The following is a 54987-nucleotide window of genomic DNA, read 5'->3' as shown; positions in this document are numbered from 1 at the left end:
CGCCGCGCGCTGCGCCTGCTGGAGCCCTACGACTTCGACCGCGTCTACGGCGCCTGGTGGAAGAAGATCGTCTACACCGGCGGCAAGGACGCGGTGCGCCGCTCCGCCGACCGCTACCTCAGCTACGCCCTGGACGACGAGTAGCCCCCGCCCTCCCGTGGGGCCGGCGGGGTTCGGGTGTTGTGGTGGCGGGGGGTGTTCGAACACGTGTACGGTCGGGTGTGCCGTCCGGACCGGTGGGGACGGGCGGGTAGCTTCATGAAATGCGGCGGCGGGCGCCGTCGTTGAAGAGTCGGGGGATTCTGTCCTACCCCGTGGCTAGCCTTGAGACGGCCCGTCTCTCTCCAGATCGCCGCGCCCCAGAAGAGGAACCGGATTCACACCGTGCATGACCGACTCATCGTGCGTGGAGCACGCGAGCACAACCTGAAGGACGTCTCGCTCGACCTCCCGCGGGACTCCATGATCGTGTTCACCGGTCTGTCGGGGTCCGGGAAGTCCAGCCTGGCGTTCGACACCATCTTCGCCGAGGGGCAGCGCCGGTACGTGGAGTCGCTGTCGGCGTACGCCCGGCAGTTCCTCGGCCAGATGGACAAGCCCGACGTCGACTTCATCGAGGGGCTGTCCCCGGCGGTGTCGATCGACCAGAAGTCGACCAGCAAGAACCCGCGGTCGACGGTCGGGACGATCACCGAGGTGTACGACTACCTGCGGCTGCTCTACGCGCGGATCGGGCACCCGCACTGCCCCGAGTGCGGCCGGCCGATCAGCCGGCAGGCGCCGCAGCAGATCGTCGACCGGGTACTGGAGCTGGAGCCCGGCACGCGCTTCCAGGTGCTGGCGCCGGTGATCCGCGGGCGCAAGGGCGAGTACCTGGAGCTGTTCCGCGAGTTGCAGTCCAAGGGCTACTCGCGGGCGCTCGTGGACGGGCAGATGATCCGCCTCGACGAGCCCCCCAAGCTCAAGAAGCAGGAGAAGCACGACATCTCCGTCGTGGTCGACCGGCTCTCGGTGAAGGACTCCGCGCGCCAGCGGCTCGCCGACTCGGTGGAGACCGCGCTCGGGCTCGCGGGCGGCACGATCGTCCTCGACTTCGTCGACCTCCCCGAGGACGACGAGCAGCGCACGCGGATGTACTCCGAGCACCTCTACTGCCCCTACGACGACCTGTCGTTCGAGGAGCTGGAGCCCCGCTCGTTCTCGTTCAACTCGCCCTACGGCGCCTGCCCCGACTGCACCGGCCTCGGGACGCGCATGGAGGTCGACCCCGAGCTGGTCGTGCCGGACGAGGAGCTGACCCTCGGCGAGGGCGCCATCCAGCCCTGGTCGAACGGGCACGTGAGCGACTACTTCCTGCGCCTGCTGTCGGCCCTGGGCGACGCCATGGGGTTCGACCTGAACACCCCGTGGCACAAGCTCCCCGCCAAGGCGCGCAAGGCCGTCCTGAACGGGCACGAGACCCAGGTCCACGTGCGGTACAAGAACCGCTACGGCCGGACGAGGTCGTACTACACCGCCTACGAGGGCGTGATCCCCTACATCCAGCGGCGGCACGCCGAGTCCGAGAGCGACTCCAGCCGGGAGCGGTTCGAGGGCTACATGCGCGAGATCCCGTGCCCGACGTGCGAGGGCGCCCGGCTCAAGCCGGTCGTGCTGGCCGTCACCATGGGCGGGATGTCGATCGCCGAGGTCGCCGCGCTGCCGATCGGCGAGGCCGCCAAGTTCCTGCTGGCGATGGAGCTGAACGAGCGCGAGAAGAAGATCGCCGAGCGGGTGCTCAAGGAGATCAACGCCCGGCTCGGGTTCCTGCTGGACGTCGGCCTCGACTACCTCACCCTCGACCGGGCGTCGGCGACGCTCGCCGGCGGGGAGGCGCAGCGCATCCGGCTCGCGACGCAGATCGGGTCCGGGCTGGTCGGCGTCCTCTACGTCCTGGACGAGCCGTCCATCGGCCTGCACCAGCGCGACAACCACCGGCTGCTGGAGACGCTGATCCGGCTCCGCGACATGGGCAACACGCTGATCGTCGTGGAGCACGACGAGGACACCATCGCCGCCGCCGACTGGATCGTCGACATCGGCCCCCGCGCGGGCGAGCACGGCGGCGAGATCGTCGTGTCCGGCACCGTCGAGGACCTGAAGAAGTCCGACCGCTCGCTGACCGGCGCCTACCTCGACGGGCGGCGCGAGATCGCCGTCCCGCAGATCCGCCGGCCGCGCACGAAGGGCCGCGAGGTCACCGTCAAGGGCGCGCAGCAGAACAACCTGCGCGACGTGGACGTGGCGTTCCCGCTCGGCGTCCTCACCGCCGTGACCGGCGTGTCGGGGTCGGGCAAGTCGACGCTGGTCAACGACATCCTCTACAACTCCCTCGCCAAGAAGCTGAACGGGGCCAAGACCGTCCCCGGCAAGCACCAGCGGGTCAACGGCGTCGACCAGCTCGACAAGGTCGTGCACGTCGACCAGTCGCCGATCGGGCGCACGCCGCGCTCCAACCCGGCGACCTACACCGGCGTGTTCGACCACATCCGCAAGCTGTTCGCGCAGACCACCGAGGCGAAGGTGCGCGGCTACCAGCCGGGCCGGTTCTCCTTCAACGTCAAGGGCGGCCGCTGCGAGAACTGCTCCGGCGACGGCACCATCAAGATCGAGATGAACTTCCTGCCGGACGTCTACGTCCCGTGCGAGGTCTGCCACGGCGCCCGCTACAACCGGGAGACCCTGGAGGTCCACTACAAGGGCAAGACGATCTCCGAGGTGCTCGACATGCCGATCGAGCAGGCCACCGAGTTCTTCGAGCCGATCAAGGCGATCCACCGGCACCTGAAGACGCTCAACGACGTCGGCCTCGGCTACGTCCGGCTGGGCCAGCCCGCGCCGACCCTGTCGGGCGGCGAGGCGCAGCGCGTCAAGCTGGCGTCCGAGCTGCAGAAGCGCTCCACGGGCCGCACGATCTACGTGCTGGACGAGCCGACCACCGGCCTGCACTTCGAGGACATCCGCAAGCTTCTCGGCGTGCTGAACGGCCTGGTCGACAAGGGCAACACGGTGATCGTGATCGAGCACAACCTGGACGTCATCAAGACCGCCGACTGGATCGTCGACATGGGCCCCGAGGGCGGCTCCCGGGGCGGCACGGTCGTCGCCGCGGGCACCCCCGAGGACATCGCCGCGGTCGAGGCCAGCCACACCGGGCAGTTCCTCAAGAAGATCCTCGGCTAGGCCGGGGCCGGTTCGAGGTCCCCGGGCCCGTCCACCAAGATGGGACCCATGGGAGAGAACGCGACGCCCCGGGCTGCCGGGGACGGGGACATCGGGCGGCGTACGGTGCTGTGCGGCGCCGGGGTGATCGGCGCGGCCGCGCTCGCCGGGTGCGCTTCGGGCGGCGAGGAGAAGTCCGCGCAGGAGCTCAAGGGCAAGGAGATTGCGAAGGCCGCGGACGTCCCGGTCGGCGGCGGGAAGATCTACGGGGACGAGAAGATCGTCGTGACGCAGCCCGCGCAGGGCACCTTCAAGGCGTTCACGGCGGTCTGCACCCACCAGGGCTGCACGGTGGGCAGCGTGAAGCAGGGGCTGATCAACTGCCCGTGCCACGGCAGCGAGTTCAAGATCACCGACGGCTCGGTGGCGAAGGGGCCGGCGGACGAGCCGCTGCGGGAGTACCCCGTCCAGGTGAAGAACGGCGGCATCGTCGTCACCTGATTTTCGTTCTGGTTTGAACCATCCGGCGCGCCCGTCCGTGCTTCCGGTGATGGACCGATCGAGAGAACCCACCGGAGGGTCGAGCATGGCAGAGGCGTCCGAGACGCAGGCGGACGGGACGGAGCGGGCGCCGGGGGAACCGCGCAGCCGCAGGACGCTGCTCATCGGCGCGGGGCTCGCGGGCGTGGCCGGGCTGGCCGCCGCGTGCGGCGGGTCCGGTGACGACGGCGGGTCCGGCGGCGCGGACACCGGAGCGGAGCCGGGGGCGAGCGGCGGCGCGGGCGGGGCGGGCGGTACGGCGCTCGCGTCCGCCGGCGAGATCCCGGTCGGCGGCGGCAAGGTGTTCGAGGACGCCAAGGTCGTCGTCTGCCAGCCGCAGCAGGGTCAGTTCACGGCGTTCTCCGCCGCCTGCACCCATCGCGGGTGCAGCGTCGGGTCGGTGTCCGGCGGGACGATCAACTGCCCCTGCCACGGCAGCAAGTTCAAGATCAGCGACGGCTCGGTGGTGAACCCGCCCGCCGACGAGCCGCTGGAGGCCCGGAAGGTCACCGTGCAGGGCGACAAGATCATGCTCGCCTGAGCCGCTTCGGCGGCGGGCCGTCCCCGGGCGGGCCGTCCCCGGGCGTGTCGGCCCGCCCGCCGTCGGGGTCCTCGGGCGCGTTCACCCCGGCCGAGGCGCCGCCCTCGGTCCGCGGGGCGGCGTCCGGGGCGGCCCCGTCGGCGGACGGCGCGGCCCCGTCGGCGACGGGGACGGACCCGACCCGGAACCGGGGGACCGCCTCGGGGTGGTGGTCGCGGATGTAGGCGATGAGATGCTCGCGGATGTCGCAGCGCAGGTCCCAGGTGCTCGCCGAGTCGGCGGCGCTCATCAGCGCGCGCAGCGTGATCAGCCCGTTCGGCTGGGTCTCCACGACCTGCAGCACCCACTCGCGCCTGTCCCACAGCGGGTTGTCCCGGAGCGCCGAGTACAGTTCGGCCCGCAGCTCCTCGACCGGCACCGTCCAGTCCACGTGCAGCTCGACCGAGCCGAGCAGGCGGCTGGAGTGCCGGGTCCAGTTCTCGAACGGCTGCTCGGTGAAGTGCGACACCGGGAAGATCATCCGCCGGTCGTCCCAGAGCCGGAGCACCACGTACGACAGGGTCAGCTCCTCGACCCGCCCCCAGGTGCCCTGGGTGACGACGATGTCGTCCAGTCGCAGCGCGTCGCTGAACGCCAGCTGCAGCCCGGCGAGCAGGTTGCCGAGGGTGGGCCGCGCCGCGATGCCGACCACCAGCCCGGCGACGCCCGCCGAGGCGAGCACCCCGGCGCCGACCGCGCGCACGCCCGGGAAGGTGAACAGCGCCGCGCCCACCGCGAGGATCACGATCAGCACGGCCGCGATCCGGCGCAGCAGCAGCATCTGGGTGCGGGCGCGGCGGGCCCGCCGGTTGCGCTCGCCCTCGATCCGCATCAGCCGCTCCAGCGGCGGGTCGCTCAGCGCGTACCCGATCCGCAGGACCAGCCAGGTGGTGGCGCCGATGGCCGCGATCCGCAGCGCGTGCCGGACGGCGCCGTCGGGCTGCCCGTGCAGCAGGTGGTAGGGCATCGCGGCGTTGGCGCTGACGACCGCCGCGAACGCGAACGCGGGCGCCGCGACGCGGCGGGCGACCCGGCCCGCGCCCGGCCAGCGGTGCGACAGCCGCCCGGCGAGCAGCCGGCGCCCGGCCTCCACGACGATCACGGACGTGGCGACGACGCCCGCCAGGACGGCCCACGCCCAGAGTGCGGACATGTGCGGGGCGACCTCCTCCGGCTGATCGGCGACCTCCGTTCGACCTTCTCTTTCCACTGGCTTTGCGGTCATCCGACCCGGAAGGGAGATCTATGTCACCCCCGCGCCGTCCCCGATCGGACCGGACGCGCACGGGAGCACGGCGTGTCGGTGCCGCCCACTAGGCTTCTGAGCGTGGCAGATCCGGCGACCTACCGACCCGCACCCGGCTCCATCCCGGAGTCCCCGGGGGTGTACCGATTCCGCGACGAGCACGGCCGGGTCATCTACGTGGGCAAGGCGAAGAGCCTGCGCTCGCGGCTGAACTCCTACTTCGCCGACTTCTCGGCGCTGCACCCGCGCACGCAGACGATGGTGCGCACGGCCGCCTGGGTCGACTGGACGGTCGTCGGTACCGAGGTCGAGGCCCTCCAACTGGAGTACTCCTGGATCAAGGAGTTCGACCCCCGGTTCAACGTCCGCTACCGGGACGACAAGTCCTATCCGTATCTCGCCGTCACCCTGAACGAGGAGTTCCCGAGGGTGATGGTGATGCGCGGCGCGAAACGCAAGGGCGTGCGCTACTTCGGGCCGTACTCGCACGCGTGGGCGATCCGGGAGACGGTCGACCAGCTGCTGCGCGTGTTCCCCGTCCGGACGTGCAGCGCCGGCGTGTTCAAGCGGCAGCACCAGCTCGACCGGCCCTGCCTGCTCGGCTACATCGGCAAGTGCTCCGCGCCGTGCGTCGGCCGCGTCTCGCCGGACGAGCACCGCCTCCTCGCCGAGGACTTCTGCGACTTCATGGCGGGCAACACCTCCCGGTTCATCCGGCGCCTCGAACGCGACATGCGCGAGGCCGCCGCGTCCCAGGAGTACGAGCGCGCCGCCCGGCTCCGCGACGACATCCGCGCGCTGGAGCGGGCGCTGGAGAAGCAGGCCGTCGTGCTGCCCGACAGCACCGACTGCGACATGATCGCATTCGCCGAGGACGAGCTGGAGGCGGCCGTCCAGGTGTTCTACGTGCGCGGCGGCCGCATCCGGGGGCAGCGCGGCTGGGTGGTCGACAAGGTCGAGGAGGTCACCACCGCCGACCTGGTCGAGAACTTCCTCATCCAGATCTACGGCGAGAGCGAGTCGGTGCCCCGGGAGGTGCTCGTCCCGGCGCTGCCGCCCGACGCGGACGCCATGGCCGAGCTGCTGTCGGAGGAGCGCGACGGGCCGGTGCGGCTGCGCGTCCCGCAGCGCGGCGACAAGAAGGCCCTGCTGGAGACGGTCGCCCGCAATGCCCACGAGGCGCTGAAGCAGCACAAGACGCGCCGCGCGTCCGACCTCACCACCCGCAGCCGCGCCCTCCAGGAGATCCAGGAGGCGCTGGAGCTGGACGAGGCGCCGCTGCGCATCGAGTGCTACGACGTGTCGAACCTGCAGGGCACGAACGTGGTCGCCTCCATGGTCGTGTTCGAGGACGGCCTGGCCCGCAAGGGCGAGTACCGCCGGTTCACGATCAAGGCCGTCGAGGGGCAGGACGACGTCCGCTCCATCCACGAGGTGATTACCCGCCGGTTCCGCCGCTACCTCGCCGAGAGCGAGAAGATGGGCGAGCTCGACCACCTCGGTGATCCGGAGGAGGAGGGCGCGCACCAGCCGATCGACCCCGAGACCGGTCGGCCGCGCAAGTTCGCCTACCCGCCCAACCTGGTGATCGTCGACGGCGGCCCGCCGCAGGTCGCCGCCGCGCAGCGCGCCCTCGACGAGCTGGGCGTGGACGACATCGCCGTGTGCGGCATCGCCAAGCGCCTGGAGGAGCTGTGGCTGCCCGGCGAGGCCGATCCGGTGATCCTGCCGCGCAACAGCGAGGGCATGTTCCTGGTCCAGCGGGTACGCGACGAGGCGCACCGTTTCGCCATCACCTTCCACCGGCAGCGGCGGTCCAAGTCCATGACGGTCAGCGAACTCGATAACGTTCCGGGTCTGGGCCCGGCGCGGCGCGCGGCGCTGCTGAAGCACTTCGGCTCGGTGAAGCGGCTGAAGGACGCGACGCCCGAGCAGGTCGCCGAGGTCCCGGGGATCGGCATGCGCAGCGCCGAGGGCATCGTCGCGGCGCTGCACGGCGGTACCGTCCCGGCGCGCGAGGCGGCGGGCGGCACGGGCGACGGGGAGCACAGGGGGAGACGGGGATGACCAGCGAGACGAAGATCCCGGACATCGTGATCGTGACCGGCATGTCGGGGGCGGGCCGCAGCACCGCGGCCAAGTCCCTGGAGGACCTCGACTGGTACGTGGTCGACAACCTGCCGCCGGGGCTGCTCGCCACGATGGCCGACCTCGGCGGCCGGGTGAAGGACGCGGTGCCCCGCATCGCCGTCGTGGTGGACGTGCGCAGCCGCGCCTTCACCGCCGACCTGCACTCCTCGATCGCGGAGCTGGAGGCGCGGGGCGTCCACCCGCGGGTGGTGTTCCTGGAGGCGAGCGACGCCGACCTGGTGCGCCGGTTCGAGAGCGTCCGCCGCCCGCACCCGCTGCAGGGCGACGGCCGGCTGGTCGACGGCATCGCCCGCGAGCGGGAACTGGTCCGCGAGGTGCGCGCCGAGGCCGACCTGGTGATCGACACCAGCGGGCTCAACGTGCACGAGCTGCGCAACAAGATCATCGGGTTCTTCGGCAACGACACCGGCGAGTCCAGCCTGCGCGCCACCGTGGTGTCGTTCGGCTACAAGTACGGCCTGCCGGTCGACGCCGACCTCGTCGTCGACTGCCGGTTCCTGCCGAACCCGCACTGGGTGCCGGAGCTGCGCCCGAAGACCGGCCGCGACACCGCCGTCCGCGACTACGTGCTCGGGCAGCGCGGCGCCAAGGAGTTCCTGGACGCCTACTCCGAGGTCCTGCGGCTGCTCGCCGACGGCTACGAGCGCGAGGGCAAGCACTACGTGACGCTCGCCGTGGGATGCACCGGTGGAAAACACCGTAGTGTGGCCATGGCGGAACAGATCGCCGCCCGGCTGCGGGACGAGGGCATCGAGGTGCAGGTCGCCCACCGTGACCTCGGCCGCGAATGAGCAGCCGCGGGTCCCGGACGAGGAGAGAAACGGCACGGTGAAGCCTTCTGGCTCGACGGAGGGCCCGAAGGTCGTCGCGCTCGGCGGCGGCCATGGCCTGTACGCCTCCCTGTCGGCGCTGCGCCGCGTCACCGACCGGCTGACCGCCGTCGTCACCGTCGCCGACGACGGCGGCTCCAGCGGCCGGCTCCGCCGCGAACTGGGCGTGCTGCCGCCCGGCGACCTGCGGATGGCGCTCGCCGCCCTCTGCGGCGACGACGAATGGGGCCAGACCTGGCGGGACGTCGTCCAGCACCGGTTCGGCAGCGAGGGCGACCTGAAGGACCACGCCGTCGGCAACCTGCTGATCGTCGCGCTGTGGGAGCTGCTCGGCGGCGCCGGGACCGCGGGCTCCACCGTCGCCGGCCTCGACTGGGTCGGCCGGCTGCTCGGCGCGCACGGCCGCGTGCTGCCGATGGCGGCCGTCCCGATGGACATCGTCGCCGAGGTCCGCGGCGCCGACCCGGCCCGCCCCGGCGAGGTCACCCGGGTCAAAGGGCAGGTGGCGTGCGCGAAGACGCCCGGCAGCGTGCTCGGGATCTCGCTCGTGCCCGCCGACCCGCCCGCCTGCCCCGAGGCGCTCGCCGCCGTCGAGGACGCCGACTGGATCGTGTTCGGCCCCGGCTCCTGGTTCACCAGCGTCCTGCCGCACCTCAAGGTGCCCGCGCTGGCCCGCGCGCTCACCACCGCCCGCGCCCGCCGCGTCGTCGCGCTGAACCTCGCGCCGCAGCCCGGCGAGACCGACGACTTCTCGCCGCAGACCCACCTGGAGGTCCTGCAGGCGCACGCCCCGGACCTGCGGGTCGACGTCGTCCTCGCCGACCGGGGCGTGGTGGACGACCCGGCCGCGCTCGACAAGGCCGTCCAGGCGCTCGGGGGGCGGCTGGTCCTCGCCGACGTCGCCGCCGACGACGGCTCGCCGCGTCATGAACCCGCCCGGCTGGCCCAAGCCTTGGTACAGATTTTCAGCGAGTGACATCCCGCGTGGTCGGCATCGGCCACACTGCTGGGAGTCCGATAGGGGGAGGGTTCATCAGATGGCGATGACCGGTGTGGTCAAGGACGAGCTGAGCAGGCTCACGGTCATGAAGCCGTGCTGCCGCAAGGCCGAGGTCTCGACGCTGCTGCGGTTCGCGGGCGGCCTGCACCTGGTCAGCGGGCGGATCGTGATCGAGGCCGAGATCGACACCGGCGTCGCGGCACGGCGCCTGATCAAGGACATCGCGGAGGTGTTCGGGCACACCTCCGAGGTCGTCGTGCTCGCGCCGAGCGGGCTGCGCAAGGGCAACCGCTACGTCGTCCGCGTGTTCCGCGACGGCGAGTCGCTCGCCCGGCAGACCGGGCTCATCGACAACAACGGCCGGCCCGTCCGCGGGCTGCCCCGGCACGTGGTCGCGGGGGCGGCCTGCGACGCCGAGTCGGCCTGGCGCGGCGCGTTCCTCGCCCACGGCTCCCTCACCGAGCCCGGCCGCTCCATGTCGCTGGAGGTGACCTGCCCCGGCCCCGAGGCCGCGCTCGCCCTCGTCGGCGCCGCCCGCCGGCTCAAGATCCACGCCAAGGCCCGCGAGGTCCGCGGCGTCGACCGCGTCGTCGTCCGCGACGGCGACGCCATCAGCGCCCTGCTCACCCGGCTCGGCGCGCACGACAGCGTCCTCGCCTGGGAGGAGCGCCGCATGCGCCGCGAGGTCCGCGCCACCGCCAACCGGCTCGCCAACTTCGACGACGCGAACCTGCGCCGCTCCGCCCGCGCCGCCGTCGCCGCCGGCGCCCGCGTCGCCCGCGCCCTGGAGATCCTCGGCGACGACGCCCCCGACCACCTCGTCAAGGCCGGCCGCCTCCGCCTGGAGCACAAGCAGGCGTCCCTGGAGGAACTCGGCCAGCTCGCCGACCCGCCCCTCACCAAGGACGCCATCGCCGGCCGCATCCGCCGCCTCCTCGCCATGGCCGACAAACGCGCCACCGACCAGGGCATCCCCGGCACGGAGGCGAACCTCACCGCGGACATGCTCGGCTAGCCCAGGGGGGCTGTGTTTATCCAGGGGGGCGACCCCCTGGAACCCCCGTCAGCGGCCGAGAGGCCGTTTCCCGAGCCGCTGGCGCGTCTCGTGAAACGGCCTCTCGGCCGGCGGGTCGGGCGGCCTCCGGGCGTTGGGCGCCCTCCGGCCGCACGACCCGTGGGCCGGCGCTGAGCTTCGGGCCCTGGGGGCTGGGGTTCGGGCCCCGGGGGTGCTGGTCAGGTCTGGGTGTGGTCGCCTCTGAGGATTCGGGGGACCAGGTCCTCTCTTAGGTGGCCGTAGCCGGTTTCGGCCCAGACGCTCTTGGTGGGGTCGGCTTCGAAGTAGGGGACTTCGCGGCCGTCGCGGCGGTCCATGAGGATGTCGGGGGTCTGCTTCGCGCGGGCGGCGCGGGCGCAGTCGCGGCAGGCGTGGACGCGGAGGCGGCGGCGGGAGCCGATGGGGCGCCAGTCGATGCGGGGGCCCGCGTCGCCGTGCAGCGGGTTGAAGAAGCAGAGCGGGCTCGGCGGGATCTCCGGCTTCCCGGCGGCGACGGCGCGGGCGGACGCGAGCGCGTCGCGGCCCTGGTCGACCAGGACGAGCACGCCGGCCAGGTCGGGGACGCCGCGCGAGCGGTCCAGGACCTTGCCGGCCGCCTGGTAGGCGTCCAGGGCCCGGGTCATCAGCTCGCCGGTCCGCTCCCCGGACACCGGCACGTCGGTGGTGTCCAGGAGCTCGCCGAACGCGATGACCTCATGGGACGCCTGCTCGCGGAGCTGGTCCTCGCTGGCGCGCTTCGCCGTGGAGAACACCGTGCGGGGCAGCAGCAGCGCGCTGCCGTCGCGGCGGACGGACGCCATGCGGCGGCGGCGCCACAGCAGCAGGCCCGCCGCCCCGGCCGCCGCGATGCCCGCGGCGCCGAGGGCGAAGGGGAGCGCGGAGGAGTCCTCGCCATCGCCGGTGGGGAGGCCCTGCTCGGAGCGGCGCTGCTTGGCGCGCTTCTCGATCGCCGCCGACTGGCGGTCGTACTCCTTCTTCGCGTTGCCCGACAGCATGAGGTCGGCGATCCGGTCGAGGCGGGTCGCGACGGACGCGTCGTCGTAGGCGCGGTCGAACGACACCGCCCACGCGGCGTAGCGGGCCTGGTGGTCGCCGCCGAACTCCTTGGCGCGCAGGTCGTCGCCGCTGTCGCTGAAGGTGATGTAGACGCCGTCCCGGCCGAGTTTCGCGTGCACGACCGTCGCGAGCTGGTCGTCGTCGCTCCACGTGCCGCCCTTGATCAGCGGGACGAGGACGACGAACACCGGCACGGGCAGCTTGCGGAACTTGGCGATGAGCCGGTCGCGGTCGGCCTTCGGCAGCGCGGACGCGAGCGACGGGTCGACGTAGACGGGGGAGCGCCGCAGCGCCGCGGCGAGCCGCTCGCCCGGGGACGGTTCACTCGACACCGAGATACTCCTGGATGCGGGGGATCATGTTGCCGTCCGCCCCGAAGCCGGTGTCCTTCCAGACCCCGGGGACGGCGTAGTGCGGGCGCCGGCCGTGGGGGCCGGGGACCCTCAGCCTCCGTTCGGCCAGGGCCGACGAGCTTCTGGCGGCGCACGCCGAGCAGACGGGGCGCCGCCTGGTGCGGCCGTCGCCCGCGTGCACCTTGCGGCGCTGGGCGGACGGGCCGTGCAGCGGGTTGATGAAGCACGGCGGCGGTGGCGCCGCGGTCTTGTCCGCCAGTGCCGCCCGGCCCTGGCGGGCCAGCACGATCACTCCGGCGAGGTCCAGGACGCGTTCGGGGTCCTCGCCGGCGTCGTCGTAGAGGATCTGCGCGACGTCGTAGGCGGACGCCGCGTACTCGCGGCCGGGGTTGTCCTCCGCGGCGTCCGGGAGCAGGCCCCGCAGGCGGTCCAGCTCCTTGGCGCCTGTCCGGCGCAGCCATTTCACGGACGGCTCGGCGGGGGCGTTGGCATGGGTCTCGACGCCCGCGGGGGCACGGGGTGTGCGGTGGCGGCGGTGGCGGCGGTAGGCGGCGGCGCCCGCGCCGGCGCCGTAGAGCACGAGCGCGCTGAGCGGGCCGACGAGCAGCAGGCCGGCGAGGAAGGGGGGCCCGGTCTCGGGCTCGACCGTCCGCAGCGTGTGCTCCTGCCCGAACGGGTCGGGCGTGGTGTAGAGGCGGGGGGTCTGCGGGGTCCGGGACGGGGCGTCCTGGATGATCCGCAGCCGGAGGGCGAGGCGGTCGGCCAGGTCGGCGAAGCGGCGCTCGGAGTCGGCGGGGCGCTGCGCGCGGTCGTCGTCGATGGCGTACATCCGGCGCGGCACGCCGAACGCCTCCTCCTCGAACCAGGCGGACGAGTTGACCAGGACGTAGAGGCCGTCGCGGCGGAGCCGGTCGTGGATCCCGTGCAGGAAGACGTCGTCCCTGCCCTGGCTCTCCGAGTCGGACTTGTTCGGGATCACCACCACGTAGACGGGCGCGCCGAGCGTGCCCGCCGCCGACTTCATGGCCGCGCGGACGCGGGCGCGCCCGGTCTCGTCGAGCGCCGAGGCCATGTCGGGGTCGATGAAGAGGGGGTCCTTGCCGAGGGCCGCGGCCACCCGGTCCAGCCGGTGCCGCGCGTACGCGGGGACGGGCTCGCTCGCGGCGGCGGGCGCGGTGACAAGCGGGGAGGCGGCCAGCAGTACGGCCGTGAGGGCCAGGATCCGGATGATGGGGTTCACCGGCGCTTCCCCTGCCTTCCGCCCTTGCTCTTCTGTTTGCGCGCCGTCGTTCGGGGCTGCGCCGTCTTTGCCGCCTCGGCGGGCCGCCGTCGGTGTCGCCACCAGCGCACCCACAGCAGCAGCAGGAGGAGAGGGACGGCGCTGAGGACCGCGCCGGTGGCGAAGGCGACCTGCTCCGCGCGGGCCGCCTCGCGCTCGGACCGGTCGCGGGCGTCGAGGGCGATGCGGACCTTGGACTTCGGGCGCGGGCCCGCGTTGTCGCTCCGCTCCTTGGCGCGGCCGGACAGGGCGACCTCCACGAACCGCTCGATCACCGCCACCGCGCCCGCGTCGCCGGCCAGCTCGGACGTCGCGGCCCGCATCGCGTCCCTCACCGGGAGCGTCGCTCCGCCGTACTGGACGGCGGAGAGGGACGTGTGCGCCGGGTCGGCCACGATGTAGACGCCCGGCTTGCCGAGGCTGTCGTGCAGGAGCGGGACCAGGTCGTCGGTGGAGTAGCGGTCGACGAGGTAGGTCGGGGTCACGGCGACGAAGACGGGCACGCCGAGGCGGGCGACCGCCTTCCTGATCCGCTGGGCGGCGTCCGGCGGCAGCGCCCGCGGGGCGTGGTCGGTGACGTACACCGGGTCGCGGCGCAGCTCGGCCGCGAGGTGGTCGACGCGGCTCACCGGCTTGGCACGCTCCAGCGCCGCCGCGGCCGCGGGCGCCGGCAGGCACGCGAGCAGGACGCCTATCACCAGAGCAGAGCACGCGCGCCACATGGTGGGCGAGTGTAGTGATGATCGATGAATCACGTGAGCTGGGGTGGAAGCGGGAGGATCCCCCGGCCGGGGGACGGCGGTCTCACCCGTGAAAACCCACACCACCGGTGTCGGGCTACTCATGAGTCATTGGATAGGGTCGAGGCAGGGGAGAACCCCGGAATCACCGTAGTTGACAGTCCGGGTTCGTGCCGGGCGATACGACGTGAGGGAGAGCCGTTCCGTGACCATCCGAGTAGGCATCAACGGGTTCGGCCGGATCGGCCGCAACTTCTACCGCGCTGTCAAGGCGAGCGGGGCCGACATCGAGATCGTGGCGGTCAACGACCTGACCGACAACGCCACGCTCGCCCAGTTGCTCAAGTACGACAGCATTCTCGGCCGTTTCCCCGAGGACGTGCGCGCCACCGCCGACGAGATCGTCGTGGGCGGCAAGGCGATCAAGGCGTTCGCCGAGCGCGACCCCGCCAACCTGAAGTGGAGCGATGTCGGCGCCGACGTCGTCGTGGAGTCGACCGGTTTCTTCACCGACGCCACCAAGGCCAGGGTGCACGCCGACAACGGCGCGAAGAAGGTGATCATCTCCGCGCCGGCCAAGAACGAGGACGTCACGGTCGTGCTGGGCGTGAACGACGGCGAGTACGACCCGGCGCGGCACACCGTGATCTCCAACGCGTCCTGCACCACCAACTGCCTGGCCCCGCTGGCGAAGGTGCTGCACGACAACTTCGTCATCGAGAAGGGCCTGATGACGACGGTGCACGCCTACACGCAGGACCAGAACCTGCAGGACGCGCCGCACAAGGACCTGCGCCGCGCCCGCGCCGCCGCGCTGAACGTCGTGCCGACCTCCACCGGCGCCGCCAAGGCGATCGGCCTCGTGCTGCCCGAGCTGAAGGGCAAGCTGGACGGCTACGCCCTGCGCGTCCCGGTGCCGACCGGCTCCGCCACCGACCTCACCGTCACCGTGTCCCGCGACGTCACGGTCGAGGAGGTCAACGAGGCGTTCCGGAAGGCCGCCACCGAGGGCCCGCTGAAGGGCTACCTCGTCTACACCGAGGACCCGATCGTCTCCAGCGACATCGTCACCGACCCGGCGTCCTGCATCTTCGACTCCGGGCTGACCAAGGTCATCGGCGACCAGGTCAAGGTCGTCGGCTGGTACGACAACGAGTGGGGCTACTCCAACCGCCTCGTCGACCTCGTCAAGCTCGTCGGCTCGCAGCTGTAACCGAAGCCGTCGCCGCCGTGGCCGCGGCGCGCCCGGAAGGGGGCGCGCGGCCACGGCGCGGCCGTGTACGGAAGGACATCGCATCCCGATGCGCACCATTGACGATCTCGACGTCGCCGGGAGGAGGGTGCTCGTCCGCGCGGACCTCAACGTCCCGCTGGAGGACGGCGCCATCACCGATGACGGGCGGATCCGGGCCAGCCTGCCGACGATCGAGGAGCTGGCGGCCCGGGGCGCCAAGGTCATCGTCTGCGCCCACCTCGGCCGCCCCAAGGGCGAGGTCAAGCCCGAGTTCTCGCTCGCCCCCGTCGCGACGCGGCTGGGCGAGCTGCTCGGCGCGGACGTGGCGTTCGCGTCCGACGTCGTCGGCGACTCCGCCCGCGCCGCCGCCGAGGGCCTCGCGGACGGCGGCGTCGCGCTGCTGGAGAACCTGCGCTTCGAGCCGGGGGAGACCAGCAAGGACGACGCCGAGCGCGGCGCCTTCGCCGACCGGCTGGCGGCCCTCGCCGAGATCTACGTCGGCGACGGGTTCGGCGCCGTGCACCGCAAGCACGCGTCCGTGTACGACGTGCCGAAGCGGCTCCCGCACGCCGCGGGCGGGCTGATCGCCGCCGAGGTCGAGGTGCTCCGCAAGCTCACCGAGGACTTCGCCCGCCCCTACGCGGTCGCGCTCGGCGGCTCCAAGGTGTCCGACAAGCTCGGCGTGATCGACAACCTGCTCGGCAAGGCCGACCGCATCCTGATCGGCGGCGGCATGGTGTTCACCTTCCTCAAGGCCCAGGGCCACGAGGTCGGTAAGAGCCTCCTGGAAGCCGACCAGCTCGACACCGTCCGCGCGTACCTGCGGCGGGCCGAGGAGGCGGGCGTCGAGTTCGTGCTGCCCGTCGACATCGTCGCGGCCACCGCGTTCGCGGCCGACGCCGACCACGCCGTGGTCGCCGCCGACGCGATCCCCGCTGACCGGCTCGGCCTGGACATCGGCCCCGAGTCCGGCAAGCTGTTCGCCGCGCGCCTCGCCGACGCCCGGACGGTGTTCTGGAACGGCCCCATGGGCGTGTTCGAGATGGAGCCGTACTCGCACGGCACCCGCGCCGTCGCGCAGGGCCTCATCGACTCCGGCGCGTTCACCGTGGTCGGCGGCGGCGACTCCGCCGCGGCCGTCCGGCGGCTCGGCTTCGACGAGGCCGCCTTCTCCCACATCTCGACCGGCGGCGGCGCCAGCCTCGAATACCTCGAAGGCAAGACGCTGCCCGGCCTGCAGGCCCTGGAGGACTGACCGATGGCCCCCGCGACCCCTTCTTCCGGCAAGCAGAGCGGCCGCAAGCCGCTCATGGCGGGCAACTGGAAGATGAACAACAACCACCTCGAGGCGATCGCGCTCGTCCAGAAGATGGCGTTCGCGCTCAAGGACGCCGACTACGACGCCGTCGACATCGCCGTGATCCCGCCGTTCACGGCGATCCGGTCGGTGCAGACGCTCGTCGACGCCGACCGGCTCGCCATCCAGTACGGCGCGCAGGACGTCTCCCAGCACGCCTCCGGCGCCTACACCGGCGAGATCGCCGCGTCGATGCTCGCCAAGCTCGGCTGCGACTACGCCGTCGTGGGGCACTCCGAGCGCCGCCAGTTCCACGCCGAGGACGACGCGGTCGTCAACGCCAAGGCCAAGGCGGCGCTCGCCGCCGACATCACCCCGATCCTGTGCATCGGGGAGGGCCTGGAGGTCCGCAAGGCCGGCGGGCACGTCCACCACTGCCTCACCCAGCTGGTCGGCGGGCTGGAGAAGATCCCCGCCGAGCATGTGCGGCGCACCGTGATCGCCTACGAGCCGGTCTGGGCGATCGGCACCGGCGAGGTCGCCACCCCGCAGGACGCGCAGGAGGTCTGCGCCGCGATCAGGACGCGGCTCGCCGAGCTGTACGACGGCGGACTGGCCGACGAGGTGCGTATCCTGTACGGCGGTTCGGTCAAGAGCGGCAACGTCGCCAAGCTCATGGCGCAGGAGGACGTGGACGGCGCCCTGGTCGGTGGTGCCAGCCTGGACCCGGGAGAATTCGTCAAGATCTGCCGGTACCGGGATCTCCCCGTCTGATCAAAACTGATCAATTCTGCGTGAACTGGGGGTTCTTGCCGAACCAGCGGGTAGTTCGTCGTACCCTTCGTAGCTGACGGGTAAACCGCCCGGCCGACCCTCCGTCCCCGACCTACAGACAAAGGCGCTGAAGAATCGTGATCATCGCAACGTCCATCGTGCTCATCGTCACGAGCCTGCTGATGGTGGTCCTCGTCCTGATGCACAAGGGCAAGGGCGGCGGGCTGTCGGACATGTTCGGCGGCGGAGTCTCGTCGTCCCTGGGCGGGTCGTCCGTGGTCGAGCGCAACCTCGACCGGCTGACGGTCGGCGTCGGGGTGCTGTGGTTCGCCTCGATCGTCGTGCTGGGGCTGCTGTTCAAGCACAAGGGCGTCGGCTGAGCCACCCGTCTGACATTTGCGATCGCCGCCGCCGTCCCAGGAGGTCACGGACGGCGGCGGAACACCGAGCGAGGAGTATTCCGTGGGTAGTGGCAACGCGATTCGGGGCAGCCGCGTCGGGGCCGGTCCGATGGGAGAGGCGGAGCGCGGCGACGCCGCCCCCCGTGTCTGGGTGACCTTCTACTGCGCCAACCGGCACGAGACCCGGCCCAGCTTCGCGACGGACGTCGCGGTCCCCGAGACGTGGGACTGCCCGCGCTGCGGGTTCCCCGCCGGCCAGGACGCGGACAACCCCCCGGCGCCGCCGAAGACCGAGCCCTACAAGACGCACCTGGCGTACGTGAAGGAGCGCCGGAGCGACGAGGACGGCGAGGCCATCCTGGAGGAGGCGCTCGCCAAGCTCCGCGAGAAGCGCGCCGCCGTGAAGCAGGCCATGGAGGCCGCGGCCCGCTAGCCGCACGCGCACCGGCGCATCCCGGCCCGGCCCCGCGAGGGAGCCGGGCCGTTCGCGTCCCCGCGCCGCCCTACGACGTCCACAGGGCGCGCGGCGCCGCGTTCACCGCGTCCGGCCGCTCCACGTGCGGGCATGCCGGACGGTCTCGAAGCACGGCTCGCGGTCGAATAATCTTCGGATGGCGGGGCATCCGGGCGTGGTTCGCGCGCGGGCGTTCGGCATCGGCGGAGATCTCGGGGAGGGGCACCGGTGGACGCGGTCGATCAGGCGATCCTGCGGCGGTTGCAGCGGGACGGGCGGCAGACCAACCGGGAGCTGGCCGAGGCGGTGGGCATCGCGCCGTCCACGGCGCTGGAGCGCACGCGGGCGCTGCGGGCGCGGGGCGTCCTCACCGGGTTCCACGCCGCCGTGGACTTCGAGCGCCTCGGCCGCGGGGTGCAGGCGCTGATCTCGATCCGGATCCGGCCGCAGTCGCGGGAGGCCATCGAGTCGGCGCGCGACGGCATGGCCGCGATGCCCGAGGCGGTCGGGGTCTTCGTCGTGACCGGCAACGAGGACCTGCTGGTCCACGTGGCGGTGCCGAGCACCGCCTACCTGCGCGACTTCGTGCTGGACCGGCTGGCGCGCCGCAAGGAGTTCGTGGACGTCCGCACCACGGTCGTCTACGACTACGTCCAGCCGGTGGAGCAGTCCGAACTTCCGGCGGCGGGCTCACGCGAGGGCCGAACGTCCTACAGCTGAGCGGCGCCCATCTCGCATCGGAGCGAAGCATCAACGGTCGAGGGCGGCCAGCCCGAACAAGTGACCGACGAACAGCCGTCACCCCCGCATGTCCTTCTAGGTTCGCTCTCATGGACCGACGAAACGATGCATCGGGGGCTCTGCTGGTGCTGGCCGCCGGGGTGCTCTGGGGGACGGTCGGGCCCGCGCAGGTGCTGGCCGCACCGGACGCGGGGCCGGTCGCGGTCGGCGGGGCGCGGATCATGTCCGGCGGGCTGGTCCTGGCGCTGCTGGTGCTCGCGCTGGACCGGCGCGCGTTCCGGGGGCTGACCCGGCGCACGTGGGCGCCGCTCGCGGCGGCCTCCGCCGCCACCGGAACCTTCCAGGCGGCGTTCTTCAGCGCGGTCGACCGCACCGGCGCCGCCGTCGCGACCGCCGTGGTCTTCGGGCTGGCCCCGGTCTCCACCGGGCTCTGCGAGCGGTTCGTCCTGCGCACCCGGCTGAGCCGCCGCTGGTGGGCGGGGACGGGGTGCGCGGTCGGCGGCGTCGCGCTGCTGATGGTCCCCGGTTCGTCCGTCCCCGTCGATCCGGCCGGGGTGCTGCTCAGCCTCGCCGCCGGGGCGTGCTTCGGCGTCTACACGGTGGCGGCCAAGGTCCTCACCGGGCGGGACGCGGGGATGGCCGCCGCCGTGTCGGTGACGCTGCTCGCGGGGGGAGCGGTGCTGCTGCCCTGGACGCTGGCGGAGCTGCCGGCCCTCGCCGCGCCCCGGTCGGCGGTGCTGGTCGGCTGGCTCGGGATCGCCGCGACGGCGGCCGCGTACATGTTCTTCGTCACCGGCCTCGGCCGGGTGGCCGCCGCGACCGCCGGGACGCTGAGCCTGGCGGAGCCGCTGGTGGCCGCCGTCCTCGCCGTCGCCGTGCTGGGGGAGCGGCTGTCGGCGCCGGTCGCCGCCGGGTCGCTGCTCCTGCTCGGCGGGCTGCTCGTCGTCTCCGTCCCGGTCAGGCCGCGGCGGGCCCGTTATGATGGCGGGCACGTGACTGGCGCAGTGAAGGTGGAGACGACCACCGGGGAGCGAAACTAGTCCGCACACCGCGCGCCTGGGTGTACGGGTCCCGTCCGCCGGGCACCCGAGGTCCCGGCGCGAGCAGCGCGGAGGCTCACGATGCACGTACCGTCCGTATCCCACCTGTCGGCCGAGGACCCGGAGATCGCCGGGCTGGTGGAGGCCGAGGCCCGCCGCCAGTACGAGAAGCTCCGGCTGATCGCGTCCGAGAACTACGTGTCGCCGGCGGTGCTGGAGGCCACCGGGTCGGTCCTGACGAACAAGTACTCCGAGGGCTACGCCGGCAAGCGGTACTACGAGGGCCAGCAGAACGTCGACCCGGTCGAGCTGCTGGCGATCCGGCGGGCGAAGGAGGTGTTCGGCGCCGAGCACGCCAACGTCCAGCCGTACTCGGGGTCGCCCGCGAACCTCGCCGTCTACCTGGCGTTCCTGGAGCCCGGCGACCCGGTGATGGGGCTGTCGCTGCCGATGGGCGGGCACCTCACGCACGGCTGGTCGGTGTCGGCCACCGGCAAGTGGTTCCGCCCCGTCCGCTACGACGTGCGCGCCGACACCGGGCGGGTCGACATGGACCAGGTCCGCGACCTCGCGCGCCGGGAGCGGCCGAAGCTGATCTGGTGCGGCGGCACCGCGATCCCGCGGACGATCGACTTCCCGGCGTTCGCGGAGATCGCCCGCGAGACCGGCGCGGTGCTCGCCGCCGACGTCGCGCACATCGCCGGGCTGATCGCGGGCGGCGCCCACCCGTCCCCGATCGGGCACGCGGACGTCGTCACCACGACCACGCACAAGACGCTGCGCGGCCCGCGCGGCGCCATGATCCTGTCGACCGCCGAGCACGCCAAGGCGGTCGACAAGGCGGTGTTCCCGGGGCTGCAGGGCGGCCCCCACGACCACACGACCGCGGCGATCGCCGTCGCGCTGAAGGAGGCGGCGCAGCCCGAGTTCCCCCGGTACGCGCGGCAGATCGTCGCGAACGCGCAGGTCCTGGCCGCGGCGCTGACCGACCGGGGCTACGACCTGATCTCCGGCGGCACCGACAACCACCTGATCCTCATCGACCTGACGAACAAGGGCGTCGCGGGCAAGCCCGCCGCGCAGGCCCTCGACCGCGCCGGGATCGAGCTGAACTACAACGCCGTGCCGTTCGACCCGCGCAAGCCGTTCGACCCGTCCGGGCTGCGGATCGGCACGGCCGCGATCACCACGCGCGGGCTCGGCGCGGAGCAGATGCCGCAGGTCGCGGCGTGGATCGACGAGGTCGTGCAGGGCGTCGCCAAGCAGGACGGGAGCGCCGCCGAGCGGGTCGCCGGGCAGGTCCGCGAGCTGCTCGCGTCCTACCCGATGCCCGGCTGGGCCCCCGCGCCCCGCGCGTAGGCCCTAGGCGCCGGGCGTGCGGCGCAGGATCGTGATCATGCGCCACGCCTCGGGGTCGGTGAGGGCCACCGCGTCCTCGCCGGCCCCGAAGTCGCCGTACCGCGCGACGGTGTCGAGCCCGCCGGCGAGGCGGATCGCGGCGTCCAGCTCGGTCGCCGTCCAGAACCGGTACGGGACGACGTCGCGGATCACCCGCGTGCCGGCCCCGTCGGTGATCGTCATCGTGACGTGGTCGTCGGCGATCTGGGTGACCGGGTCGAGCCGGTCACCGGGCTCGCCCCAGCGGACGCTCGCGCGGACGGCGCCGCGCTCGACCGTCCAGCCGGTGCTGACGCTCGGCTCGTCGCCCAGCCGGTCGCGGGGGTGCGACATCTCCACGACGTACAGGCCGCCGGGGGACAGGTGCGCGGCGGCGCGGCGCAGGTGCGCGACGAACGCCTCCAGCGTCATCAGGTGGGACGTCGAGTCCAGCATGGTGACCACGAGGTCGAAGGCGCGGCCCAGGTCGAAGCGGGTCATGTCGTCCCGGACGACCTCCAGTTCCACCCCGGCCCGCTCGGCCTCGCGGGCGGCGTAGGCGCACATCGCCGGGTTCAGGTCGAGCGCCGTCGCGGCGAGGCCGCGGCGCGCGAACTCGCGGGCGTGCTCGGCGGGCCCGGCGGCCAGCTCCAGCACGGTCGCGGGCCGCGCGCCGAGCCCGGCGCACCAGCGGAGCAGGACGTCCGCCTCGGCGGCCACGTCGCGGAACGAGCACGCCAGCTCGTAGGCCCAGGGGTCGTCGTAGATGCCGCTCACCCCGCCATCCTGCCAGCGTCCGGCGGCTCGCCGGCGCGTGTCACGCGACCGCCACGTCACCGTGTGCCCGGGGTTTCACATTGCGGACCAGGGGTTGAGCCGCCCGCGCCGACCGCCTAGCGTGCGGTAAGTGATCGACCCCGTGAGCGGTGAGGACGTCAACGATCGACCGCGGCGCGGCCCGTCCGCGACCAGGCTGCCGCTGCTGCTCCCCGGTTCCCTCAGCGACGAGCAGCGGGCCGTGTACGAGGCGGTGACGGGCGGCCCCCGCGCCGCCGGCCGCACCCCGCCGTTCGGCCTGGCCGACGACATCGGGCGGCTGCACGGCCCCTTCAACGCGATGCTCTACAGCCCGTCCGTGGGGCTGCCCCTTCAGGACCTCGGGGCCGCGCTGCGCTTCCGGACGGCGTTCACCGAGCGCGAGCGGGAGATCGCCACGCTGGTCGTCGCCGCGCACGTCCGGTCCGACTACGAGTGGTACGCGCACGAGCGGATCGGGCGCCGGCACGGGCTCACCGGCGCGGAGCTGGACGCGCTGCGCGAGGGCCGCGCGCCGATGCTCGGCGACGTCCGCGAGCGCGTCGTGCACGAGGCGGCCCGGCAGCTCGCCGCCGAGGGCGACCTCGCCGACGCCGTCTACACCGAGGCGGTCGCGACGCTCGGCCGCGGCGCCGTCGTCGAGCTGGTCGCGCTCGTCGGCTACTACAAGGCGCTCGCCCTGCAGCTGCGGGTGTTCCGGGTGGGCGTCCCGGACGGCGAGGACGCGCCCGCGTGGCCGGCCGGCGACCCGGCGGAGCAGGGCCCGGGCGGTGCGGGCGCATGAGCGACGTGCTGCGCACGGTGCGGCTGGCGCTGCATCCGGTGTCGATGCGCGACCACCGCGCGCTGCTGACGCACTGGACGGGGCCGCGGGTGCGGCGCCACCTGTTCGACGACCGGACGGTCACCCCCGTCCAGGTCAGCGAGATCATCGAGACGAGTGAGCGGGACTTCGCGACCGAGGGGTACGGGCTCTGGGCGCTGCGCCCGGCCGCCGCCTCCGGGCCCGACGCCCTGCCCGAGGCGCTGCCCGCCGCCGCTCCCGGCGACCCGCTGATCGGCGTGGCCGGGCTCAGCCACCACGAGGGCCCGCTCGGCCACGGCGTGGACGTCGAGATCCTCTACAGCCTGGAGCCGGACCACTGGGGCCGGGGCCTGGCGGCCGAGGCGTCCCGCGCGGTGCTCGACTACGCGTTCGGGGTGGTCGGGGTGCACCGGGTCACCGCCGAGATCGACCTGGCCAACCCGGCGTCCGCGGAGATCGCGTTCCAGCTCGGGATGCGGCGGTGGCGGGACGGCCCGGCCGGCCCCGACGGCGCCGCCTACTATGCCGCGGACCGCACCCGGTGGATCGGATCCCGTCGAATCATGGACGCCATCACATAGATTCCGTTGCGCGCTCTTGATTTTGCTGCGGAATTCAGCACTATGAGCGCATGAGTTCCACCTCGGGCCGGGCACCGCTCGCCCCCGGCTTCGCCAACGGCGGCGTCTCCTTCTGGTACCGGGCCGCCGGCCGGCCCGCCCCCGGCCCCCGCCTCCCCGGCCCGCGCACCGCGGACGTGTGCGTCGTCGGCGCCGGCTACACCGGCCTCTGGACCGCCTACTACCTCAAGCGCGCCCGCCCCGGGCTGCGGATCGTCGTGCTGGAGCGCGAGTTCGCCGGGTTCGGCGCGTCCGGCCGCAACGGCGGCTGGGTGCTGGGGGAGATCGCCGGCTCCCGGGAGCGCTACGCCGCCCGGCACGGCCGCCCCGCCGCGGTCGCGCTCCAGCGCGCCATGTTCGAGGCGGTGGACGAGGTCGTCCGGGCCGCCGCCGAGGAGGGCGTCGACGCCGGTCTGGTGAAGGGCGGCGTGCTGCACGTCGCCCGCGGCGCCGCCCAGCGCGCCCGCCTCGCCGCCATGGTCGACGAGGCCCGCGCCTGGGGCTGGACGGACGGCGACCTCGTCCCGCTGCCCGCCGCCGAGCGCGACGGCCGGCTCCGCGTCGCGGGCGCGACCGGGGCGGCGTGGAGCCCGCACGGCGCCCGCGTCCAGCCCGCCGCCCTCGCGCGCGGCCTCGCGGCGGCGGTCCGCCGCCTCGGCGTGGAGGTCTACGAGAGGACGCCGGTCGTCCGGATCGCCCCGCGGCGCGGCGGCGCCGCCGCGGCCGTCACCCCGTACGGCACGGTCGCCGCCGAGTACGTGCTGCGCGCCACCGAGGGCTTCACCGCCGGGCTGCCCGGCCACCGCCGCGACTGGCTCCCGATGAACAGCTCCATGATCGTCACCACGCCGCTGCCGGCCGCGGTGTGGGAGGCGATCGGCTGGGAGCGCCGGGAACTGCTCGGCGACATGGCGCACTCCTACATGTACGCCCAGCGCACCGCCGACGACCGGATCGCCTTCGGCGGCCGGGGCCGCCCCTACCGCTACGGCTCCCGCGTCGACGACGGCGGGCGCACCGCGCCCGCCACGGTCGACGCGCTCTGGCGGATGCTCGCCGCGATGTTCCCCGCCGCCGCCCGCGAGGCGCGGGTCGACCACGCGTGGTCGGGCGTCCTCGGCGTCCCCCGCGACTGGTGCGCGACGGCCGTCCTCGACCACGCGACGGGCCTCGGCCACGCGGGCGGCTACACCGGGCACGGCGTCGCCACCGCCAACCTCGCCGGCCGCACCCTCCGCGACCTGCTGCTGCGCGAGGACACCGCGCTGACCGCGCTGCCGTGGGTGGACCGGCGCGTCCGCCGCTGGGAGCCCGAACCCCTCCGCTGGCTGGGCGTCCACGCGATGTACGCCCTCTACCGGGCGGCGGACGCCCGCGAATCGGCCTCGGGCGCGGCGGGGACGTCGGCGCTCGCGCGCCTCGCCGACCGGATCACCGGCCACTGACTCCGCTCATCCGCTGACCCTGCTCACCGCCCGCTGACGAGGCGCTGCACGTCCCCGTACGACGGCGGGTGGCCGTCCCCGCCGGCGCCGGTGACGCCGAGGGCCGCGGTCACGGCGGCGTGGAGCGCCTTCCGGAACAGCAGCGACCCGGTGCTGACCCGGTGCACGCCCAGCCGCGCGAGTCGCTCGTACTCGGTCTTGCCCGGCAGGTACAGGACGTTGAGCGGCAGCTCCGCCGTCTCCAGCACGGCGGTGATGTCGGCGTCGTCCACGATCCCGGGGACGAAGATCCCGTCCGCGCCCGCCGCCGCGTACGCGCCCGCCCGCCGCAGGGTCTCGTCGCGGTCGGGGTCGCCGAGCCAGAACGTGTCGGTGCGGGCGTTGAGGAACACCTGCGGCGCGGCCCGCTTCACGGCGGCGATCACCGTCGTCTGGTGGTCGAGAGGCGCGAGCGTCCCGTCGGGGCGCCCGTCCTCCAGGTTGATCCCGGCGATCCCGAACGAGGCCAGCTCGGTGACCAGCTCGGCCACGTCGGCGACCCGGCCGGAGAACCCGCCCTCGATGTCGACGGTCACCGGCACGGGCAGCCGCGACAGGGCGCGGGCGAGGGCCAGCGTCTCGGCGCGGGTGTCCCCGGCGGCGTCGGGCTTCCCGGCGGCCGCCGCGACGCCGAGGCTCGTCGTCCCGACCGCCGGGAAGCCCGCCTCGACCAGCGCGGCGCCGCTCGCGAAGTCCCACGCGTTCGGCAGCACCAGCGGACGGTCGCCGTGGTGCATCTTCCTGAAGTCCATCTGGCCCCCTTTTCCGCACCCACCCTAGGTCTGCCCCGTTTCAGCCTCCGTCGAAGCCTCCGCCGCGCCAGGTGGGCAGGGGGCGGCGGCCGACCGCCGTCTCGAAGGCGGCGCGGGCCAGCAGGCGGGTGGAGTCGAGCGTGGGCAGCGGCGAGACGTCCGGGGTGACCAGCAGCGGGATCTCGGTGCACACGAGCGCGACCGCGTCGCAGCCGCGCTCGGCCAGCCGGCCGATGATCCGCGCGTACTCGCGCCGCGACTCCTCGGTGATCACCCCGTTGACCAGCTCGTCGAAGATGATCCGGTGGACGGTCTCCCGGTCGGCCGGTTCCGGGACCTCGGCGGCGATGCCGCGCGCGGCCAGCTCGCGCGGGTAGACGGGGCCGTCCATCGTGTAGCGGGTGCCGAGCACGCCGACGCGGGCGCGGCCGTCGGCGGCGGCCCGGTCCGCGACGACCCGCGCGATGTGCAGGCCGGGCAGGGCCAGGTCGCCGCCGGGGAGCTCCAGCGCCATGTGGGCGGTGTTGTCGGGGCAGACGAAGAAGTCGGCGCCCGCCGCCGCGAGGCGGCGGGCGCTCTCGGCCAGCACCTCCCTGACCGCGCCGTGGTCGCCGGCGTCCCAGGCGGGCATGCTGCGGGCCAGCGCGATCAGGTCGAGCGTCACGTCGGGGTGGTCGTCGGGGCCGAGCTCGCGGAACCCTTCGTGGCAGAAGGTCCGGAAGCACAGCGCGGCGCCCTCCGCGCTGTGGGCCAGGATGCCGAGATGCCTCATGGCCCCGACCCTACGGCGCGGCTACTCCAGCAGTGACGTGAGGTCGCGCAGGTCCTCGATCCCGGCCAGGCCGTAGGTGAGGGAGGTGATCTGCTCGGCCTGCGCGCCGGTGACGCGGCGGGAGGCGTTCAGCCGGAACTTCGTCGCCAGCTCCTCCGCCGACAGCGGGTTGCCGGGCCCGCCCCGGTTGACGTCCACCCGCTCCTCCAGCAGGTCCCCGGCGCGGGTGCGGACCCGCAGGACGGCCGGGAACTGGTGCGGGAAGATCTCGTCGCAGCGGGCGTCGGGGACGCAGCGGACCTTCGCGGCCAGCGCGAGCCGGTCCGGGTCGGCGGCGGCCTCGTCGGTGAAGTCCTCGTGGAAGACGCCGAGCCCGCCGCCGCCGAGCAGCGCCGCCGCGACGGTGTAGGGGCCGGAGAAGGCCGCGTGGTACCCCGACTTCGGGCGGATCTTGTCCTCGTGCGGCTCGCCGATCGTGCGCAGCACCGGCGTCGGCGCGCCCAGTTCGATCGACTCGACCGCCGCCGGGTCCAGGCCCCGCTCGCGCAGCCGCAGCGCGGCGTCGATGCCCGCGTGGGTGAAGTGGTTGCACGGGTAGGGCTTGAAGAAGATCCCGGGGAGCTCCCAGTGCTCGCCCAGGCCGGAGGTGAGGGCGTCCAGGTCGACCTGGTCGCCGCAGAACGCCTGGAGGAACCCGAACCGCCCTTCGAGGACGGTCGGCGGGCCGGTGATGCCCGTGCGGGCCAGGCCGGCGGCGGTGACGGCGGCGTGCGCGGCCCAGCCGCAGTGGATCCGCTTGACGGTGCCGCCGGTGCGGTTGGCCTCCAGGATCCCCGAGCCCATGCTCGCGGCGATGCCCATCGCGTGCGCGATGCCGGCGGCGTCCAGCCCGGACAGCATCGCCGCGGACGCGGCGGCGCCGACCGCCCCGCAGATCGCGGTGGCGTGCTGCCCGCGTTCGAAGAACACCGAGTTGCCGAGGTCGCGGTCGTACCCGGCCATGCCGAGCCGCACGGTGATCTCGACGCCGACGCCGACCGCGTCCAGCAGCGCGGCGCCGGACGCGCCCCGGGCCTCGGCCACGGCGAGCGCGGTGGGCACCACCGACGCCGACGGGTGCAGGACGGACGGCAGGTGCGTGTCGTCGAAGTCCAGGGAGTGGGCGAGCGTGCCGTTCAGCAGCGCGGCGCTCGGCTCGGGCAGCCGCGTCCCGGTGCCGATCGCGGTGGCGCGGCCCGCGCCGCCCCATTCGCCGACGAGTTCCCCGACGGCCCGCGCGGGCGGTTCCGCGGTGGCGGCGAGGCTGTTGCCGAGGACGTCCAGGACGCGGCGGGCGGCGTCGTCGCGCAGTTCCGGCGGCAGCCCGCCGGCGGCGGTGGCGGCGGCGAGCCCGGCGAGCCGCTGGACGGGGGTCCCGGCGGTCATGCCGACACCGCCGCGAGCGGGCGGACGGGGGAGCCGGTGCCGCCCCTGATCCGCAGCGGGGCGAGCACGAACACGAACTCGTGCAGCCCGGCCTCGGCGAGCGCCTCCAGGTTCAGGTGCTCCAGGATGAAGATCCCCGACTCGACCAGCAGGATCCGGTGGACCGGCAGGACCGCGTGCCCGGCGCCCTCGGGAATCTGCTCGTAGGCGGTCGTGTCGGCGCCGGTCGCGGCGATCCGCCGCTCCGCCAGCCACCGCGCGGCGGCCGGGGTCGCGCCGGGGACGCCGGTCTCCTTGCCGAGGTAGGCGGTGGTGTCGCCGAAGTTGCGGGCCCAGCCGGTGCGGATCAGCGCCACGTCGCCCTCGCCGGGCTCGGCGCCGGCGCGCTCGGCGGCCAGCTCCAGGTCCTCGACGGTGACGCCGTAGCCGGGCGGCAGCGTCGGGACGCCGTGGACGGCGGCGACGTCGAGCAGGACGCCGCGGCGCAGCAGGCCGGGCAGGTTCTCCGCCCCGTGGCTGGTGAAGGCGCCGCCGCGCTGGGCGTCGGCGGCCGAGATCCCGCCGTGCAGCTCGCCGTTGTGGCTGACATGGGAGAGCGCGTCGATGTGCGTGCCGACGTGGCCGCCGGTCACGATGATCTCGTTGGCGGCGGAGCCGCCGTCCGGGCGCTCCATGTCGCCGTGCCGCCGGATCAGCGTCATCCGGAACCCGGGGTGGTTGGGGGAGCAGGGCATGCCGGTGAAGAACGGCTGGCCAAGCTCGATCAGCCGGACGCCCCCGGCGACGGCCGCGAGCAGCGGGTCCTGCGTGGTCATTTCTGGCCTTCCTTGACGGGCCGGGCGGCGGACTCGGCGGACGCGGCGGCGTCGAGCAGCCAGGCGGCGCGCTCGACGACGGCCTTGTCCACGAACCGGCCGGCGGAGTCGATCCATGCGGCGCCGCCGCCTGCCGCGGCGCGTTCGGTGAGCTGGCTCATGAGGTCGCGGGCCCACGCGACGTCGTCGGGGTCGGGGACGCACGCCTCGTGGACGACGGGGAGCTGCGCGGGGTGGATCACCGACCGGCCGAAGAACCCGGCCCGGCGGCCCGCGAGCGTGTCGGCGCGCAGGCCGTCCAGGTCGCGGACGGCGGTCCACACGCTCTGCGCCGGGGACGGCAGTCCGGCCGCGCGGGCGGCGACCACGACCCGCGAGCGCGGCCAGGCGAGGGCTTCGCCGCCCGCGCGCAGGTCGGCGGCGAGATCGGCCTCGCCGAGCGAGATCCCGGCGACCAGCGGGTGCGCGGTCGCGAGCAGCAGGGCGTTCTCCACGCCGAGCGCCGACTCCAGGATCGGGAACACCGGCACGCCGAGCGCGTCGGCGACGCGGCGCAGCTCGCCCGGGTCCTCGCACTTGGGCACGCGGACCCCGGCGAGCGCGGCGGGCGCGGTCGCCAGCAGGGCGATGTCGTCGGCGCCGTCGGGGGTGCCGGGCGCGTTGATCCGCACGTAGGCGGTGTTCCCGGCGTCGAGGGCGTCGAGCACGTTGCGGCGCGCGTCCCGCTTGGCGGCCGGCGCGACGGCGTCCTCCAGGTCGAGGATCACCGCGTCGGCGCCGGACGCGAGCGCCTTGCCGATCCGGTCCGGCCGGTCGCCCGGCACGTACAGCCAGGACCGCGGCGTCACTTGACCACGCCCTTGCCGCGCAGTTCGGCCAGCGCGGCCTCGTCCACCCCGTAGCGGGCGAGGATCTCGGCGGTGTGCGCGCCGAGCGGCGGCCCGGCCGACTCGATCCGGCCCGGCGTCTGCGACAGCCGGAACAGGACGTTCTGCATCTTCACCGGGCCGAGCTCGTCGTCGGGGACGGTCGCGATGGTGCCGAGCGCCTGGAACTGCGGGTCGGCCATGACGTCGGCGGCGTTGTAGATGGGGGCGACGGCGGCCTGGGCGTCCTCGAACGCCTTGACGACCTCGTCGCGGTCGCGCTCGGCGATCCACGACCCGACGGCCTCGTCCAGCACGTCGGCGTGCTTGGCGCGCTCGGCGCCGGTCGCGAACCACGGCTCGTCGATCAGCTCGGGCCGGCCGACCAGCCGCATCACGCGCTCGGCGATCGACTGGGCGCTGGTGGAGATCGCGACCCAGCTGCCGTCGCGGGTCCGGTAGGTGTTGCGCGGCGCGTTGTTGTGCGACCGGTTGCCGGTGCGGGCCTGCAGCTCGCCGAGCTGGTCGTAGGTGATGATCTGCGGGCCGAGCAGGGTCAGGATCGGCTCGATGATGGCGAGGTCGACGACCTGGCCCTCGCCGGTCGCCTCCCGCGCCCGCAGCGCCGTCATGACCGCGAACGCGGTGGTGAGGGCGGCGATCCCGTCGGCGAGGCCGAACGGCGGCAGGGTCGGCGGGCCGTCCGGCTCGCCGGTGATCGCGGCGAACCCGCTCATCGCCTCGGCGAGCGTGCCGAACCCGGGGCGCCTGGAGTACGGGCCGGTCTGCCCGAACCCGGTGACCCGGGCGAGCACCAGACCTGGATTGACCTGCTTCAACTCGTCGTACCCTAGGCCCCAGCGCTCCAGCGTCCCGGGACGGAAGTTCTCGATCACGACGTCGGCGTCGGCGACCATCCGGCGGAACAGCTCCTGGCCCTCGGGTGAGCCGAGGTAGAGCGTCATCGCCTTCTTGTTGCGGCCGAGCATCTTCCACCAGAGCCCGACGCCGTCGCGCTGGGCGCCGTGGCTGCGCACCGGGTCGCCCTTCGGGTGCTCGATCTTGATGACCTCGGCCCCGAAGTCGCCGAGCAGTGTCGCGGCGAGCGGGCCGGCGAACAGCGTGGCCGTGTCGAGGACCCGGACTCCGGACAGCGCGTCGGTCATGGACGGTACCGCCTTCACGGACGATCGTTCCGCTTAGAGAAACGAATATGGATGGCTCGGCCGGTTCGCGCGGGCGCCCCGGACTTCACAAGTTGGCACTGCACGGCGAGTTACGTCAAGTTTCACCCAGATATTGACCGGATGCCGTGACGGGTGCCACGATGACGCATCAGCGACCTGGTGTTCCTCCTAGCGGAACGATCACCGGCAGAGAGGGCGGGAGAGGTGAATGTGGGCTCGTAAGCTCGCCGCCGGGCTCGGCGCCTGCGCGGTCCTGGCCGCCGCGGCCGGCTGCGGTGGCTCGGCGCCGTCCGGCGCGGCCGGAGTGGCCGCCGGGCGCGACCGGGGCCCGGTCAAGATCGGCGCGCTGCATCCGGTCAGCGGCGCCAACGCCGTCGACGGCCAGCAGATGCGCCGCGGCGCGCAGCTCGCCGTCGAGGCGATCAACGCCGCCGGCGGCATCAAGTCCCTCGGCGGCCGCAAGGTCGAGCTCGCCACCGGCGACACCCAGGGCAAGGCGGAGGTCGGGCAGAGCGAGGCCCAGCGGCTGATCTCCGAGGGCGCGGTCGGCTTCGTCGGCACCTACCAGAGCGCCGTCAGCACGAACGCGGCCGTCGTCGCCGAGCGCAACCGGGTGCCGTTCGTGATGGACGTCACCGCCTCCGACGCGATCTTCGCCAACGGCTACAAATACTCCTTCCGGGTGCAGCCCGGCAGCGCCGCCATCGCCGGCGCCGCCGCCCGCTATCTCAAGGAGGTCTCCGAGCAGGCGGGCAAGCCGGTCCGGAAGGTCGCCTTCCTGCACGAGCAGACCGACTTCGGCAGCGGCGCCGCCGAGGCGTTCACCGCCGCGGCGAAGAAGCTCGGCATCGAGGTCGGCCCGAACATCAGCTACGACGCGCTCACGGTGTCCGACCTCACCGCGCAGGTCACGCAGGTCAAGGCGTCCGGCGCGGACGTCCTCGCCGTCGCCGGCTACTACCGCGACAGCCTGCTCGCCGCCAAGGCCATCGCCGCGGTGAAACCGGACCTGAACGCGGTCTGGGGCGTGTCCAACGGCGCCTACGACCAGCCGAAGTTCGTCTCCGACGCCGGAGCCGTCGCCGAGCGGATCTTCAGCACCAACTACCACTTCGACGCCAAGAACCCGCAGACCGCGAAGCTGCGGCAGGAGTACCAGCGCCGCTACGGCGCCCCCATGCGCACCGGCGCCGTCCTCGCCTACGACGCGGTCCAGGTGATCGCGCAGGCGGTGGAGCGCGCCGGCTCCACCGACGCCGAGAAGGTCCGCGACGCGATCGCCTCCTCCAGCGTCGAGCCCCTCACGGTCGGCACCGGCCCGATCTCCTTCGCCCCCAACGGCGACAACAAGACCGCGCTGCCCGTCCTCATGCAGGTGCAGGGCGGCCAGGTCAAGCAGGTCTATCCCGCGGAGAAGGCCGAATCCCAGCCCAACTACTCGGTGACGTGGCGGTCATGAGCAACATCGGAACCAAGGCGCAGTCCCCACCCGCCCCCGCCGCCCGGCGGCGCCCGCTGCTGGGCGGCGACGGGACGGGCGCCGTCCTCAAGCGCGCCGCCGTCACCGGCGGCCTGGTGGCGGTCGCGATCGCGGTCGCCCTGATCAAGTCCGGCAGCGGCCTGGTCGTCTGGCAGTCGGTGGTGACCGGCCTGCTGATGGGCGGGCTCTACGGGCTCATCGCGATGGGCCTCACGCTGATCTTCGGCGTGCTGGACATCGTCAACTTCGCGCACGGCGCGCTGCTGGCCATCGCGATGTTCATCGCGTTCGGCGTCGTGCAGGGCACCGGCGTCCACCCGTACCTGACGCTCCTCGTCGCGGTGCCCGCGCTGTTCCTGCTCGGCGCCGCCGTGCACCGCGGCCTGCTCAGCGGGACGGGCGGCGCGTCGCTGGAGAACCAGCTCCTCATCACGCTCGGCCTGTCGCTGCTGCTGGAGAACGGCCTGCTGATGTTCTTCGGCGCCGAGCCGAAGACCGTGGCGCTGCCCGGCGACTTCCAGTTCTCGCTGTTCGGCGCGGTCGTGTCGGGCGCCCGGCTGTACGCCTTCCTCGGCGCGATCCTGATCGGCGCGGTGCTGTTCTGGCTGCTGCGCCGCACCCGGTTCGGCACGGCGATCCGCGCGGTCGCCGCCAACGGGCAGGGCGCCGAGCTGGTCGGCGTGAACGTCCGGCGCGTCCACACCCTGACGTTCGCGATCGGCACGGCCTGCGCCGGTGCCGCGGCGGTGCTCGCCGCGCCGCTGGTCACGGTCACGCCGACGCTCGGCGAGCAGTTCAACATCACCGCGTTCGTCGTCGTGGTGCTCGGCGGCATGGGCAACGTCGCCGGCGCGCTCGTCGGCGGGCTGCTGATCGGGCTGGTCGAGCAGCTCACCACGATCTACATGGACGGGCAGAGCTCGCTGCTCGGCGTGTTCGCCGTCTTCGTGATCGTGCTGTTCCTCCGCCCGCAGGGGCTCTTCGGGAGGCGGTCATGACGGACACGGGCATGACGGACACGGGCATCACCCTCACCCGCCGCCCGGACGGGGACGCCGCCCGGCCGGCGAAGGCGCCGCCGCTGCGCCCGCACCACCGGCAGCTCGCCGTGCTCGGGGTGCTGCTGCTCGTCGCGATCCCGCTGCCGCTGGTGCTGCCGCCTGCGCAGGGCGCCGTCGCCGTCCGCATCCTGATCTTCGCGCTGATGGCCGTCGGCTGGAACGTGATGAGCGGGTTCGGCGGGATGTTCAGCTTCGGGCACGCCGCGTTCTTCGGCCTCGGCGCCTACACCAGCGCCTACCTGCTCGTCGAGCACGGCGTGTCGCCGTGGATCGGGATGCTCGCCGGGATGGCGGTCGCCGCCGCGGTCGCCGTCGTCATCGGCTACTTCGCGTTCCGCTACAAGCTGCAGGGCGCCTACTTCGCGCTGGCGACGTTCGCGTTCGCCGAGATGCTGCGGCTGATCGTCACGACCAGCGACTTCACCAACAAGGCGGTCGGGTTCACCGTCCCGCTGATCCAGGGCTCCTCGTTCTGGAAGATCCAGTTCGCCGCGGACTCGCCCGCCTACTTCTGGATCGCGCTCGGCCTCGCCGGGATCGCCGCCGCGGTCAGCATCGTGTTCCTGCACTCGCGGACCGGCCGCTACGTCACCGCGATCCGCGACGACGAGCTGGCGGCGGCGTCCCTCGGCACGCCCGTGCTGCGCTACAAGCTGGTCACGGTCGCGCTGTCGGCCGCGATCACCTCGGTGGCCGGCGCCTTCTACACGCAGTACTACCTGTTCGTGAACCCCGACCTGGCGTTCGGGTCGTCGGTGTCGATCCAGGCGATCGCGACCGTGGTCATCGGCGGCATCGGCACCATCTGGGGCCCGATCGTCGGCGCGGTCATCCTCGGGGCGCTGTCGGACGTCACCGCGACGCTGCTGCGCACCCCGCCCGACTTCCTGAACTTCCTGCAGGGCCGCAGCGGCCTGGACGTCGCGGTCTACGCGGTCCTGCTGATCCTCATCGTCCGGCTGCTGCCCAAGGGCATCGTCGGCACGATCGCCGCGAGGTGGCGCCGATGAGCATCCTGAACGTGACCGGAGTGGGCAAGGACTTCCGCGGCCTGCGCGCCCTGTCGGACGTGGAGTTCCAGGTCGAGCAGGGGGAGATCCTCGGCATCATCGGCCCGAACGGCGCCGGGAAGACGACGCTGTTCAACGTCATCTGCGGCGCCCTGGCCCCCGACACCGGGCAGGTCGTGTTCGGCGACCGGGACGTCACCGGCTCCTCCCCGGACCGCATCGCCCGCGCCGGCATGGTCCGCACCTTCCAGCTCATGCGCCCGTTCGGGAGCATGACCGTGCTGGAGAACGTGAGCCTGGCCGCCCAGCACCGGCGGGCGTCGCCGCACCGGCTGCGCAAGCGGTCGCTGGACGTCGTGGAGCGCGTCGGCCTCGGCCAGTGGGCGCACCGCAACGCCACCGAGCTGCCGACGGCCGGGCTGAAGCGGCTGGAACTCGCCCGCGCGCTCGCGATGCGGCCGAAGGTCCTGCTGCTGGACGAGGTCCTCGCCGGGCTTGTCCCGTCGGAGCGCGAGCCGGTGCTGGACCTGCTGTCCGCGCTGCGCGCCGAGGACGGCACGACGCTGCTGTTCATCGAGCACATCATGGCGGCCGTGATGCGCCTGTCGGACCGGGTCCTCGTCCTGGACCAGGGCCGGGTGCTGGCGGCCGGCTCGGCCGAGGAGGTCACCTCCGACCCCCGCGTGATCGAGGCCTACCTCGGAGAGGAGCCCGGCGATGCTGAAGCTTGAGCGGCTCTGCGCCGGCTACGGGCGCATGCAGATCCTGCACGACATCGACCTGACGCTCGGCGAGGGCGAGATCGTCGCGCTCGTCGGCGCGAACGGCGCGGGGAAGACCACGACGCTGCGCGCGGTGTGCGGGCAGCTGCGGCCGACGTCCGGGACGATCACGTTCGCGGGCGAGTCCACCGCCGGGCGCCGCCCCGACAAGCTCGTCCGCGACGGGCTCGTGCACGTCCCCGAGGACCGCGCCCTGTTCGGCACCCTCACCGTCGAGGAGAACCTGCGGATGGGCGCCTGGACCCGCCCGCACGGCGAGGTCGAGGCGGCGATGCGCGAGGTGTTCGCGCTGTTCCCCGTCCTCGCCGAGCGCCGCGGGCAGGTCGCGCAGACCTTCAGCGGCGGGCAGCAGCAGATGCTCGCGATCGGCCGCGCGCTGATGGCCCGGCCGAAGCTGCTCATGCTGGACGAGCCGTCCACCGGCCTGTCGCCCAAGCTGACGTGGGCGATGCTCGACGCGGTCAAGCGGATCCGCGACACCGGCGTCGCGGTGCTGCTGGTGGAGCAGAACGCCAAGCAGGCCCTCGGCATCGCCGACCGCGCCTACGTGCTGGAGAGCGGCTCGACCGTCCTGCACGGGACCGGTGACGAGCTGGCCGGGTCGGCCGAGGTCAGGAAGGCGTACCTGGGGCTTTGATGGACGTGGACACGGGGGCCGCGACGGCCCGGCTGGGGGAGTGGGTCGCGGGACTGGACGTCGCGGACGTGCCGGGCCCGGTGCTCGACCGGCTCTCCCTGGTCCTGCTCGACGCGATCGGCGTGACGGCGCTCGGCGCCGGGCTGGCGGAGACGCGCGCGCTGCGCGCGGCGTGGGACGCCCCCGGCGGGCCCGCGCCGCTGATCGGGGCGGGGCGGTGCGCCTCGGTCGACGCCGCCGCCTGGCTGAACGCCGTGGCGCTCGTCTGCCTGGAGCTGGACGAGGGCAACAAGTACGCCAAGGGGCATCCCGCGGCGCACGGCTTCCCGGCCGTGCTGGCGCTGGCGGCCGAGCGGGACGCCTCCGGCCCGGACACGGCGGCGGCGCTGCTCGCCGCCTACGAGACGGCGTCCCGGTTCGGGCGGGCGGCCCGGCTGCGGCCGGGCGCGCACCCGCACGGAAGCTGGGGCGTCGCGGGCGCCGCCGCAGGCTGCGCGCGGCTGCTGGGCCTCGGCCCGGACGCCGTCGCGGCCGCGATCGACACCGGCGCCGGCCTGCCGGTCGCCGGGCACTTCGCCTCGGCGACGGACGGGAACCCGGTGCGGGACGCCTGGATGGGCGCGTCCAACATGTCGGGCCTGGCCGCGGCGCGGATGGCGGCGGCCGGGCTCGCCCGCAACACCGGTACCGCCGCGCTGTCGCTCGGCACCCTGCTCGGCGAGTTCGACCCGGCCGAGCTGACCGGCGGGCTCGGCGAGCGCTGGGACATCACGCGCGGCTACTTCAAGCGGCACGCGTCCTGCTCGTTCACCCATCCCGCCGCCGACGCCGTCCTCGGCCTGCGCGGCGGGCTCGACCCGTCCCGGATCAGCGGCGTGCTGGTCGAGACGCACGCGCTCGGCGCCGGGCTGGCGTCGCCGGAGTGGGACAACCGGCTGTCGGCGATGTTCTCCACGCCGTTCGCCGTCGCCGCCGCGCTGCTGCACGGCGAGGTCGCGCCCGGCGCCGACCTCGCCGACCCGGCCCTGCGGGCGCTGGCGCGGCGGGTCCGGCTGGCCGAGGCGGGCGACCTGACCGCGCGGCTGCCGGACGAGCGCGCCGCCCGAGTCACCGTCGAGCTGGACGACGGGACGCGCCGGACCCGCGAGGTCCCGAACCCGGTCGGCGACGCCGACCACCGGCCCCTGGGAGAGGGGGACGTCCTGGCCATGCTGCGCCGGTGGCTGCCGGGACGCGAGGAACTGATCGACCGGGCGGCGGCGCTCTCCCGCGAGCTGCCGGGCCTGGACCATGCCGGGGAGCGCCTGCGCGGCCTCGCCGGCGACGAGACGAAGGAGCCGAAGTGACGCGCGCCCTGGCCGTGACGCCGATCCATCTGCCGCCGGAGGAGATCCGGCGGCGGCAGGCCCGCTACGACCGGCTGGCCCCGCCGGGCCTGACCGTCGAGCTGCGCGACGTCGGCCCGGCCGCGCCCGGCGCGCTGGACGACGAGGCGGCGATCCGCGCCTCCGAGCGGGAGGTCGCCGCCGCGCTGGCGCGGGCCGGGGACGGGTGGGACCTCGCCTTCCCCGACTGCGTGCTCGACCCGGCCGTCCCGGACGGCCCGTCCGGTCCGGGCACCGGCCCTGACCAGGGCGTACGGCCGATCGGCCTGCTGAAGCTGAGTAGTATGCACCTTTCGGCGATGAATGTTCGGTTTGGTGCTGTGGTGCGGAACGAGGCGATCGGCGCGGAGCTGGGCCGCCGCCTCAAGGGCTACGGCCTGGACGAGTACGTCGCCGGGATCGCGGTACTGGAGCTGCCCTTCGACGCCGTCGCCGACGCCGCCGCCTGGAACGCCGCCCTCGGCGAGGCCGTGGCGGCGCTCGCCGCCGCCGGCGCCGCGGCCGTGATCAACGGCTGCTCGGCCGTCGACGTCGGGCAGGACCGGCTCGCGGCCCGCGTCGTCGACCCGACGGCCCTCGCCCTGAAGCTCATGACCGCGGAGGGAGCAGCGTGACCGACGGACCCGACCTCGTCGTCGCGGGCGCCGGCGGCGGCCTCGCCGGCGCGCTGCGCGCCGCCGAACTCGGCCTCAGCGTGGTCGTCGTGGAGGCCAGCGAGCACTTCCGGCGCGGCAACAACACCTCGATGTCGACCGCGATGTTCCCCGGCGCGGGCTCGCGCTGGCAGGCGGCCGAGGGCGTCTACGACTCCCCGGACCAGTTCGTCGCCGACATCATGGCCAAGACCAAGGGCAGCGCCGACGCCCGGCTCGCCCGCACCCTCGCCGAGGTCAGCGGCCCGCTCGTGGAGTGGCTCGCCGACTCGGTGGAGCTGCCGCTGTCCCTGGTGACCGACTTCAACTACCCCGGGCACTCCGTCACGCGCTGCCACTCGGTCCCGGGGCGGCACGGGTCGAGCGTGATCGACCACCTCGCCCGGCGCGTCCGCGCGCACCCCGGCATCGACCTGCTCGTCCCGGCGCGGCTCGCCGACGTGGCGACCGGCCCGGACGGGGCGGTGCGCGCCGCCGTCGTCCAGTACCCGGACGGGACGACCGAGGAGATCCCCACCGGCGCGGTGCTGCTCGCCACCAACGGCTTCGGCGCCGACCGCGGCCTCGTCGAACGGCACGTCCCCGAGATCGCCGGCGCCCACTACCAGGGCGGCGACCAGTCGCTCGGCGACGCGCTGCGCATCGGCGGCGGCCTCGGCGCCGCCACCGGCTACCTCGACGCCTACCAGGGGCACGGCGCCATCGCCGCCGGCGCCGGCACCCTCGTCGGCTGGGCCACGATCATCCACGGCGCGGTCATGGTGGACCTCGGCGGCCGCCGGTTCGGCGACGAGACCCGCGGCTACTCCGAGTACGCCGCCGAACTCGCCGCCCGGCCCGGCTCCACCGGCTGGATCGTCCTGGACGAGACGGTCCACGAGCATTGCCAGGAGTTCAAGGACTACCGCGACACCGTCGAGTCGGGCGTCCTCGTCCGGGCCGCCGACGCCGAGGCCCTCGCCAAGGCCACCGGCCTGCCGCCGGACGCCCTCGCCGCGGAACTGGCCGCCAGTGCCGCCGCGGCCCGCGGCGAGCGCCCCGACGAGCACGGACGCACCCACTGGGAGCGGCCCCTCGCCGCGCCCTACGCCGCCGTCCGGGTCGTCCCCGCCCTCTTCCACACCCAGGGCGGCCTGATCGTCAACGAGGACGCCGCCGTCGTCGACACCGGCGACCGGCCGATCCCCGGCCTGTACGCGGCGGGCGGCGCCGCCGCCGGGATCTCCGGCCACGGCGCCGACGGCTACCTGCCCGGCAACGGCCTGCTGCCCGCCTTCGGGCTCGCCTACCTGGCGGCCGGCGCCGTCGCGCGCGACCAGAGCGCCCGCGACCGGACCGCCCGCCGCACGACCACCCGCGAGAATTGAGGAGTACGCCATGGCCACGACCGAACTGCTGCTGAAGAACGTGCGGGTGGTCCGCCCCGACGCCCCCGACGGCACCGAGCCGGAGCGCGCGGACATCGCCGTCAACGACGGCACGATCGTCCGGATCGCGCCGGACCTGCCCGGCGACGACGCCGCCACCGTGGTCGACGGGGGCGGGCGCCTCGCGTTCCCCGGCGTCGTGGACGCCCACCAGCACTGGGGCATCTACAACGAGCTGGCCACCGACTCCCGCACCGAGAGCCGCGCCAGCGCCCAGGGCGGCGTCACCACCGCGCTGACCTACATGCGCACCGGCCAGTACTACCTGAACAAGGGCGGGCCGTACCGGGAGTTCTTCCCCGAGGTGCTGAGCGCCGCGCAGGGCAACGCCTACGTCGACTACGCCTTCCACCTGGCGCCGATGATGGCCGAGCACATCGACGAGATCCCCTACCTCGTCGAGGAGCACGGCGTCACCTCGTTCAAGATCTTCATGTTCTACGGGAGCCACGGGCTGCACGGCCGCTCGTCCAGCCAGAGCGACTTCCTCATGACCCCGCCGGACGAGCGCTACGACATCGCGCACTTCGAGTTCGTCATGCGCGGCGTCCAGCGGGCCCGCGAGCAGCTCGCCGACTACGCCCCGCACATCTCGCTGTCGCTGCACTGCGAGACCGCCGAGATCATGACCGCCTACACCAAGATGGTCGAGCGGGAGGGGAACCTGACCGGCCTGCGCGCCTACAGCGCGTCCCGCCCGCCGCACTCGGAGGGCCTCGCCGTCACGATCGCCTCCTACCTCGCGCACGAGACGGGCCTGCCCAACATCAACCTGCTGCACCTGTCGTCGGAGAAGGCGCTGTCGGCCGCCCTCACCATGGCGGGTGCGTTCCCGCACATCGACTTCCGCCGCGAGGTCACCATCGGGCACCTGCTCGCCGACGTCGACACCGCGCACGGCCTCGGCGGCAAGGTCAACCCGCCGCTGCGCGACCGCGCCGACGTCGAGGCGCTGTGGCGGCACGTCCTGGCCGGGGAGGTCGACTGGGTCGTCAGCGACCACGCCTGCTGCCGCGACGAGATGAAGTTCGGCGCCGACCGCGACGACATCTTCCTCGCCAAGTCCGGGTTCGGCGGTGCCGAGTACCTGCTGCCCGGCCTGGTCGGCGAGGGCCTCAAGCGCGGCCTGCCGCTCCAGCAGGTCGCCCGGCTCACCTCCTGGAACCCGGCCCGCCGCTACGGGCTGGTCAACAAGGGCACCATCGCCGAGGGCTTCGACGCCGACATCGCCCTGGTCGACCCCGACGCGAACTGGACGGTCCGCGCCGCCGACTCCGAGTCGACGCAGGAGTACACGCCGTTCGAGGGGTTCGCGATGACCGCGCGGGTCACCGACACCTTCGTGCGCGGCAACCACGTGTACAAGGACGGCGCGGTGACCGGCGACCCCGTCGGACGCTACCTGCGCCGCGGCCGGTGAACCCTAGGATCTTGGCGTGACCAACCAGACCGCCACCGCGCCGCCGTCGGGGGGAACCGAGGTCGCCGGGCGGGTCGCCGACGTGCTGCTGCTGTTCGCCGGCGGCCCGGAGTACCTCGGCGTCACCGCCATCAGCCGCGAGCTGGGCATCTCCAAGGCCGTCGTGTACCGCATCCTGCAGTCGCTGGTGTCCCGCGAGATGCTGGAGGCGGGCACGGCGGGCTACCGGCTCGGCCCGGCCGCCGTCGCGCTCGGGGTGAGCGCGCTGCGCCGGTTCAACGTCCGCAACGCCGCCGCGCCCGTGCTGCGGCGGCTGCGCGACGCGACCGGCGAGACCACCACGCTGTCGGGCCTCGTCGGGGACGAGCGGGTCTACCTCGACCAGTTCGAGAGCCCGCACGAGGTCAAGATGACGGTCGAGGTCGGGCGCCGGTTCCCGCTGCACGCCGGCTCCTCGGGCCGGGTGATCCTCGCGTTCCTGCCCGCGGAGCGCCGGGAGCTGGTCCTCGGCCGGCCGCTGGCGGCGATGACCCACCGGACCGTCACCGACGAGGCCCGGCTGCGCGCCGAGCTCGCCGAGACGGTCCGGGAGGGCGTCGCCGTCTCCCTCGGCGAGCGCCAGGCCGACGCGGGCTCGGTCGCCGCGCCGCTGTTCGGCCCGGACGGGGAGGTGCACGGCTCCATCAGCGTGTGCGGGCCCCGGCACCGCTTCACCCCGGAGGCCATCGACCGCTACCGGACCCTCGTCGTCGACGCCGCCGAGGAGATCACCCGCACCTGGACGACGCACCGCTAGACGGTCGACGCGGGACGTCGCCGAGCCGCGCGAAGGCGATCACGCCGGCGACTCCGGGGCGCCGGCCGGACCGGGACGAAGATCCGGTCCGGCCGGCCCGTCACATCGCCGTGCGTGGTTCGGGGGGCTCACCGGCGTCCTCGCCGACGAGCCACGCGTCCTCCTTGTCGACCTCGCCCACCGGGATGGTGGTGGGCACCGCCGACCAGGCGTGGAAGAGCGTCGGCGGCCCGCCCCAGGTCGGCGTCGGCACCACCCACTGGTCGTCGGCGACGTGGTTGTTGTAGAGGCCGAGGGCGTAGCCGGGGTACTGGTCCGGCACGATCTGGCATGTGCGGCTCCTCTTCGGGGGTTTCGACGTCCCCGACCCATGCCCGGCCTCCGCCATGTCGGTTACTCACCGTAAGGATTTGGATTCATGGCGTACGCGCGGGCCATGACTCACCGACCCTGGGCGTGGCGGATCCGGCCTAGGATCGGCGCATGGCCAGCAGCGTCACCCTCCTGACCGGCCCGCCGGGCGCGGGCAAATCGACGGTCGCGGCGCGGATCGCCCGCCGGTACCCCAAGGCCGTCCACCTGCACACCGACGACTTCTGGCACTACATCGCGGCCGGGGTGATCCCGCCCTACGATCCGGCGTCGCGCGCGCAGAACGAGACCGTCATGGACGTCATCGCCGGCGCCGCGTTCACCTACGCGGCCGGAGGCTTCACCACCGTCGTGGACGGGATCGTCGGCCCCTGGATGCTCGGCCACTTCCGCGAGCAGGCCCGGCTCCACCCGCGGGTGCCCGTCCACTACGCGGTCCTGCGGCCGGCGCGCGACGCCGCGCTCGCCCGCGCGCAGAGCCGCAGCGCGCCCGGCGCGCTGGTCGACCGGGCGCCGATCCTGACGATGTGGGACCAGTTCGCCGACCTCGGCGACCTGGAGCCGCACGTCCTGGACACCTCCGGCGAGGACGCCTCCGAAACCGAACGCCGCGTGGCGGAGGCCCTCGCCGAGGGCCGCCTCCGGCTGGCCCTCGGGCCTCAGGGCAGGATCGCGTCGACGTAGCCGCCGTCCACCCGGAGCGCGCCTCCCGTCGTGGCGGACGCGTGGTCGGAGCCGAGGTAGACGACCATGTTCGCGATCTCCTCCGGCTCGATGAGCCGCCGCAGCAGCGAGTTCGGGCGGTGCTCGGCCATGAAGCGGCGCTGCCGCTCGTCCCAGGGCAGGTCGTCGCCGACCATGTCGGCCACGAAGTCCTCGACGCCGCCGGTGTGGGTCGGACCCGCCAGCACCGTGTTCACCGTGACGCCCGTCCCGGCGACGGCCTTCGCGTAGCCGCGCGAGACGGCGAGCAGCGCGGTCTTCGACATGCCGTAGTGCACCATCTCCGCCGGGATCGCCACGGCGGAGTCGCTGGCGATGAACTGCACCCGCCCCCAGCCGCGGTCGATCATGCCGGGCAGGTAGCGGCGGGCGAGGCGCACCCCCGACAGCACGTTGACCTCGAAGTACCGCCGCCACTCGTCGTCGTCGATCTCCAGCGCCGGGCGCGCCTCGAAGATGCCGAGGTTGTTGACCAGGATGTCCACCCCGGGGTGCGCCTCGGCGACGGCCCGCGCGCCCTCGGCGGTGGCGACGTCCGCGGCGACGCCGTGCAGCCGGGCGTCCGGCAGGTCGTTGCGGAGCGCCCGCAGGGCCTCCTCGACGCTCCGCTCGGAACGGCCGTTGATCACTGTGGTGGCGCCGGACCGTGCCAGCCCGGCGGCGATGGCACGGCCGATGCCCTGCGTGGAGCCGCTGACGAAGGCGGTCCGTCCGGTGAGATCGATGCGCATGGGACGAACGTTCCCAGCGCCGCGACGATCACCCCTGCGGGGGCGGCCCGGCGCAGGCGCCGGTGATGGCGGACGGGTCCCAGTAGAAGGGGCGGCACTCCAGCATGCGACCGTCCCGGACCTTGATCAACTGCACGATCAGGGTCTCGGCCTCCCGGCCCGTCGACCGGGCGCGGAAGCGCACCCGGTTGCGCACCACCACGGTGTTCCCGTCGCCCCAGTGCTCCTGTTCCAGGAACTCCATCGACTCCCAGAGTTCGCTGAAGACGGCGAGGAAGCGCTCCAGGCCGTCCCGTCCCCGCCACGTCCCGGTTCCGGTGAACGGGAGGCCCGGAGCCTGGTGCAGGACGACGTCCGGGTCCAGGTACTCGGCGACCCGGTCGTAGTCGGCTTCGCCGTATCCGCCCGCGGCCACGTACGCGGCCTCGGCCGCGTAGAACTTCTCCATCACCGCCCACGCGGCATCCGCTTCCGCGACGGCATGTCCCTCTTCCACAGGGGCTCCCACGTCCATCACTCCCTTGTTCGGCGACGACCACAAGAACCCCGGTCCGCCGTACTCGGTTGCAGGCGGGTGCTAGTTCCAGTGCGGGGGCTGACGCATTGGCGGGGGCAGCGCCCAGGCCGGTGGTCTGACGCCCTCGATGGTCAAGGCCGGGTTGCACAGGCGGAGGCGGTACACCAGGTCACCGAAGTCCTTGCCGCCGCGCCCGGTGGCGTGCCTCATGGACCAGAAGGAGTGCCGCCGTTCGGGCGTGTACCTCATGCTCCGCCAGATCCGGAACTGCCCGCCCGTCCAGTGGACGACCGCGGACCCGAACCCGAGGCGCGCCCATCTCGAGACGCTGACCGCGGTGATGCTGCGCGCCTCGACGTCGACATGCTGTCCGAACCCGGTGACGAGCAGGTGGCCGCCGTCCGTCAGCACGACACGGCGCGCCGGCCCGGATCCGATGAAGGCGCCGGCGAGGGCGCTGGCCATGGTCAGCCAGAAAGTCGGCAGGCCCGCGTCCATGGCGGGGATGACGAGCGCGCACAAGGCCCCCACCACCAGCGCCAACACGAGGAACGTGATCCCTCCGGGCGGGGAGCACTGGTAGTTCAGCGAGTACCCGGACCCCTCATCGGGCTCTGTGGCCATGGGCCGCCCCGCCTTCACATGAGATGCACGCTCATATCAGGAGAGTGACCCACCCCGGGGTCAAGGGCAAGCCCCCGGCCTCCAGGGCGTGGGCCTACTGGGGGCGCAGGCCGTCGAGGATGAGCCGGGCGATGTGCGCCGAGCGTTCGGGGCTGGTCTCCGCTCCGGCGTGGCGGATCGCGGCGAAGGCGCCGGCGACCAGTGCCATCACCTCGTCCACGGTGGCGTCGCGGCGTGCGGCGCCGGCCGCGTGCGCGCGCGCCAGCAGGCCGGCGACGTGGCCGGTGAGGTCGGCCGCGACGTCCGGGGCGGCGGTGCGCAGGTCGAACTCGGCGGCCGCGAGCGCGCTCTTCACCGCGACGTTCTCGGCGCCCGTCGCGATCATCCGGGACAGCAGCGTGAAGAGGGCCGCGGGGTCACCGGTGGCGGCGAGCTCCTCCGCCTCCGCGATCAGGTGCCGCAGCATCTCGGTCGCGACGGCCAGGTAGAGCGCCTCCTTGGTGGGGAAGTGCCGGTGGACGGTGCCGGGGCCGACGCCCGCGCGGCGGGCGATCTCGTCGAGCGGGACGCCGAGGCCGTCCGCCGCGAAGAGCCGCCGCGCGGTCGCCAGCACCCGCTCGCGGTTCCGGCGCGCGTCGGCGCGCGGCGAGGGTCTGGACATCCCGGCAACCCTACAACCGGGGCGCCGCACCGGTTAGGCTGAGCGTAACCGGTGCGGCGCACCGCTTACCTGCGCCGCCCGCCACCTCCGGCATGAGGAGACGCGCCGATGATCAGCCGTGAGCACGCGACCGCCCTGGTGCGGCGGATGCAGGAGTGCTTCAACACGCGCCGGTTCGACCAGGCCGCCGAACTGCACGCCCCGGACTTCGTCAGCCATCCGCTCGGCAGCACGGGCTTCGCGGCGGGCCGGGCCGCCTGGCGGACGCTGACCGGCCGGTTCCCCGCCATCCGCGTCGTCGCCGAGGACATCCTGGTGGACGGCGACAGGGCCGCCGTCCGGTCGTCCGTCGAGGGGATCCCGGGCGGCGCGCGGCCCGTGCTGTTCGAGATCTTCCGGTTCGAGGACGGCCGGTTCGCGGAGATGTGGGGTGCCGGCGCGGGGTTCCCGGCCGCGGCGAGCCCGGAGGACGTCGCCGGCCGGCCGTGACCGGGGGAGTGGTCAGGAATCGAGAAGCGCCGGCCGGCGGGGCGCGCCTAGCGTGAACCGCCATAGACGTCACCACTTACTCGGCCTCTCCCGGGGCAGGGAGGGGTCTGGAGGTAATCCGATGGCAGAGAGCAGCAAGGCGGGCGGCGGGCGCCGCCCCGGGACGCCGGGGGCGTTCTCGCGGTGGATGCAGCACCGCGCGAACGCCCGCATGACCCGCAAGGTCCGCAAGGGGCGCGGCACGTTCATGGGCATGGACGTGCTGATCCTGAACACGGTCGGCTGCCGGAGCGGGCGGCCGCGCGAGACGCCGGTGGCGTGGTTCCCGGACGAGGGCGACGCCCGGCTGATCGTCGCGTCCGGCGGCGGGAGCCGGAATCCGGACTGGTTCGACAACCTGATGGCGAACCCCGACCGGGCGACGATCGAGCTGCCCGGTCGGGAGCCCGCCCCGGTGACGCCGCAGCGCCTCGACGGCGCCGACCGCGAGCGGGCGTGGCGGCGCATCGCCGAAGCCCAGCCGCGCATCGCCAAGTACCAGGGCAAGTCCGAGCGCGAGTACCCGGTCATCCGCCTCACCGGGCGGTGACCGGCGGCGTCAGGGCAGGAGCGCGAGCTTGCCCGCGGTGGCCCGCGCCTCCAGTTCCGCGAGCGCCCTCGGCCCCTCGGCCAGCTCATGGGCGGTGGGCCGGCCGGGGCCGAGCACGCCGGCCGCGAGGAGCGCGGACATCTCCGCCATGACCTCGCCGAAGACGTGCGGCGCCGCCCGGATGAGGACGCCGATGTTCAGGCCGATGACCTGGACCTGGTGCTTGTAGACGAGGTCCCAGTTGCTGACCGCGGCCTCGCCGCCGGGCAGGCCGTAGACGACGACCCGGCCGGTGACGCGCTTGGCCGCCGCCAGGCTCGCGCCGAAGGCGGCGCCGCCGGCCGACTCCAGGACGAGGTCGGCGCCGGCGCCGCCGGTCAGCCGCAGGACCTCGGCGGCGATGCCGGCTCCGCGGGAGTCGACGACGTGGTCGGCGCCCAGCGCCCGGACCGCCTCGTGCTTGCCGGGTGAGGCCGCGGCGATCACCGTCGCGCCGTAGTGCTTGGCCATCCGCACCGCGGCCTCGCCGGTGCCGCCGGCGGCGGCGTGGATCAGCACGGTCTGCCCGGCGGTGACGCCGCCCAGCGGTCTGAGTGCCGCCAGCGCGGTCGGCCAGTTCACGACCAGGCCCAGCGCCTGCTCGTCCGCCCAGCCCGCCGGCACCGGCACCGCGCCGGCGGCGGGCAGCGCCGCGTACTCGGCGAAGGCGCCGCCCGTGATGGCGACGCCGACGACGTGCGCGCCGGGCTGCGGGCCGGTCGCGCCCTCGCCGAGGGCGACGACCTCGCCGGCGGCCTCGATGCCCGCCAGGTACGGCGGCCGCGGGCCGTCCGCGTACGTGCCGCGGGACTGCGAGATGTCGGCGTAGTTGACGCCGGCGGCGGTGACCCGGACCAGGACCTCGCCGGGGCCCGGGGCCGGCACCGGCGCGTCGGTGACCAGCCGCAGGCCGGCCGGCCCGTCCAGGGACGTCTGCCGCAGGGCGCGCATGGTCGCGGGAATGCTCACGGCGTTCCCCTCCTTTGTTTATCGAACGACAAACAAACCGTGCCACGGCCCGGCGCCGCCGGTCAAGGTAAAGTTGATCGAACGACAAACAAGTACGGAGGCCCTCCCGATGGCCACTCGCGGCAGGCCGCGCACCTTCGACCCCGACACCGCCCTGCGCCAGGCGCTGGAGGTGTTCTGGGAGCGCGGCTACGAGGGCACCTCGCTCAGCGACCTCGCCCGGGCCATGGGCATCGCCTCGGCCAGCATCTACGCCTGCTTCGGCAGCAAGGAGGAGCTGTTCCGCAAGGTCATGGCGCTCTACGGCACGACGTCGGGCGAGCCGCCCAGGCGCGCGCTGCGCGAGCAGGCGACCGCGCGCGCCGCGGTCGGGGCCATGCTGCGCGCCACCGCCGATGAGATCACCCGGTCCGACGCGCCGCACTACTGCATGCTCATCCTCGCCGCGCCCACCGGCGCCGTGGAGAACCACCCGGTCCGGGAGTTCCTGGCCGACATCCGCCGCGACATGCACACCGCCATCAAGGAGCGGCTCGCCCGAGGCGTCGCCGACGGCGACCTCACCGCGCCGCCCGCCGCACTCGACGGCATCGCCCGCTACTACACGACCGTGGTGCAGGGCCTCTCCATCCAGGCCCGCGACGGTGCCACCCGCGCCGAACTGGAAGCGGTCATCACCTGCGCGATGGCCGCCTGGGACGCCCTCACGTCCGCCCGCGCCGGCGGGTGAGCGGCCGGCGCGAGGCGCGCGGCTCGAGTGTGCGGCGTTGAGCGATCTCCTGTTTCATGGACGGGTCCGTGAAGAGAGGAGCGGGGGATGGCCTGCCGGATCAGTGAGCTGGTACTCGACTGCCGGGACCCCGAGGCGCTCGCCGCGTTCTGGTGCGAGGTCCTCGGGTTCGTCGTGCTCCACCGGGAGGACGGCGATGTCGAGATCGGGCCGCGGGAGGGGTTCGGCGGCCTCCAGCCGACGCTCGTCCTCAGCCGCAGCGAGGCGCCGGCGCCCGGGAAGATGCGGCTGCACATCGACGTGAACGCGACGGACCAGGACCAGGACGCCGAGCTGGAGCGGCTGCTGGCCGCCGGGGCGCGGCCCGCGGACGTCGGGCAGACGGGGGAGGAGAGCTGGGTCGTCCTCCAGGATCCGGAGGGCAACGAGTTCTGCCTTCTCCGCGCCCGGCTGGGATGATCTCCGGATGTCCTTCGATGAGCTGGCGGACCGGCTGGTGGCGGCGGGGCGGGCCGCGTTCCGGGAGGCGCGCGAGCGCAACCCCGGTGAGACCTTCTACAGCTTCGCGTTCTTCTCCGACGTGTTCGCGGCCTACATCCTGCCGACGTGCGGCAGCGAGGAGGGCCTGCTGCGGGTCGCGGAGCGCTACCTCGGGGAGTTCGGCGGGACGGTGGAGGAGCAGGCCGCCACGCTGCGCTGGAGCCCGGCCGACTCGCCGTACCACATGCTGGGCGAGGAGCACTTCGCCGGCGTCCTGGAACTGCTGGACGAGCGCGGCGACCCCTGGCAGCGCGACGATGACGACGAGGAGGAGGGCGCGTTCGACGCCGAGATCGACGGGCGGTTCGAGGCGTGCTTCCGCGCGCTCGCCCGGCTGGACGAGGAGGGGCTCTTCGGGCGGGGCGCCGAGCGCGAGCGGGTGGTCGTCAACATCCTCCAGGGCGACCAGGCCGAGGAGGACCTCCTCGCGAACGCGCGGCGGCTCAACCCGGCCGCGGCCCTCGGGAGGCTGGAGCGCGACTTCGGGGCCTGACCGTCACAGGCGGGCCTCGACTTTCGCCAGGATGGCGAGGATCGCCGTCCGCGCGTCCGCGCCGACGCCGTCCAGGGCGGCCCGCGCGCGGCCGAGGTGCTCGTGCGCGAGCCCCATCGCCTCGTCCAGGCCGCCGGACGACTGGACGAGCGCGCGCACGGCCGGCAGGTCGCCGGCGGTGAAGTCCGGCGACAGCAGGAGCGCGGCCAGCGCGCCGGAGCCGTCGGCGGCGAGGGCGGCCAGCGTGGGCGCGCCGAAGAGGCCCAGCATGTGGTCGGTGCCGACGGACTTGTCGGTGTCGCCCGGGGTGAGGTCGAGGCAGTCGTCCAGTACCTGGAAGGCGATCCCGAACTCGCGGCCGAACAGCGCGAGCGCCGCGGCCTCCGGCTCGGGGCGGGCGGCCTCCGCGGCGCCCAGCAGGCAGGTCATCTGGAACAGGACGCCGGTCTTGCGCTCGGTGAGCTCCAGGTAGTCCTGGAGCGGGTAGGCGGTGTCGAAGGTCCGCTCGATGTCCAGCAGCTGGCCGTGGGCGAGCTCGCTGAGCGTGCGGCTGACCAGCATGTCGACCCCGGCGCCGAGCTCGGCCGACTCGGTCCCGGCCAGCGCGAAGGCGGCCAGCCCCGCGAGCGACGCCCGCTCGGGGCCGACGAGCGTGTGCGCGGTCGGCCGCCCCCGCCGCAGCGCCGCCCGGTCGACCACGTCGTCGTGGATCAGCGACGCCAGATGGACGAGCTCCACCAGCGCGCCCAGCCTGACCAGCCGGGACGGGTCCACGGGCGCGTCGCCCACGCAGGCCGCCAGCAGGCCCGAGCGCAGGCTCTTGCCCGGGTTGGCCGCCAGCGCCGCCACCGGGCCCCGCAGCGACGGGCCGAGGCCCGCGGCCAGCTCGTCGACGCGCGCCAGGACCCGGGAGGGGTAGTCCATCTCCGCGCCGGGTGCCGGGCTCCGGACGGCGGTCACGAGGTCGGCTCCGGCGGCATCTGCTTGAAGGGCGCGTTCAGCTCGATGCCGGCGGTCGCCTTGACGGCCTCGTAGACCTGGCTGTACACGGCGGGATTCCGCATGTACGCCAGGACCTCCCGCCGGTTCATGCCGAGCGTGGGCACGAGCGACTCCCGGTAGAGCTTGACGGCGAGCTGCGCCTCGGGCGCCTTCAGGACGCCGCTCTGCGCGAGGCCGCCGATGACGACCTCGGCGTCGTCGAGGTGCTCCTGGGTGACGACCTCCGCGGAGTCGGGGTCGTTGAGAACGCCCTCCATGAAATCGTGGTATTTGTCGTAGTACTGTTTCGCGTAAATCACTTCGGACGATTGCGGCTGCCGGTCTTTCAACCGGTTGATGAGAGCCTCGGAGTTCACATAGGTGAGTTCGACCAGCAGCCTTCCGGTCATGCTCTGCAGGAAGAACTCATCGCGCACTTTGTCGGCGATCGGATTGTCCTCGACCAGCGGCAGCCGGTAGTAATCGCTCAGCACCGGCAGAATCTTGCATTCCCACTGGGCGTCGGGGACCACATGGGTGTCGCCGTCGCCGCCCGCGAAGACGACCGACCCCGAGTCGCCGGCCGCGATGAGGAACTCGGTGTAGATCATGTCGTTGTAGGGGATGTCGCCGATCGGCGTCGTGACGACCGCTCGCACGCCGATCGCGACGATCTCGCTGGAGGTGTAGCCGGTCGTCCGCCCGACCTTCTCGACCTTCATCCCGGGCTCGGGGTCGGCGAGCCCCAGCACCGGGCCCGCGCAGGGCAGCCCGGCCTCCGACATCGCCCCCCGCTGGCCGAGCGGGAGCCGCACGTTGAGGGCTTCCAGCGTCGCGTCCATCCGGGTCAGCAGGTTGCCGCCGAAGGAGTCGCCGGCCGCGGCCATGCCGACGACCGGATGGGTGGCCGAGATGGGCGCCATGAGGTCCTTCGCGACGTCCAGGGTGTAGGCGCTCTGGTCGGTCAGCTGCGCGATCGCGCCGTCGACCCGCGTGCCCGACGGGTTGATGGGCGCCCAGCGCTTCAGCTTCGCGATCGCGTCCGCCGGCGTGCCGCCGTCGTAGGTGCCGGGCTGGACGATCGGCTCGCCGACCCTGCCGCGCCCCATGCGCGCGATCACGTGGTTGCAGGTCAGCAGGCAGACGGTGTCGTCGGTGTTGTCGATCACGAAGAGGCCGAGGGTGCCGGCCGTGATGCCGTCGACGGGGTTGGAGACGCTGACGCCCTGCCGCGGCGGCCGCATCCGGCCGGTGATCGGGTCCGACACCCCCGCCGGGGCGAGCGGTGCCCGCGCCGGCGCGAGGGCCGTCCGCGCCCCTGCCGAGAACGGCCCGGCCTGCTCCACGTCGACCTCGTAGGTCGTGCCGTCGACCTCGACGGTGCGCGGCAGCAGCCGGCGCCGCGACACCAGGGCCTCGCGGCGCTTCTTGGCGACCAGCACGACGACCGCGGGCCGGCCGGTCCACGCGCCGGCGCGGCGCCGGAAGCCGATGCCGACCCCGGTGACGTTCGGGTCGTCGCCGTAGGCGTCGTAGATCTGCTGCTTGGCCCGTTCCAGCCTGCCGTGGTCGTCCGCGCAGAGTTCCATGGTCCTCCGTCGTCGGTTCCTGGTCGCGCCGGTCAGTTGCGGCGCACGATGGGCTGCGGTTGCCGGCCGAGCCGGTGCTCCCGGCCGAGCCCCCCGAGCCAGATCTCCGCCATGGCGTCGTCGGCCGGGTCGAAGTGGGGCGACAGGGTCGCGACGCCGAGCGCCACGAACGCCCGGAGATCCCGCCGGGCCCGGTCGCCGGCCTGCGCCGCGTGCCGCCCGATGCCCGCCAGCAGCCGGCCCTGCGGCGCGCCGAACAGGCCCTGGGCGATCAGGGCGTCCGCGCCCGCCCGCGCCTGCGCGAGGCGTCCGGGGGCGAGCCGCCGCTCGGCGGCCAGCAGGCGGGCCGCGGTGACGCGGGCCCTCCCGCGGGCGGACTCGCCGAAGCCGCGGAACTCGATCGGGTAGACCGCCCCGGCCCGCGCGGCCTGCAGCAGCATCTCCCGCTGCCGGTCGAGCGGTGCCGCGGGCGGCGCGGGCGCGGCGCCGGCGTCCGGCGTGCTCGCGGCGGCCGTCCGCCCGGACGGCGCGGAGCCGGACCCGGCCGGCGTCGACCCGGCGGCGACCGCGACCGAGCCGGCGACCGCGGTCCGGCCGAGGAAGCGGCGGCGGGTGACCGGGGCGGGCGGCTCGCCGGGATCGGGCGGTGCGGGGTGTGCGGCGGAGTCCATCTGACCACCGTTTCGTAGCCGGGCGGGCGCCCGAGTCGATCATCAGGCGCACGCTAACCCGGAGATCTCTAAACATGGGAATGTTGACCGAATTCGGTCGTGCGCGCCTCGAACCGGGGTCCACTTGGCGAAATTCGCCAAGGGAAATGCGTGCCGTGACGGCAATGAACGACGAGCGCGCCACCGGCCGTTGACAGCAAGATCGTCCAATGTTCCGATCATGGCGATTGCGTCCGGGGCGTCCGCACACACCTGGTGCGCGCGCTCTTCTCCTGGCTGGGGGATGTGCATGCGGCAGCGCGGCCTTTTCATCGCGGGAACCTGCGTCGTCGCCCTCGCGGCCTCGTCGGCGGTGGCGCCGGCGGCGCCCGCCGCCGCGCCCGGCCGCTGGGTGGCGATGGGCGACTCCTACCAGGCCGGCGTCGGCGCCGGCGACTACCTGTCCGCCAGCGGCGACTGCAGCCGGTCGCCGTGGGCGTACGCCCCGCTGCTCGCCAGGGACGGCGTGCTCGGCGGGAACCTCTCCTTCGTCGCGTGCAGCGGCGCCACCATCGCCGACGTCCGCAACGGCAAGTCGGGCGAGGCGTCCCAGCTCGCCACGCTCGGCGACGACGTCTCCCACGTGACCCTGGGAGTCTCCGGCAACGACATGGGGTTCGCCGACACCGTCCAGGCGTGCATCAAGGTCTCGGCGATCAGGACCTGCGAGGCCTCCCAGGACCCCGGGCTCCAGGCGGCCTTCGCCAAGCTCGACGAGGGCACCGCGCAGAACGCCAACCTGCTGCAGGCGGTCTTCAAGCAGATCCGGGAGCGCTCCCCACAGGCGAAGATCTTCGTGCCGACCTACCCGAAGTTCTTCCCCGACGAGGGCGGGGCCGACGGCACCTCGACCGTCCCGCTCCCGGTGAAGCGCTGCCAGATGATCCGCATCACCGACCAGCTGTGGATGAACCAGTGGGTGCAGCGCCTCGACAACTACCTCGTCACCTCGGCCACCGTCGCCGGGGCCGTGCCGGTCGACATCTACCACTCGACGGACGGCCACGAGATCTGCCCGCCCAAGGGCCAGGAGCGGTTCCTCAACGGGATCGTGCCCCGGAGCATCAACGACTCGTTCCACCCGACCAGGGCCGGCTACGCCAACACCGCCTGCATCATCAAGGAGGCGTTCCTGCGGCCGGCCGCCGCGCCGCGGGTGGCGGGCGACGAGGGCGTGACCCGGCAGGCGGCGGACGTCACCGTCCCGCCGGGGCAGAAGGTCCAGGTCCCGGTGACGCTGCGCGGCGGCGGCCTCGGCGCCGGGTTCGGCGCGACCTGGGCGGCCGGGGACGTCACGGTGCGGGTGCTGGCGCCGGACGGCGCGACAGCGCCCCGCGCCAGGCACCGCCGCAACAGCACCAAGCGGGCGGTCTACGACAGCGTGTACGTGCCCGGCGCCGCGGCCGGCGGCTGGAAGGTGGAGCTGACCGGCGGTGACCGCCCGGTGAAGGTCCGCGTGACCACGACCGAGCTGGCGCGGCCCAAGAGCCCGCCGGTGGCGAAGGCGACCGTGACGCGGACCGGTCCCCGCACGGTCGTCCTGGACGCGTCCGGGTCGTCCGGCTCGGCCGGCGGCGAGGTGAAGCGCTACCTGTGGGAGTTCGCCGACGGGACGCTCGCCACGGGCGCGAAGGTCGCGCACACCTACACCGAGCCGGGCACCTACGTCGCCAGCCTGGCGGTCACCGGCGGCGACGGCCAGCTGGGGTTCGACGCGGCCGCGCCCGTCGTGATCGGCGAATGACCTGCGGTCGCGGAGCCGGGACATGGACGTGCAGACCAGGACGGCGGCGGCGCTGACGGTGCCCGCCTGCGTGCTGGTGGCCGTCGCGGGGCTGCTGGTGCTCAAGGGCGCCTACGACTGGTCCGGCCAGCCCGCCCGCGTCGCGGAGCGGCCGCTCCAGCACGACCGCGTGGTCGTCTACGCGGCCGCCGCCGGGATGGCCGCCGGCGCGCTGCTGCTCCTCCTAGGGGGAGAGCGCGGGCCCGCCCTCGCGGTGCTGGCCACCGTGCTCGTCCCCGTGCTGCTGGTCGCGCCGGGCCTCGCGGGGGGAACGGTCGCCTTCCTGCCCTGCCTGATCACGGTGCCGGTGGCCGTGGCGATGGCGCTGCGCGCGGTCCTGGCGCCGAAGACACCGGTCACGCTCCTCGCGGTGCTGGTGTTCGCCGTGGTCGCCGTCGCGGGGAGCATCCTGCTGGTCGCCGTGTCGGAGGCCGTGCCCTTCATGAGCTCGTTCAGCGAGGAGGAGGCGCATCGGCAGGCGTCCGCGCGCCTGGTGGCGGGCTTGGCGGGCGTGGCCCTGGCCGCGGCGCCGGTGCTGCTGCTCGTCGCGGGCCACAAGGCCGGCGCCGCGCTCACCGCGCCGTTCGTGCTGGCGGCGCTCATCACCGTCGTCGACACGCAGACCGCGTCGCCCTGGCTGCTGTACGCCGTCGCCGGGCCGCCGGCCTTGGGCGCTTCCGTCCACGTCCTGTTCACCGACCGATGACGGTCGCCGACACACTGGAGATGCCTGTGACCGAGCCGGTCGATGTGCTGGTCGCCGGCGGCGGCCCCGCCGGGACCGCGGCCGCCGCCGCCCTCGCCCGCCGGGGCCTGCGGACGCTGCTGGTGGACGACCCGTCCGGGGGAACGGTCCACGACGTGCTCGTCAGCGGCCCGGCCCGGCACGCGCTGACGGCGCTCGGC

Annotated in this window: 58 protein-coding genes (2 of these 58 running past the window's edge); 38 read left to right on the top strand and 20 right to left on the bottom strand. The window is 73.7% G+C overall.

Going from position 1 to position 54987, the window contains the following annotated elements; genetic code table 11:
- From HUT06_RS23685 to HUT06_RS23670, 4 genes are all read left to right on the top strand, one after another.
- Positions 1-144: the end of an MBL fold metallo-hydrolase gene (locus HUT06_RS23685; RefSeq protein WP_176197738.1), read on the top strand. 648 nt of this gene lie to the left of the window's left edge; only the last 144 of its 792 coding nucleotides appear in the window; the start codon falls outside the window, past its left edge; the stop codon is at positions 142-144.
- Positions 145-384: 240 nt separating this feature from the next.
- Positions 385-3222: an excinuclease ABC subunit UvrA gene (uvrA, locus tag HUT06_RS23680; RefSeq protein ID WP_176197737.1), complete on the top strand. Its 2838-nt coding sequence runs from the start codon at positions 385-387 to the stop codon at positions 3220-3222.
- Between the two features lie 48 nt (positions 3223-3270).
- Positions 3271-3702 (top strand): Rieske (2Fe-2S) protein, encoded by a 432-nt coding sequence (locus HUT06_RS23675; RefSeq protein WP_254715349.1) that lies wholly within the window; start codon positions 3271-3273, stop codon positions 3700-3702.
- Positions 3703-3787: 85 nt separating this feature from the next.
- Positions 3788-4282, top strand: a complete 495-nt coding sequence (locus HUT06_RS23670; protein WP_217711413.1) for a Rieske (2Fe-2S) protein — start codon at positions 3788-3790, stop codon at positions 4280-4282.
- Here HUT06_RS23670 and HUT06_RS23665 read toward each other — a convergent pair.
- On the bottom strand, positions 4269-5474 hold the full coding sequence (locus HUT06_RS23665) for a mechanosensitive ion channel family protein (protein WP_254715348.1): 1206 nt from the start codon (positions 5472-5474) through the stop codon (positions 4269-4271). The two genes, HUT06_RS23670 and HUT06_RS23665, sit on opposite strands and share 14 nt — an antisense overlap.
- 174 nt (positions 5475-5648) lie before the next feature.
- Here HUT06_RS23665 and uvrC point away from each other — a divergent pair, with 174 nt between their 5' ends.
- The 4 genes from uvrC (at position 5649) to whiA (ending at position 10563) form a co-directional block, all read left to right on the top strand.
- Positions 5649-7634 (top strand): excinuclease ABC subunit UvrC, encoded by a 1986-nt coding sequence (uvrC, locus tag HUT06_RS23660; protein WP_176197734.1) that lies wholly within the window; start codon positions 5649-5651, stop codon positions 7632-7634.
- Positions 7631-8509 (top strand): RNase adapter RapZ, encoded by an 879-nt coding sequence (rapZ, locus tag HUT06_RS23655; protein ID WP_176197733.1) that lies wholly within the window; start codon positions 7631-7633, stop codon positions 8507-8509. Before uvrC ends, rapZ begins: the two co-directional genes overlap by 4 nt.
- A gap of 37 nt (positions 8510-8546) precedes the next feature.
- The gene (yvcK, locus tag HUT06_RS23650) at positions 8547-9524 is read left to right on the top strand and encodes a uridine diphosphate-N-acetylglucosamine-binding protein YvcK (protein WP_176197732.1); all 978 of its coding nucleotides are present in this window, start codon (positions 8547-8549) and stop codon (positions 9522-9524) included.
- A gap of 61 nt (positions 9525-9585) precedes the next feature.
- A complete protein-coding gene (gene whiA / locus HUT06_RS23645; protein WP_138639614.1) occupies positions 9586-10563 on the top strand; it encodes a DNA-binding protein WhiA in 978 nt (325 codons plus the stop codon).
- A 218-nt stretch (positions 10564-10781) separates the two neighbouring features.
- On the opposite strand, the gene HUT06_RS23640 is transcribed toward whiA, so the two are convergent.
- Genes HUT06_RS23640 through HUT06_RS23630 form a run of 3 tightly spaced genes read right to left on the bottom strand, consistent with a single transcriptional unit; the run spans position 10782 to position 14012 of the window.
- Positions 10782-11990, bottom strand: coding sequence for a hypothetical protein (locus tag HUT06_RS23640; protein WP_176197731.1), 1209 nt, complete (start codon positions 11988-11990; stop codon positions 10782-10784).
- Positions 11980-13251: a hypothetical protein gene (locus HUT06_RS23635; RefSeq protein ID WP_176197730.1), complete on the bottom strand. Its 1272-nt coding sequence runs from the start codon at positions 13249-13251 to the stop codon at positions 11980-11982. Before HUT06_RS23635 ends, HUT06_RS23640 begins: the two co-directional genes overlap by 11 nt.
- Positions 13248-14012, bottom strand: a complete 765-nt coding sequence (locus tag HUT06_RS23630) for a hypothetical protein (RefSeq protein ID WP_176197729.1) — start codon at positions 14010-14012, stop codon at positions 13248-13250. Before HUT06_RS23630 ends, HUT06_RS23635 begins: the two co-directional genes overlap by 4 nt.
- Before the next feature lie 223 nt (positions 14013-14235).
- Here HUT06_RS23630 and gap point away from each other — a divergent pair, with 223 nt between their 5' ends.
- The 8 genes from gap to glyA all read left to right on the top strand — a co-directional run bounded on the left by gap (position 14236) and on the right by glyA (position 21330).
- Positions 14236-15243, top strand: coding sequence for a type I glyceraldehyde-3-phosphate dehydrogenase (gap, locus tag HUT06_RS23625; protein WP_176197728.1), 1008 nt, complete (start codon positions 14236-14238; stop codon positions 15241-15243).
- A gap of 88 nt (positions 15244-15331) precedes the next feature.
- Entirely contained in the window at positions 15332-16519 is a 1188-nt protein-coding gene (gene pgk, locus HUT06_RS23620; protein WP_176197727.1) for a phosphoglycerate kinase, read from the top strand.
- Positions 16520-16522: 3 nt separating this feature from the next.
- A complete protein-coding gene (tpiA, locus tag HUT06_RS23615) occupies positions 16523-17335 on the top strand; it encodes a triose-phosphate isomerase (RefSeq protein WP_176197726.1) in 813 nt (270 codons plus the stop codon).
- A 137-nt stretch (positions 17336-17472) separates the two neighbouring features.
- Entirely contained in the window at positions 17473-17715 is a 243-nt protein-coding gene (gene secG / locus HUT06_RS23610) for a preprotein translocase subunit SecG (RefSeq protein WP_089325828.1), read from the top strand.
- Between the two features lie 82 nt (positions 17716-17797).
- Positions 17798-18169, top strand: a complete 372-nt coding sequence (locus HUT06_RS23605; RefSeq protein ID WP_089325829.1) for an RNA polymerase-binding protein RbpA — start codon at positions 17798-17800, stop codon at positions 18167-18169.
- Positions 18170-18418: 249 nt separating this feature from the next.
- A complete protein-coding gene (locus HUT06_RS23600; protein WP_176197725.1) occupies positions 18419-18910 on the top strand; it encodes an Lrp/AsnC family transcriptional regulator in 492 nt (163 codons plus the stop codon).
- A gap of 110 nt (positions 18911-19020) precedes the next feature.
- A complete protein-coding gene (locus HUT06_RS23595) occupies positions 19021-19971 on the top strand; it encodes a DMT family transporter (RefSeq protein ID WP_176197724.1) in 951 nt (316 codons plus the stop codon).
- Between the two features lie 81 nt (positions 19972-20052).
- Positions 20053-21330 (top strand): serine hydroxymethyltransferase, encoded by a 1278-nt coding sequence (gene glyA, locus HUT06_RS23590; RefSeq protein ID WP_176197723.1) that lies wholly within the window; start codon positions 20053-20055, stop codon positions 21328-21330.
- A gap of 3 nt (positions 21331-21333) precedes the next feature.
- Here glyA and HUT06_RS23585 read toward each other — a convergent pair whose 3' ends face one another.
- Entirely contained in the window at positions 21334-22125 is a 792-nt protein-coding gene (locus HUT06_RS23585; protein ID WP_176197722.1) for a class I SAM-dependent methyltransferase, read from the bottom strand.
- A 130-nt stretch (positions 22126-22255) separates the two neighbouring features.
- On the opposite strand from HUT06_RS23585, the gene HUT06_RS23580 reads away from it, so the two are divergent.
- Genes HUT06_RS23580 through HUT06_RS23570 form a run of 3 tightly spaced genes read left to right on the top strand, consistent with a single transcriptional unit; the run spans position 22256 to position 25034 of the window.
- The gene (locus HUT06_RS23580) at positions 22256-22948 is read left to right on the top strand and encodes a carboxymuconolactone decarboxylase family protein (RefSeq protein ID WP_176197721.1); all 693 of its coding nucleotides are present in this window, start codon (positions 22256-22258) and stop codon (positions 22946-22948) included.
- A complete protein-coding gene (locus tag HUT06_RS23575) occupies positions 22945-23550 on the top strand; it encodes a GNAT family N-acetyltransferase (RefSeq protein WP_176197720.1) in 606 nt (201 codons plus the stop codon). Before HUT06_RS23580 ends, HUT06_RS23575 begins: the two co-directional genes overlap by 4 nt.
- A gap of 50 nt (positions 23551-23600) precedes the next feature.
- Positions 23601-25034, top strand: coding sequence for an FAD-binding oxidoreductase (locus tag HUT06_RS23570; protein ID WP_176197719.1), 1434 nt, complete (start codon positions 23601-23603; stop codon positions 25032-25034).
- Positions 25035-25057: 23 nt separating this feature from the next.
- On the opposite strand, the gene HUT06_RS23565 is transcribed toward HUT06_RS23570, so the two are convergent.
- From HUT06_RS23565 to HUT06_RS23540, 6 genes are read right to left on the bottom strand one after another with little or no spacing between them, the layout of a single operon-like run.
- Positions 25058-25825 carry an isocitrate lyase/phosphoenolpyruvate mutase family protein gene (locus tag HUT06_RS23565; RefSeq protein ID WP_176197718.1) on the bottom strand — a complete coding sequence of 256 codons (768 nt, stop codon included), beginning with the start codon at positions 25823-25825 and terminating at the stop codon, positions 25058-25060.
- A 40-nt stretch (positions 25826-25865) separates the two neighbouring features.
- Complete coding sequence (locus tag HUT06_RS23560) at positions 25866-26597, bottom strand: aspartate/glutamate racemase family protein (RefSeq protein WP_176197717.1); 732 nt, start codon at positions 26595-26597, stop codon at positions 25866-25868.
- Between the two features lie 21 nt (positions 26598-26618).
- Positions 26619-28022 carry an MmgE/PrpD family protein gene (locus HUT06_RS23555; protein ID WP_176197716.1) on the bottom strand — a complete coding sequence of 468 codons (1404 nt, stop codon included), beginning with the start codon at positions 28020-28022 and terminating at the stop codon, positions 26619-26621.
- Entirely contained in the window at positions 28019-28837 is an 819-nt protein-coding gene (locus HUT06_RS23550; RefSeq protein ID WP_176197715.1) for a cyclase family protein, read from the bottom strand. The genes HUT06_RS23555 and HUT06_RS23550 overlap by 4 nt, the downstream gene beginning before the upstream one ends.
- Positions 28834-29685, bottom strand: a complete 852-nt coding sequence (locus tag HUT06_RS23545; RefSeq protein WP_176197714.1) for a CoA ester lyase — start codon at positions 29683-29685, stop codon at positions 28834-28836. The genes HUT06_RS23550 and HUT06_RS23545 overlap by 4 nt, the downstream gene beginning before the upstream one ends.
- Positions 29682-30869, bottom strand: a complete 1188-nt coding sequence (locus HUT06_RS23540) for a CaiB/BaiF CoA-transferase family protein (RefSeq protein ID WP_176197713.1) — start codon at positions 30867-30869, stop codon at positions 29682-29684. Before HUT06_RS23540 ends, HUT06_RS23545 begins: the two co-directional genes overlap by 4 nt.
- A 229-nt stretch (positions 30870-31098) precedes the next feature.
- On the opposite strand from HUT06_RS23540, the gene HUT06_RS23535 reads away from it, so the two are divergent.
- From HUT06_RS23535 to HUT06_RS23490, 10 genes are read left to right on the top strand one after another with little or no spacing between them, the layout of a single operon-like run.
- Positions 31099-32349 carry an ABC transporter substrate-binding protein gene (locus tag HUT06_RS23535; protein ID WP_176197712.1) on the top strand — a complete coding sequence of 417 codons (1251 nt, stop codon included), beginning with the start codon at positions 31099-31101 and terminating at the stop codon, positions 32347-32349.
- On the top strand, positions 32346-33368 hold the full coding sequence (locus tag HUT06_RS23530; RefSeq protein ID WP_176197711.1) for a branched-chain amino acid ABC transporter permease: 1023 nt from the start codon (positions 32346-32348) through the stop codon (positions 33366-33368). Before HUT06_RS23535 ends, HUT06_RS23530 begins: the two co-directional genes overlap by 4 nt.
- On the top strand, positions 33365-34441 hold the full coding sequence (locus tag HUT06_RS23525; protein WP_217711412.1) for a branched-chain amino acid ABC transporter permease: 1077 nt from the start codon (positions 33365-33367) through the stop codon (positions 34439-34441). Before HUT06_RS23530 ends, HUT06_RS23525 begins: the two co-directional genes overlap by 4 nt.
- Positions 34438-35172, top strand: coding sequence for an ABC transporter ATP-binding protein (locus tag HUT06_RS23520; RefSeq protein WP_217711411.1), 735 nt, complete (start codon positions 34438-34440; stop codon positions 35170-35172). Before HUT06_RS23525 ends, HUT06_RS23520 begins: the two co-directional genes overlap by 4 nt.
- Positions 35159-35860 carry an ABC transporter ATP-binding protein gene (locus HUT06_RS23515; RefSeq protein WP_176197709.1) on the top strand — a complete coding sequence of 234 codons (702 nt, stop codon included), beginning with the start codon at positions 35159-35161 and terminating at the stop codon, positions 35858-35860. Before HUT06_RS23520 ends, HUT06_RS23515 begins: the two co-directional genes overlap by 14 nt.
- Entirely contained in the window at positions 35860-37206 is a 1347-nt protein-coding gene (locus HUT06_RS23510) for an MmgE/PrpD family protein (protein ID WP_176197708.1), read from the top strand. The genes HUT06_RS23515 and HUT06_RS23510 overlap by 1 nt, the downstream gene beginning before the upstream one ends.
- A complete protein-coding gene (locus HUT06_RS23505) occupies positions 37203-37859 on the top strand; it encodes a hydantoin racemase (protein WP_176197707.1) in 657 nt (218 codons plus the stop codon). Before HUT06_RS23510 ends, HUT06_RS23505 begins: the two co-directional genes overlap by 4 nt.
- On the top strand, positions 37856-39265 hold the full coding sequence (locus tag HUT06_RS23500) for an FAD-binding protein (RefSeq protein ID WP_176197706.1): 1410 nt from the start codon (positions 37856-37858) through the stop codon (positions 39263-39265). Before HUT06_RS23505 ends, HUT06_RS23500 begins: the two co-directional genes overlap by 4 nt.
- A 10-nt stretch (positions 39266-39275) precedes the next feature.
- On the top strand, positions 39276-40745 hold the full coding sequence (locus HUT06_RS23495; RefSeq protein ID WP_176197705.1) for a dihydroorotase family protein: 1470 nt from the start codon (positions 39276-39278) through the stop codon (positions 40743-40745).
- A 16-nt stretch (positions 40746-40761) separates the two neighbouring features.
- Positions 40762-41541, top strand: coding sequence for an IclR family transcriptional regulator (locus tag HUT06_RS23490; protein WP_176197704.1), 780 nt, complete (start codon positions 40762-40764; stop codon positions 41539-41541).
- Positions 41542-41641: 100 nt separating this feature from the next.
- Here HUT06_RS23490 and HUT06_RS23485 read toward each other — a convergent pair whose 3' ends face one another.
- On the bottom strand, positions 41642-41863 hold the full coding sequence (locus tag HUT06_RS23485) for a hypothetical protein (RefSeq protein WP_176197703.1): 222 nt from the start codon (positions 41861-41863) through the stop codon (positions 41642-41644).
- A 161-nt stretch (positions 41864-42024) separates the two neighbouring features.
- Here HUT06_RS23485 and HUT06_RS23480 point away from each other — a divergent pair, with 161 nt between their 5' ends.
- Positions 42025-42597, top strand: a complete 573-nt coding sequence (locus HUT06_RS23480; RefSeq protein WP_176197702.1) for an AAA family ATPase — start codon at positions 42025-42027, stop codon at positions 42595-42597.
- Here the strand turns inward: HUT06_RS23480 and HUT06_RS23475 are convergent.
- The 4 genes from HUT06_RS23475 to HUT06_RS23460 all read right to left on the bottom strand — a co-directional run bounded on the left by HUT06_RS23475 (position 42573) and on the right by HUT06_RS23460 (position 45169).
- Positions 42573-43367 carry an SDR family NAD(P)-dependent oxidoreductase gene (locus tag HUT06_RS23475; RefSeq protein ID WP_176197701.1) on the bottom strand — a complete coding sequence of 265 codons (795 nt, stop codon included), beginning with the start codon at positions 43365-43367 and terminating at the stop codon, positions 42573-42575. The genes HUT06_RS23480 and HUT06_RS23475 overlap by 25 nt on opposite strands.
- Before the next feature lie 28 nt (positions 43368-43395).
- A complete protein-coding gene (locus HUT06_RS23470; RefSeq protein WP_254715347.1) occupies positions 43396-43863 on the bottom strand; it encodes a nuclear transport factor 2 family protein in 468 nt (155 codons plus the stop codon).
- An 81-nt stretch (positions 43864-43944) separates the two neighbouring features.
- The gene (locus tag HUT06_RS23465; protein WP_176197699.1) at positions 43945-44508 is read right to left on the bottom strand and encodes a hypothetical protein; all 564 of its coding nucleotides are present in this window, start codon (positions 44506-44508) and stop codon (positions 43945-43947) included.
- A 94-nt stretch (positions 44509-44602) separates the two neighbouring features.
- A complete protein-coding gene (locus HUT06_RS23460; protein WP_176197698.1) occupies positions 44603-45169 on the bottom strand; it encodes a TetR/AcrR family transcriptional regulator in 567 nt (188 codons plus the stop codon).
- Between the two features lie 108 nt (positions 45170-45277).
- On the opposite strand from HUT06_RS23460, the gene HUT06_RS23455 reads away from it, so the two are divergent.
- The gene (locus HUT06_RS23455; protein ID WP_176197697.1) at positions 45278-45658 is read left to right on the top strand and encodes an ester cyclase; all 381 of its coding nucleotides are present in this window, start codon (positions 45278-45280) and stop codon (positions 45656-45658) included.
- Positions 45659-45779: 121 nt separating this feature from the next.
- Positions 45780-46247 carry a nitroreductase family deazaflavin-dependent oxidoreductase gene (locus HUT06_RS23450; RefSeq protein ID WP_176197696.1) on the top strand — a complete coding sequence of 156 codons (468 nt, stop codon included), beginning with the start codon at positions 45780-45782 and terminating at the stop codon, positions 46245-46247.
- A 9-nt stretch (positions 46248-46256) separates the two neighbouring features.
- Here the strand turns inward: HUT06_RS23450 and HUT06_RS23445 are convergent, their stop codons facing one another.
- Positions 46257-47255, bottom strand: coding sequence for a zinc-binding dehydrogenase (locus HUT06_RS23445; RefSeq protein WP_254715346.1), 999 nt, complete (start codon positions 47253-47255; stop codon positions 46257-46259).
- A gap of 109 nt (positions 47256-47364) precedes the next feature.
- Here HUT06_RS23445 and HUT06_RS23440 point away from each other — a divergent pair, with 109 nt between their 5' ends.
- The 3 genes from HUT06_RS23440 to HUT06_RS23430 all read left to right on the top strand — a co-directional run bounded on the left by HUT06_RS23440 (position 47365) and on the right by HUT06_RS23430 (position 49018).
- Complete coding sequence (locus HUT06_RS23440) at positions 47365-47985, top strand: TetR/AcrR family transcriptional regulator (RefSeq protein ID WP_176197695.1); 621 nt, start codon at positions 47365-47367, stop codon at positions 47983-47985.
- An 87-nt stretch (positions 47986-48072) separates the two neighbouring features.
- Positions 48073-48444 carry a VOC family protein gene (locus tag HUT06_RS23435; protein ID WP_176197694.1) on the top strand — a complete coding sequence of 124 codons (372 nt, stop codon included), beginning with the start codon at positions 48073-48075 and terminating at the stop codon, positions 48442-48444.
- Between the two features lie 7 nt (positions 48445-48451).
- Positions 48452-49018 carry a DUF4303 domain-containing protein gene (locus tag HUT06_RS23430; protein ID WP_176197693.1) on the top strand — a complete coding sequence of 189 codons (567 nt, stop codon included), beginning with the start codon at positions 48452-48454 and terminating at the stop codon, positions 49016-49018.
- 3 nt (positions 49019-49021) lie between these two features.
- On the opposite strand, the gene HUT06_RS23425 is transcribed toward HUT06_RS23430, so the two are convergent.
- Genes HUT06_RS23425 through HUT06_RS23415 form a run of 3 tightly spaced genes read right to left on the bottom strand, consistent with a single transcriptional unit; the run spans position 49022 to position 52259 of the window.
- Positions 49022-49978: a polyprenyl synthetase family protein gene (locus HUT06_RS23425; protein ID WP_254715345.1), complete on the bottom strand. Its 957-nt coding sequence runs from the start codon at positions 49976-49978 to the stop codon at positions 49022-49024.
- On the bottom strand, positions 49975-51588 hold the full coding sequence (locus HUT06_RS23420) for a hypothetical protein (protein ID WP_176197692.1): 1614 nt from the start codon (positions 51586-51588) through the stop codon (positions 49975-49977). The genes HUT06_RS23425 and HUT06_RS23420 overlap by 4 nt, the downstream gene beginning before the upstream one ends.
- A gap of 32 nt (positions 51589-51620) precedes the next feature.
- Positions 51621-52259 (bottom strand): twin-arginine translocation signal domain-containing protein, encoded by a 639-nt coding sequence (locus HUT06_RS23415; RefSeq protein WP_176197691.1) that lies wholly within the window; start codon positions 52257-52259, stop codon positions 51621-51623.
- Positions 52260-52479: 220 nt separating this feature from the next.
- Here HUT06_RS23415 and HUT06_RS23410 point away from each other — a divergent pair, with 220 nt between their 5' ends.
- The 3 genes in view from HUT06_RS23410 to HUT06_RS23400 are tightly spaced (at most 26 nt apart) and all read left to right on the top strand, a layout consistent with a single transcriptional unit that may run on beyond the window.
- Positions 52480-54042 (top strand): PKD domain-containing protein, encoded by a 1563-nt coding sequence (locus tag HUT06_RS23410; protein WP_217711410.1) that lies wholly within the window; start codon positions 52480-52482, stop codon positions 54040-54042.
- A 22-nt stretch (positions 54043-54064) separates the two neighbouring features.
- Complete coding sequence (locus tag HUT06_RS23405; RefSeq protein ID WP_176197689.1) at positions 54065-54787, top strand: hypothetical protein; 723 nt, start codon at positions 54065-54067, stop codon at positions 54785-54787.
- Positions 54788-54813: 26 nt separating this feature from the next.
- Positions 54814-54987: the beginning of a lycopene cyclase family protein gene (locus HUT06_RS23400; protein WP_176197688.1), read on the top strand. It continues 1845 nt past the right edge of the window; the window shows 174 of its 2019 coding nt (coding positions 1-174); it begins with the start codon at positions 54814-54816; its stop codon lies off the right edge, out of view.

The organism is Actinomadura sp. NAK00032 (genome assembly GCF_013364275.1).
In the GTDB taxonomy this organism is placed as follows: Bacteria; Actinomycetota; Actinomycetes; order Streptosporangiales; family Streptosporangiaceae; genus Spirillospora.
This window is presented reverse-complemented; position numbering and strand designations above follow the sequence as displayed.

Coding starts and splice junctions, on each gene's coding strand:
- HUT06_RS23460 (WP_176197698.1), bottom strand. CDS start 45,169: ATGTCCAGACCCTCGCCGCGCGCCGACGCGCGCCGGAACCGCGAGCGG.
- HUT06_RS23555 (WP_176197716.1), bottom strand. CDS start 28,022: ATGACCGCCGGGACCCCCGTCCAGCGGCTCGCCGGGCTCGCCGCCGCC.
- HUT06_RS23420 (WP_176197692.1), bottom strand. CDS start 51,588: ATGGAACTCTGCGCGGACGACCACGGCAGGCTGGAACGGGCCAAGCAG.
- HUT06_RS23435 (WP_176197694.1), top strand. CDS start 48,073: ATGGCCTGCCGGATCAGTGAGCTGGTACTCGACTGCCGGGACCCCGAG.
- HUT06_RS23565 (WP_176197718.1), bottom strand. CDS start 25,825: ATGGACTTCAGGAAGATGCACCACGGCGACCGTCCGCTGGTGCTGCCG.
- whiA (WP_138639614.1), top strand. CDS start 9,586: ATGGCGATGACCGGTGTGGTCAAGGACGAGCTGAGCAGGCTCACGGTC.
- HUT06_RS23530 (WP_176197711.1), top strand. CDS start 32,346: ATGAGCAACATCGGAACCAAGGCGCAGTCCCCACCCGCCCCCGCCGCC.
- HUT06_RS23405 (WP_176197689.1), top strand. CDS start 54,065: ATGGACGTGCAGACCAGGACGGCGGCGGCGCTGACGGTGCCCGCCTGC.
- HUT06_RS23510 (WP_176197708.1), top strand. CDS start 35,860: ATGGACGTGGACACGGGGGCCGCGACGGCCCGGCTGGGGGAGTGGGTC.
- HUT06_RS23550 (WP_176197715.1), bottom strand. CDS start 28,837: ATGACCACGCAGGACCCGCTGCTCGCGGCCGTCGCCGGGGGCGTCCGG.
- HUT06_RS23665 (WP_254715348.1), bottom strand. CDS start 5,474: ATGTCCGCACTCTGGGCGTGGGCCGTCCTGGCGGGCGTCGTCGCCACG.
- HUT06_RS23410 (WP_217711410.1), top strand. CDS start 52,480: ATGGCGATTGCGTCCGGGGCGTCCGCACACACCTGGTGCGCGCGCTCT.
- HUT06_RS23525 (WP_217711412.1), top strand. CDS start 33,365: ATGACGGACACGGGCATGACGGACACGGGCATCACCCTCACCCGCCGC.
- HUT06_RS23575 (WP_176197720.1), top strand. CDS start 22,945: ATGAGCGACGTGCTGCGCACGGTGCGGCTGGCGCTGCATCCGGTGTCG.
- HUT06_RS23630 (WP_176197729.1), bottom strand. CDS start 14,012: ATGTGGCGCGCGTGCTCTGCTCTGGTGATAGGCGTCCTGCTCGCGTGC.
- HUT06_RS23480 (WP_176197702.1), top strand. CDS start 42,025: ATGGCCAGCAGCGTCACCCTCCTGACCGGCCCGCCGGGCGCGGGCAAA.
- HUT06_RS23515 (WP_176197709.1), top strand. CDS start 35,159: ATGCTGAAGCTTGAGCGGCTCTGCGCCGGCTACGGGCGCATGCAGATC.
- HUT06_RS23430 (WP_176197693.1), top strand. CDS start 48,452: ATGTCCTTCGATGAGCTGGCGGACCGGCTGGTGGCGGCGGGGCGGGCC.
- HUT06_RS23675 (WP_254715349.1), top strand. CDS start 3,271: ATGGGAGAGAACGCGACGCCCCGGGCTGCCGGGGACGGGGACATCGGG.
- HUT06_RS23440 (WP_176197695.1), top strand. CDS start 47,365: ATGGCCACTCGCGGCAGGCCGCGCACCTTCGACCCCGACACCGCCCTG.
- HUT06_RS23475 (WP_176197701.1), bottom strand. CDS start 43,367: ATGCGCATCGATCTCACCGGACGGACCGCCTTCGTCAGCGGCTCCACG.
- HUT06_RS23520 (WP_217711411.1), top strand. CDS start 34,438: ATGAGCATCCTGAACGTGACCGGAGTGGGCAAGGACTTCCGCGGCCTG.
- HUT06_RS23670 (WP_217711413.1), top strand. CDS start 3,788: ATGGCAGAGGCGTCCGAGACGCAGGCGGACGGGACGGAGCGGGCGCCG.
- HUT06_RS23595 (WP_176197724.1), top strand. CDS start 19,021: ATGGACCGACGAAACGATGCATCGGGGGCTCTGCTGGTGCTGGCCGCC.
- HUT06_RS23455 (WP_176197697.1), top strand. CDS start 45,278: ATGATCAGCCGTGAGCACGCGACCGCCCTGGTGCGGCGGATGCAGGAG.
- glyA (WP_176197723.1), top strand. CDS start 20,053: ATGCACGTACCGTCCGTATCCCACCTGTCGGCCGAGGACCCGGAGATC.
- HUT06_RS23450 (WP_176197696.1), top strand. CDS start 45,780: ATGGCAGAGAGCAGCAAGGCGGGCGGCGGGCGCCGCCCCGGGACGCCG.
- HUT06_RS23535 (WP_176197712.1), top strand. CDS start 31,099: ATGTGGGCTCGTAAGCTCGCCGCCGGGCTCGGCGCCTGCGCGGTCCTG.
- rapZ (WP_176197733.1), top strand. CDS start 7,631: ATGACCAGCGAGACGAAGATCCCGGACATCGTGATCGTGACCGGCATG.
- HUT06_RS23415 (WP_176197691.1), bottom strand. CDS start 52,259: ATGGACTCCGCCGCACACCCCGCACCGCCCGATCCCGGCGAGCCGCCC.
- tpiA (WP_176197726.1), top strand. CDS start 16,523: ATGGCCCCCGCGACCCCTTCTTCCGGCAAGCAGAGCGGCCGCAAGCCG.
- HUT06_RS23495 (WP_176197705.1), top strand. CDS start 39,276: ATGGCCACGACCGAACTGCTGCTGAAGAACGTGCGGGTGGTCCGCCCC.
- HUT06_RS23540 (WP_176197713.1), bottom strand. CDS start 30,869: ATGACCGACGCGCTGTCCGGAGTCCGGGTCCTCGACACGGCCACGCTG.
- HUT06_RS23465 (WP_176197699.1), bottom strand. CDS start 44,508: ATGGCCACAGAGCCCGATGAGGGGTCCGGGTACTCGCTGAACTACCAG.
- pgk (WP_176197727.1), top strand. CDS start 15,332: ATGCGCACCATTGACGATCTCGACGTCGCCGGGAGGAGGGTGCTCGTC.
- HUT06_RS23570 (WP_176197719.1), top strand. CDS start 23,601: ATGAGTTCCACCTCGGGCCGGGCACCGCTCGCCCCCGGCTTCGCCAAC.
- HUT06_RS23560 (WP_176197717.1), bottom strand. CDS start 26,597: ATGAGGCATCTCGGCATCCTGGCCCACAGCGCGGAGGGCGCCGCGCTG.